The organism is Streptomyces sp. NPDC052043 (genome assembly GCF_044548235.1).
Lineage (GTDB): Bacteria > Actinomycetota > Actinomycetes > Streptomycetales > Streptomycetaceae > Streptomyces.
This window is the reverse complement of sequence record NZ_JBIUBT010000012.1, coordinates 226,847-284,251: the sequence shown is the minus strand read 5'-3', so window position 1 is coordinate 284,251 and position 57,405 is coordinate 226,847. Positions and strand designations below refer to the sequence as shown.

45 protein-coding genes and 1 pseudogene (2 of these 46 only partly in view) are annotated in these 57,405 nt (G+C 72.2%); 23 read left to right on the top strand and 23 right to left on the bottom strand.

Annotated elements, in window-relative coordinates; translation table 11 throughout:
• The 3 genes and pseudogenes from ACIHCX_RS28610 to ACIHCX_RS28600 all read right to left on the bottom strand — a co-directional run.
• A protein-coding gene (locus ACIHCX_RS28610; RefSeq protein WP_400034412.1) for an APC family permease crosses the window boundary here: on the bottom strand, positions 1-288 show its beginning. 1,131 nt of this gene lie to the left of the window's left edge; 288 of the gene's 1,419 nt are visible here — the first part of the coding sequence; the start codon lies at positions 286-288; the stop codon falls past the left edge of the window.
• Between the two features lie 348 nt (positions 289-636).
• On the bottom strand, positions 637-2,139 hold the full coding sequence (mmsA, locus tag ACIHCX_RS28605; RefSeq protein WP_400034410.1) for a CoA-acylating methylmalonate-semialdehyde dehydrogenase: 1,503 nt from the start codon (positions 2,137-2,139) through the stop codon (positions 637-639).
• A pseudogene (locus ACIHCX_RS28600) lies at positions 2,136-2,333 on the bottom strand (hypothetical protein); the annotation flags it as partial. The gene mmsA and the pseudogene ACIHCX_RS28600, both read right to left, overlap by 4 nt.
• A 653-nt stretch (positions 2,334-2,986) precedes the next feature.
• Here ACIHCX_RS28600 and ACIHCX_RS28595 point away from each other — a divergent pair.
• Positions 2,987-3,187: a helix-turn-helix transcriptional regulator gene (locus ACIHCX_RS28595; protein WP_400034408.1), complete on the top strand. Its 201-nt coding sequence runs from the start codon at positions 2,987-2,989 to the stop codon at positions 3,185-3,187.
• Positions 3,188-3,272: 85 nt separating this feature from the next.
• On the opposite strand, the gene ACIHCX_RS28590 is transcribed toward ACIHCX_RS28595, so the two are convergent.
• Positions 3,273-4,316: a zinc-dependent alcohol dehydrogenase family protein gene (locus ACIHCX_RS28590; protein ID WP_400034406.1), complete on the bottom strand. Its 1,044-nt coding sequence runs from the start codon at positions 4,314-4,316 to the stop codon at positions 3,273-3,275.
• A gap of 414 nt (positions 4,317-4,730) precedes the next feature.
• Here ACIHCX_RS28590 and ACIHCX_RS28585 point away from each other — a divergent pair, with 414 nt between their 5' ends.
• Together ACIHCX_RS28585 and ACIHCX_RS28580 are read left to right on the top strand one after the other, a co-directional pair.
• Positions 4,731-4,970, top strand: coding sequence for a heavy-metal-associated domain-containing protein (locus ACIHCX_RS28585; RefSeq protein ID WP_400034404.1), 240 nt, complete (start codon positions 4,731-4,733; stop codon positions 4,968-4,970).
• A 43-nt stretch (positions 4,971-5,013) separates the two neighbouring features.
• Positions 5,014-7,311 (top strand): heavy metal translocating P-type ATPase, encoded by a 2,298-nt coding sequence (locus tag ACIHCX_RS28580; RefSeq protein WP_400034402.1) that lies wholly within the window; start codon positions 5,014-5,016, stop codon positions 7,309-7,311.
• 638 nt (positions 7,312-7,949) lie between these two features.
• Here the strand turns inward: ACIHCX_RS28580 and ACIHCX_RS28575 are convergent.
• The 3 genes from ACIHCX_RS28575 to ACIHCX_RS28565 form a co-directional block, all read right to left on the bottom strand.
• Positions 7,950-9,239, bottom strand: coding sequence for a citrate synthase (locus tag ACIHCX_RS28575; RefSeq protein ID WP_400034400.1), 1,290 nt, complete (start codon positions 9,237-9,239; stop codon positions 7,950-7,952).
• Between the two features lie 254 nt (positions 9,240-9,493).
• Positions 9,494-11,755, bottom strand: a complete 2,262-nt coding sequence (locus ACIHCX_RS28570; protein WP_400034398.1) for an ATP-dependent RecD-like DNA helicase — start codon at positions 11,753-11,755, stop codon at positions 9,494-9,496.
• Between the two features lie 66 nt (positions 11,756-11,821).
• Entirely contained in the window at positions 11,822-12,046 is a 225-nt protein-coding gene (locus ACIHCX_RS28565; protein WP_400034396.1) for a DUF4287 domain-containing protein, read from the bottom strand.
• Between the two features lie 230 nt (positions 12,047-12,276).
• Here ACIHCX_RS28565 and ACIHCX_RS28560 point away from each other — a divergent pair, with 230 nt between their 5' ends.
• Positions 12,277-13,404 (top strand): LacI family DNA-binding transcriptional regulator, encoded by a 1,128-nt coding sequence (locus ACIHCX_RS28560; protein WP_400034394.1) that lies wholly within the window; start codon positions 12,277-12,279, stop codon positions 13,402-13,404.
• 48 nt (positions 13,405-13,452) lie between these two features.
• The gene (locus ACIHCX_RS28555) at positions 13,453-14,355 is read left to right on the top strand and encodes a ribokinase (protein ID WP_400034392.1); all 903 of its coding nucleotides are present in this window, start codon (positions 13,453-13,455) and stop codon (positions 14,353-14,355) included.
• A gap of 343 nt (positions 14,356-14,698) precedes the next feature.
• Here ACIHCX_RS28555 and ACIHCX_RS28550 read toward each other — a convergent pair whose 3' ends face one another.
• From ACIHCX_RS28550 to ACIHCX_RS28540, 3 genes are read right to left on the bottom strand one after another with little or no spacing between them, the layout of a single operon-like run.
• Positions 14,699-15,535 (bottom strand): sugar phosphate isomerase/epimerase family protein, encoded by an 837-nt coding sequence (locus tag ACIHCX_RS28550; protein ID WP_400034390.1) that lies wholly within the window; start codon positions 15,533-15,535, stop codon positions 14,699-14,701.
• Positions 15,532-16,683, bottom strand: a complete 1,152-nt coding sequence (locus tag ACIHCX_RS28545; protein ID WP_400034388.1) for a dihydrodipicolinate synthase family protein — start codon at positions 16,681-16,683, stop codon at positions 15,532-15,534. The genes ACIHCX_RS28550 and ACIHCX_RS28545 overlap by 4 nt, the downstream gene beginning before the upstream one ends.
• Positions 16,680-17,831: a Gfo/Idh/MocA family protein gene (locus tag ACIHCX_RS28540; protein ID WP_400034386.1), complete on the bottom strand. Its 1,152-nt coding sequence runs from the start codon at positions 17,829-17,831 to the stop codon at positions 16,680-16,682. Before ACIHCX_RS28540 ends, ACIHCX_RS28545 begins: the two co-directional genes overlap by 4 nt.
• Positions 17,832-18,118: 287 nt before the next feature.
• On the opposite strand from ACIHCX_RS28540, the gene ACIHCX_RS28535 reads away from it, so the two are divergent.
• Complete coding sequence (locus tag ACIHCX_RS28535; protein ID WP_400034384.1) at positions 18,119-19,189, top strand: LacI family DNA-binding transcriptional regulator; 1,071 nt, start codon at positions 18,119-18,121, stop codon at positions 19,187-19,189.
• A gap of 437 nt (positions 19,190-19,626) precedes the next feature.
• On the top strand, positions 19,627-20,559 hold the full coding sequence (locus ACIHCX_RS28530) for a GNAT family N-acetyltransferase (RefSeq protein ID WP_400034382.1): 933 nt from the start codon (positions 19,627-19,629) through the stop codon (positions 20,557-20,559).
• 60 nt (positions 20,560-20,619) lie between these two features.
• Here the strand turns inward: ACIHCX_RS28530 and ACIHCX_RS28525 are convergent, their stop codons facing one another.
• Positions 20,620-21,567, bottom strand: a complete 948-nt coding sequence (locus tag ACIHCX_RS28525; RefSeq protein ID WP_400034380.1) for an EamA family transporter — start codon at positions 21,565-21,567, stop codon at positions 20,620-20,622.
• 96 nt (positions 21,568-21,663) lie between these two features.
• On the opposite strand from ACIHCX_RS28525, the gene ACIHCX_RS28520 reads away from it, so the two are divergent.
• The 3 genes from ACIHCX_RS28520 (at position 21,664) to ACIHCX_RS28510 (ending at position 25,301) form a co-directional block, all read left to right on the top strand.
• Positions 21,664-22,581: a LysR family transcriptional regulator gene (locus ACIHCX_RS28520; protein WP_400034378.1), complete on the top strand. Its 918-nt coding sequence runs from the start codon at positions 21,664-21,666 to the stop codon at positions 22,579-22,581.
• Positions 22,582-22,707: 126 nt separating this feature from the next.
• Positions 22,708-24,537 carry a glycoside hydrolase family 3 protein gene (locus ACIHCX_RS28515; protein ID WP_400034376.1) on the top strand — a complete coding sequence of 610 codons (1,830 nt, stop codon included), beginning with the start codon at positions 22,708-22,710 and terminating at the stop codon, positions 24,535-24,537.
• Between the two features lie 140 nt (positions 24,538-24,677).
• Positions 24,678-25,301: a hypothetical protein gene (locus ACIHCX_RS28510; RefSeq protein WP_400034374.1), complete on the top strand. Its 624-nt coding sequence runs from the start codon at positions 24,678-24,680 to the stop codon at positions 25,299-25,301.
• A 46-nt stretch (positions 25,302-25,347) separates the two neighbouring features.
• Here ACIHCX_RS28510 and ACIHCX_RS28505 read toward each other — a convergent pair whose 3' ends face one another.
• The 6 genes from ACIHCX_RS28505 to ACIHCX_RS28480 all read right to left on the bottom strand — a co-directional run bounded on the left by ACIHCX_RS28505 (position 25,348) and on the right by ACIHCX_RS28480 (position 34,117).
• The gene (locus ACIHCX_RS28505) at positions 25,348-26,799 is read right to left on the bottom strand and encodes a S28 family serine protease (protein WP_400034372.1); all 1,452 of its coding nucleotides are present in this window, start codon (positions 26,797-26,799) and stop codon (positions 25,348-25,350) included.
• A 97-nt stretch (positions 26,800-26,896) separates the two neighbouring features.
• Positions 26,897-27,283, bottom strand: coding sequence for a hypothetical protein (locus ACIHCX_RS28500; protein ID WP_400034370.1), 387 nt, complete (start codon positions 27,281-27,283; stop codon positions 26,897-26,899).
• 77 nt (positions 27,284-27,360) lie between these two features.
• Positions 27,361-31,140, bottom strand: coding sequence for an ABC transporter ATP-binding protein (locus ACIHCX_RS28495; RefSeq protein WP_400034368.1), 3,780 nt, complete (start codon positions 31,138-31,140; stop codon positions 27,361-27,363).
• Positions 31,141-31,237: 97 nt separating this feature from the next.
• Positions 31,238-32,104: a serine hydrolase gene (locus ACIHCX_RS28490; protein ID WP_400034465.1), complete on the bottom strand. Its 867-nt coding sequence runs from the start codon at positions 32,102-32,104 to the stop codon at positions 31,238-31,240.
• A gap of 119 nt (positions 32,105-32,223) precedes the next feature.
• Entirely contained in the window at positions 32,224-33,240 is a 1,017-nt protein-coding gene (locus ACIHCX_RS28485) for a helix-turn-helix domain-containing protein (protein ID WP_400034366.1), read from the bottom strand.
• Positions 33,227-34,117, bottom strand: a complete 891-nt coding sequence (locus tag ACIHCX_RS28480) for a helix-turn-helix domain-containing protein (RefSeq protein WP_400034364.1) — start codon at positions 34,115-34,117, stop codon at positions 33,227-33,229. Before ACIHCX_RS28480 ends, ACIHCX_RS28485 begins: the two co-directional genes overlap by 14 nt.
• Positions 34,118-34,439: 322 nt before the next feature.
• Between ACIHCX_RS28480 and ACIHCX_RS28475 the strand changes: the two genes are divergently transcribed.
• Positions 34,440-34,841: a peptidoglycan-binding protein gene (locus tag ACIHCX_RS28475; protein WP_400034362.1), complete on the top strand. Its 402-nt coding sequence runs from the start codon at positions 34,440-34,442 to the stop codon at positions 34,839-34,841.
• 32 nt (positions 34,842-34,873) lie between these two features.
• On the opposite strand, the gene ACIHCX_RS28470 is transcribed toward ACIHCX_RS28475, so the two are convergent.
• Genes ACIHCX_RS28470 through ACIHCX_RS28460 form a run of 3 tightly spaced genes read right to left on the bottom strand, consistent with a single transcriptional unit; the run spans position 34,874 to position 39,053 of the window.
• Complete coding sequence (locus tag ACIHCX_RS28470; protein ID WP_400034360.1) at positions 34,874-36,559, bottom strand: thiamine pyrophosphate-binding protein; 1,686 nt, start codon at positions 36,557-36,559, stop codon at positions 34,874-34,876.
• 5 nt (positions 36,560-36,564) lie between these two features.
• Positions 36,565-37,536 (bottom strand): agmatinase, encoded by a 972-nt coding sequence (speB, locus tag ACIHCX_RS28465; RefSeq protein WP_400034358.1) that lies wholly within the window; start codon positions 37,534-37,536, stop codon positions 36,565-36,567.
• Positions 37,537-37,592: 56 nt separating this feature from the next.
• Complete coding sequence (locus ACIHCX_RS28460) at positions 37,593-39,053, bottom strand: sodium:solute symporter (protein ID WP_400034356.1); 1,461 nt, start codon at positions 39,051-39,053, stop codon at positions 37,593-37,595.
• Between the two features lie 199 nt (positions 39,054-39,252).
• On the opposite strand from ACIHCX_RS28460, the gene ACIHCX_RS28455 reads away from it, so the two are divergent.
• Together ACIHCX_RS28455 and ACIHCX_RS28450 are read left to right on the top strand one after the other, a co-directional pair.
• Positions 39,253-40,902: a PucR family transcriptional regulator ligand-binding domain-containing protein gene (locus ACIHCX_RS28455; RefSeq protein WP_400034354.1), complete on the top strand. Its 1,650-nt coding sequence runs from the start codon at positions 39,253-39,255 to the stop codon at positions 40,900-40,902.
• A 62-nt stretch (positions 40,903-40,964) separates the two neighbouring features.
• Complete coding sequence (locus tag ACIHCX_RS28450) at positions 40,965-41,753, top strand: phosphatase (RefSeq protein ID WP_400034353.1); 789 nt, start codon at positions 40,965-40,967, stop codon at positions 41,751-41,753.
• Here the strand turns inward: ACIHCX_RS28450 and ACIHCX_RS28445 are convergent.
• The 3 genes from ACIHCX_RS28445 to ACIHCX_RS28435 form a co-directional block, all read right to left on the bottom strand.
• Positions 41,750-42,652 (bottom strand): acyl-CoA thioesterase, encoded by a 903-nt coding sequence (locus ACIHCX_RS28445; RefSeq protein WP_400034351.1) that lies wholly within the window; start codon positions 42,650-42,652, stop codon positions 41,750-41,752. The genes ACIHCX_RS28450 and ACIHCX_RS28445 overlap by 4 nt on opposite strands.
• A 14-nt stretch (positions 42,653-42,666) precedes the next feature.
• Positions 42,667-43,824, bottom strand: a complete 1,158-nt coding sequence (locus ACIHCX_RS28440) for an acyl-CoA dehydrogenase family protein (protein ID WP_400034349.1) — start codon at positions 43,822-43,824, stop codon at positions 42,667-42,669.
• 201 nt (positions 43,825-44,025) lie between these two features.
• Positions 44,026-44,634, bottom strand: coding sequence for a TetR/AcrR family transcriptional regulator (locus ACIHCX_RS28435; RefSeq protein ID WP_400034347.1), 609 nt, complete (start codon positions 44,632-44,634; stop codon positions 44,026-44,028).
• Positions 44,635-44,812: 178 nt separating this feature from the next.
• Here ACIHCX_RS28435 and ACIHCX_RS28430 point away from each other — a divergent pair, with 178 nt between their 5' ends.
• The 10 genes from ACIHCX_RS28430 to ACIHCX_RS28385 all read left to right on the top strand — a co-directional run.
• Positions 44,813-46,429 (top strand): carboxyl transferase domain-containing protein, encoded by a 1,617-nt coding sequence (locus ACIHCX_RS28430; protein ID WP_400034345.1) that lies wholly within the window; start codon positions 44,813-44,815, stop codon positions 46,427-46,429.
• Between the two features lie 17 nt (positions 46,430-46,446).
• Positions 46,447-48,414, top strand: a complete 1,968-nt coding sequence (locus ACIHCX_RS28425; protein ID WP_400034463.1) for an acetyl/propionyl/methylcrotonyl-CoA carboxylase subunit alpha — start codon at positions 46,447-46,449, stop codon at positions 48,412-48,414.
• A complete protein-coding gene (locus tag ACIHCX_RS28420; RefSeq protein WP_400034343.1) occupies positions 48,411-49,379 on the top strand; it encodes a hydroxymethylglutaryl-CoA lyase in 969 nt (322 codons plus the stop codon). Before ACIHCX_RS28425 ends, ACIHCX_RS28420 begins: the two co-directional genes overlap by 4 nt.
• Before the next feature lie 6 nt (positions 49,380-49,385).
• Positions 49,386-50,546 carry an acyl-CoA dehydrogenase family protein gene (locus tag ACIHCX_RS28415; protein ID WP_400034341.1) on the top strand — a complete coding sequence of 387 codons (1,161 nt, stop codon included), beginning with the start codon at positions 49,386-49,388 and terminating at the stop codon, positions 50,544-50,546.
• 166 nt (positions 50,547-50,712) lie between these two features.
• Positions 50,713-51,765: an ABC transporter substrate-binding protein gene (locus ACIHCX_RS28410; protein ID WP_400034339.1), complete on the top strand. Its 1,053-nt coding sequence runs from the start codon at positions 50,713-50,715 to the stop codon at positions 51,763-51,765.
• Between the two features lie 83 nt (positions 51,766-51,848).
• Positions 51,849-52,703: a siderophore-interacting protein gene (locus tag ACIHCX_RS28405; RefSeq protein ID WP_400034337.1), complete on the top strand. Its 855-nt coding sequence runs from the start codon at positions 51,849-51,851 to the stop codon at positions 52,701-52,703.
• Between the two features lie 128 nt (positions 52,704-52,831).
• A complete protein-coding gene (locus ACIHCX_RS28400) occupies positions 52,832-54,274 on the top strand; it encodes a pyridoxal phosphate-dependent decarboxylase family protein (protein ID WP_400034335.1) in 1,443 nt (480 codons plus the stop codon).
• Complete coding sequence (locus ACIHCX_RS28395; RefSeq protein WP_400034333.1) at positions 54,258-55,541, top strand: lysine N(6)-hydroxylase/L-ornithine N(5)-oxygenase family protein; 1,284 nt, start codon at positions 54,258-54,260, stop codon at positions 55,539-55,541. Before ACIHCX_RS28400 ends, ACIHCX_RS28395 begins: the two co-directional genes overlap by 17 nt.
• Positions 55,538-56,068: a GNAT family N-acetyltransferase gene (locus ACIHCX_RS28390; protein WP_400034331.1), complete on the top strand. Its 531-nt coding sequence runs from the start codon at positions 55,538-55,540 to the stop codon at positions 56,066-56,068. The genes ACIHCX_RS28395 and ACIHCX_RS28390 overlap by 4 nt, the downstream gene beginning before the upstream one ends.
• Positions 56,065-57,405 carry the 5' portion of an IucA/IucC family protein gene (locus ACIHCX_RS28385; RefSeq protein WP_400034329.1) on the top strand. The gene runs 429 nt beyond the window's last position, so the window shows 1,341 of its 1,770 coding nt (coding positions 1-1,341); the start codon lies at positions 56,065-56,067; its stop codon lies beyond the right edge, outside the window. The genes ACIHCX_RS28390 and ACIHCX_RS28385 overlap by 4 nt, the downstream gene beginning before the upstream one ends.

The window sequence follows — 57,405 nt, the reverse complement described above, 5'->3', positions numbered from 1 at the left end:
GCCCGCGCTGGGGATGAGGGTGCCCAGCTCGGAGTAGCAGAACGCCACGGCGATGCACAGCAGGGAGCCGACGGCGAGCGTCAGGGCGGTGGCGGTGCCGAGCGAGCCGAGGAGGTCGGGGACGACCACGAAGAGGGTGGAGGCGGGGGTCACGCACGAGAGGGTGAGGAGGGTGCCGCCGACGACCCCGATGGAACGCTTGAGCTGGGCGGGGCTGTCCGTCGTCTCTGGGGGACCGCCGGCCACGTCCGGGACGGCGTTCTCGACAGAGCGGAGCATGTCGGTCATGCAGCGGTTCCGATCGACTTGTGCAACAGGTGAGGGGCCGGGGAGCGCGCTATCGCCTCCGGCGGTTCGCGGTCCTTCGCACTCTCGTCCGCTCCCGGCCGGGTCATCGAACATCAACGAAAACCGCCGAGTCAATGGTCGTTAACCTACGGAATCCGTGGCAGAACAGCGATCAACAACTGATTCACGCGCCGAACGGTCCCATTGTTCGGGCCCTTACGGCCATGCGGGAACCGCAGCGAACCCTCGAAAAAAGACGAGGCCGTCCGCATATCGGACGGCCTCGTCATCGCCTGCGGCGACGGTCGGGACGACGGTCGGGGAGTACGACCGTCAGGGTCGCGACGGTCAGTGGTTGCGCGGGAACCCGAGGTCCACGCCCGCCGGGGCCTCGGACGGGTCCGGCCAGCGGGTGGTGACGACCTTGCCGCGGGTGTAGAAGTGCGTGCCGTCGTTGCCGTAGATGTGGTGGTCGCCGAAGAGCGAGTCCTTCCAGCCGCCGAAGGAGTGGTAGCCCACCGGCACCGGGATCGGCACGTTGACGCCGACCATGCCGGCCTCGATCTCCAGCTGGAAGCGGCGGGCCGCGCCGCCGTCCCGGGTGAAGATCGCGGTGCCGTTGCCGAACGGCGAGGCGTTGATGAGCGCCACGCCCTCCTCGTAGGTGTCCACGCGCAGCACGCACAGCACCGGGCCGAAGATCTCGTCCTGGTAGGCCTTGGCGCCGGTCGGCACCTTGTCGAGGAGCGAGATGCCGATCCAGTGGCCGTCCTCGAACCCCTCGACCGTGTAGCCGGTACCGTCCAGGACGACCTCGGCGCCCTCGCCCGCGGCGTTCTCCACGTACGAGGCCACCTTGTCGCGGTGCACCTTGGTGATCAGCGGGCCCATCTCGGAGGACGGGTCGTTGCCCGGACCGATCTTGATCTTCTCCGCGCGCTCACGGATCTTCTCCACCAGCTCGTCGCCGATGGAACCGACGGCGACGACGGCCGAGATGGCCATGCAGCGCTCGCCCGCCGAGCCGTACGCGGCCGAGACGGCGGCGTCGGCGGCCGCGTCCAGGTCGGCGTCCGGCAGCACCAGCATGTGGTTCTTGGCACCACCGAGGGCCTGTACGCGCTTGCCGTTCGCGGAGGCGGTGGTGTGGATGTAGCGGGCGATCGGGGTGGAGCCGACGAAGGAGACCGCCTTGACGTCCGGGTGCTCCAGGAGGCGGTCCACGGCCACCTTGTCGCCGTGGACCACGTTGAAGACGCCGTCGGGCAGCCCGGCCTCGGCCAGCAGCTCGGCGATCTTCAGGGCGGCCGACGGGTCCTTCTCGCTCGGCTTCAGCACGAAGGTGTTGCCGCACGCGATGGCGATGGGGAACATCCACATCGGGACCATCGCCGGGAAGTTGAACGGGGTGATGCCGGCGACCACGCCCAGCGGCTGCCGGATCGCGGCCACGTCGACGCGGGTGGCGACCTGGGTGGACAACTCACCCTTGAGCTGCACGTTGATGCCGCAGGCCAGGTCGACGATCTCCAGGCCGCGCGCGACCTCGCCGAGCGCGTCGGAGTGCACCTTGCCGTGCTCGGCGGTGATCAGCTCGGCGATCTCGTCGCGGTGGGCGTCCAGCAGCGCGCGGAACTTGAACAGGATGGAGGTCCGCTGGGCCAGCGAGGACTGCCCCCAGGTCAGGTACGCGTCCTTGGCGGCGGCGATCGCGGCGTCCACCTCCTCCACGGAGGCGAACGCGACCTTCGTGGTGACCTCGCCGGTCGCCGGGTCCGTGACCGGCCCGTACGTCCCCGAGGCGCCTTCGACGGTCTTCCCGCCGATCCAGTGGTTGACGATCTTCGTCATGCCCGGTTACTCCTTCGCAGATGGCGGCGACGGGTCGAAACGTGCCGTTCGCGGTGCTCGTGCGGCGTGACCGGCGACGGGCGCGTCGCGGTCCCGACCACAGCTCCATCCCACCAGGCTCGCGCCGAGTGCGCGCCCGACACTGTGTCTGCGGTTTCCGTCTCCCCGTAGACACATGTGGGAGTGTCCGGTGCCGCGCCCCGGCGCGGACGGCGTGCGGATTCCGCAGGCGGGCGGAGTGCGGCCGCCGCCCCGCGATGGGTCGTCGGGACCTCCGGCGCGGGGCCGTAGCGGGCGGGGAGTCGACGCTCGCACTTCGCTCCTGCCAGGGCGAAGCGGCGTCCCGCGCCGGAGGCGTTCTGTGCCCGGGCGCCACGGGGCGCGTGCGGGTCTCCACCCAGCGTGCCCTCGCCGCTCGGGTGGGGAAACTCTCGGCCGGCCGTGCCGTCCCGGGCGCGCCGCACGCACGGCCCCGCGGTGTTCAGGTCGCACGCCATCGGCCGCCCTCGGCTTTCCTTCGCCTCGACTCCCCGGTTCCCCCGGTTCTAGTGCCGGGCACGGATCCTGTCAATGCTTTGTCCGGACATACGGACGAGAGAGTCGGCCATCCGGCCGCGCCGACCCTCGGCACGCGGGTCGCCTGCCTCAGATGTGTCACAAAAACCTCTGCCGTGTCACACATGTCGCGGGTGCGCGGCCCCTCCGTCACACCCGACCGACAACCGCTTGCCGGTCCGCGGTCCCTGTCGTTCACCGATCACAGGCTTGGAGATCGCCAGCGCGGCGCCCCGCTCCCCCTGACGGCCTCTCCGGCCGCCGCCGTGGCGCGCGCGGGGAGGTGCACGTCATGACCGACCGAAAGCTCTGGTCGTACAAGGAGATCGCGGCACACATCCGGGTGCAGCCGGACACCGTGCGGTCCTACCGCAAGCACGGTCTGCTACCGCCACCGGACCATGTGGAGCGCGGCCGGCCCTACTGGTACGCCGACACGGTCCGCGCCTGGGTCGCCGCCCGGCCCGGCAACCGCGGCCGCAGAGTCGACTGAACCGCCGCCGGGCCACGGGCCCGGCCCTCTTCCTCGTTCGCCGACACGACGGTGCCCCACCGCGCGCGGGGCACCGTCGTGTCGGTCAGCTCCAGGGCTCGATGACCGTGACGCCGGATCCCGGTGCGGTGCCCATCGCCGCGAGCGCGTCCGGGACGGCCGCCAGCGGGATGGCCGACGTCACCAGCAGGTCGGGGCGCAGCACACCGGCCCGTACCAGCTCCATCAGCTCCGGATAGGCGTGCGCGGCCATGCCGTGGCTGCCCAGGATTTCGAGCTCGAGGGCGATCGCGCGCGCCATGGGCACCGGGGTGGTGCCCGTCGTGGAGGGCAGCAGACCGACCTGGACGTGACGGCCCCGGCGGCGCAGACCGTTGACCGAGGCCGCGCAGGTGGTGGGCGAGCCGAGCGCGTCGAGCGAGACGTGCGCGCCGCCGCCGGTCACCTCGCGCACCCGCTCCGCCGTGTCCGGCACGGCGGACGCGTCCACGCACTGCGCGGCGCCGAACCTGCGTGCCAGGTCCAGGGCCCGGGCGGACACGTCCACCGCGACCACCCTGGCCCCCGCGGCCGCCGCGATCATCACCGCCGACAGGCCCACGCCCCCGCAGCCGTGCACGGCGACCCAGTCCCCGGCGGCGGTCCGGCCCTGCTGGAGCACCGCGCGGTACGCCGTGGCGAACCGGCAGCCGAGCGAGGCCGCCGTGGCGAACGACAGGCCCTCGGGCACGGCGACCAGGTTCACATCGGCGTGGTCGAGCGCCACGTACTGGGCGAACGAGCCCCAGTGCGTGAAGCCCGGCTGGGTCTGCCGCTCGCACACCTGCTGGTCGCCCGCCGCGCAGGCGGGGCAACTGCCGCAGGCACAGACGAAGGGGACGGTCACCCGGTCGCCGGGCCGCCAGCGGGTCACCCGGGAGCCCACTTCCTCGACGGTCCCGGCGAGCTCGTGTCCCGGCACGTGCGGCAGCGTGATGTCGGGGTCGTGGCCCTGCCAGCCGTGCCAGTCGCTGCGGCACAGGCCGGTCGCCTCGACCCGCACCACTACTCCGTGCTCCGCGGGGCTCGGGTCGGCCACCTCGCGCACCTCGGCCGGCTCCCCGTACCGCTCGAACACCACAGCCCGCATCGCCGCTCGCCTTCCGTCCGGTATGTCCGCGGCCCACCGCCGCCGGCGAAACCGTAGTACGCGGGCACATCCCCGGGTGCGGGCGGCCGGCCCAGTGCGCCGCGCGCCGGTTTCCAGGCCCGGTGCACTGCGCACTGCTCACTGCGTACTGACGTGCGGGTCCGGCTTCCGGGGCCGGGTCGCCGAGGAGCGCGGCGCCGCGCGTGCGACCCTGCCGGTACCGGCACGGATCCGGCCCCCTCCCCCGCCGAGGACACGTCCCGCCGACACCGCCCGCGCCCCACCCCGTTGCCGGTGACCGCTCGGCGACCAGGCCGAGGTTCCTCGAGGGAATACCCCCTAGGGGTATAGTGTTGAAAGATGACGGGCCCCCGTGGCCCCCCGTGCCCCACCCGCCACGACGAGGAGAACGACATGACCACCCAGACCGGCACCCCGGACACCGTCACCACCGTCTACAAGGTGAGCGGGATGAGCTGCGGACACTGCGAGGGTTCCGTGTCCGCCGAGATCTCCGAGCTGCCCGGCGTCAGCTCGGTGAAGGCCGTCGCCTCCAGTGGTGAGGTCACCGTCGTCTCCGCCTCCGCGCTGGACCTGGAGGCCGTGCGCGCCGCCGTGGACGAGGCCGGCTTCGAACTCGTCGGCGAGGCCTGACGAGGGCCGGTACGCCCGCCCGTACGCCGTCTGGAGTGCCAGGATGAACACCCGCACCGCCCCGCAGACGTCCCCGGCCGACCGGCCGGACGCCGCCGAGGTCGAGCTGCTCATCGGGGGAATGACCTGCGCGTCCTGCGCCGCCCGCGTCGAGAAGAAGCTCAACCGCATGGACGGCGTCACGGCGACGGTCAACTTCGCCACGGAGAAGGCCAGGGTCTCCCACCCCGCCGGGGTGTCGGTCGCCGACCTGATCGCCACCGTGGTCAGGACCGGGTACACGGCCGAGGAGCCCCCGCCGCCGGCCCCCGCACCGGCCGCTGCCGCGGAGTCCCGGCCGGACGGGGAACGGGCGCCGCGGGATCCGGAGACGGCCTCCCTGCGCGGGCGCCTGATCGTCTCCGCGCTCCTCGCCGCTCCCGTCGTGCTGCTGTCGATGGTTCCGGCTCTTCAGTTCACGTACTGGCAGTGGCTCTCGCTGACCCTCGCCGCGCCGGTCGTCGTCTGGGGCGCGCTGCCGTTCCACCGGGCGGCCCTGACCAACGCCCGGCACGGCGCGGCCACGATGGACACCCTGGTCTCGATCGGCACCCTGGCCGCGTTCGGCTGGTCGCTGTGGGCGCTGTTCCTGGGCGACGCGGGCATGCCCGGCATGCGCCACGAGTTCGGCCTGACCGTCTCCCGGTCGGCCGCGGCCTCCACGATCTACCTGGAGGTCGCGGCCGGGGTCGTCGCGTTCATCCTGCTCGGCCGCCATCTGGAGGCCCGCTCCAAGCGGCGGGCGGGCGCCGCGCTGCGGGCACTGCTGGAACTGGGCGCGAAGGACGTCTCCGTCCTGCGCGACGGGGCGGAGACGAGGATCCCGGTGGCCGCGCTGGCGATCGGCGACCGGTTCGTCGTACGACCCGGCGAGAAGATCGCCACCGACGGCACCGTCGTCGAGGGCGCCTCGGCGGTCGACGCCTCGATGCTCACCGGCGAGTCGGTGCCCGTGGACGTCGGCCCCGGCGCCGCGGTCACCGGCGCCACGGTCAACGCGGGCGGCCGGCTGGTCGTCGAGGCCACCCGGGTCGGCGCGGACACCCGGCTCGCGCGGATGGCGCAGTTCGTCGAGGACGCGCAGAGCGGCAAGGCCGAGGTGCAGCGGCTGGCGGACCGCATATCGGCGGTCTTCGTGCCGGTCGTCCTGCTCCTCGCCGTCGGCACCCTGCTCACCTGGCTGTTCACCACCGGTGACGCGACCGCCGCGTTCACCGCGGCCGTCGCGGTGCTGATCATCGCCTGCCCGTGCGCGCTGGGCCTGGCCACGCCGACCGCGCTGATGGTCGGCACCGGCCGGGGCGCCCAGCTGGGCATCCTCATCAAGGGCCCCGAGGTGCTGGAGTCCACCCGCCGCGTGGACACCGTGGTCCTGGACAAGACCGGAACGGTCACCACGGGCCGAATGACCCTCCAGGAGGTGTACGCCGCCGAGGGCACCGACGAGAAGCAACTGCTGCGCCTCGCGGGCGCGCTGGAGCACGCGTCCGAGCACCCGATCGCGCGGGCCGTGGCCGCCGGCGCCGAGGAGCGGGTCGGACCGCTGCCCCCGGTCGAGCACTTCGAGAACGTCCCCGGACGCGGCGTACGCGGGCGCGTGGAGGACCATGACGTCGCCGTGGGGCGCGACCTCACCGACCTCACCGGCCTTACCGTCGAGCTGCCCGAGGAGGTGGCCCGCGCCCGGCGCGAGGCGGAGGCCGCGGGCCGTACGGCGGTCGTCGTCGGCTGGGACGGGACGGCACGTGGTGTCATCACCGTCGCGGACGCCGTCAAAGCGACCAGCGCGCAGGCGGTGGCGCGGTTGCGCGCGCTCGGGCTGCGCCCGATGCTGCTGACCGGCGACAACCGCGCCGTCGCCGAGGCCGTGGCACGGGCCGTCGGGATCGACCCGGACGACGTGGTCGCCGAGGTGCTGCCCGAGGAGAAGGTCGAGGCCGTCGAGCGGCTGCGGGCCGAGGGACGCACGGTGGCGATGGTCGGCGACGGGGTCAACGACGCCGCCGCGCTCGCCACCGCCGATCTGGGCCTGGCCATGGGCACCGGGACGGACGCCGCCATCGAGGCCGGGGATCTGACCCTGGTGCGCGGGGACCTCCGGGTGGCCGCGGACGCCATCCGCCTGTCCCGGCGGACGCTGGCCATCATCAAGGGCAACCTCGTGTGGGCCTTCGGCTACAACGTGGCCGCGCTGCCGCTGGCCGCCGCCGGACTGCTCAACCCGATGATCGCGGGAGCGGCGATGGCGTTCTCGTCGGTGTTCGTGGTGACGAACAGTCTGCGGCTGCGCACGTTCCGTTGAATGAAAACCAGTCGAGACCGAAGTAAGAGTCCCTCTAGAGTCCGACGCGCGCCTCACATAAGCTCTTCACAAGGCTCGCGCATCATCCTTACGCTTGGGTCCCGGTCGCCATACTTGGGCTCTTGCGTACCTAAAGGGACATATGCAAGAGACGCAGATCACAGTGATGTGAACGTAACCATCGAAGGGGTTCGAAGGTCTAAGTTGGCGATGTCGGGCAGCGTCTTGGGGGGCGCTGACCGGCACTGGGGATGTCTTGGGGGACTTCCCCAGAGGTGCGTTGCCGGGGCACGTACACCGGGAAGCTTTGAGCGGCCCTCCCGCGCGTGCGCGTCCCGGCAGACCGCACAGCACAAGGTGCGACGAGTTCTGCTCGTTGTGCTCACAGCGATTCAGGCGCTGGTCCTTGAACGCCCGGCCGGATCCCGTGGGGGGAATCCGCACCGGGACATGGGAAGGCGCCCTGGTCGTCGGCCCGTGGGGGGACCGGCGCGCCGGGGCGCCTTCCGCTTCCTCCGTGTTCTTCCTCCACACAGCACGAGGCGTTCTTCCTCCGCACAGCACGAGGCCCCGCACCCGCGAAAACGCGCGGATACGGGGCCGGTGACGCTACGCGGCCGGTGGCGCCGCCGGGAGGCTCAGCGCTCCTCGACCGGGACGAAGTCGCGCTCGACCACGCCCGTGTAGATCTGGCGCGGGCGGCCGATGCGGGAGCCCGGCTCCTTGATCATCTCGTGCCACTGGGCGATCCAGCCCGGCAGCCGGCCGAGGGCGAACAGGACCGTGAACATCTCGGTCGGGAAGCCCATGGCCCGGTAGATCAGACCGGTGTAGAAGTCGACGTTCGGGTAGAGCTTGCGCTCGACGAAGTAGTCGTCGGACAGCGCGTGCTCCTCCAGCTTCAGGGCGATGTCGAGGAGCTCGTCCTCCTTGCCCAGCGCGGAGAGCACGTCGTGCGCGGCGGCCTTGATGATCTTGGCGCGCGGGTCGAAGTTCTTGTAGACCCGGTGGCCGAAGCCCATCAGGCGGACGCCGTCCTCCTTGTTCTTCACCTTGCGGATGAAGGTGTCGACGTCGTTGCCCGAGTCGCGGATGCCCTCGAGCATCTCCAGGACGGACTGGTTGGCGCCGCCGTGCAGCGGGCCCCACAGGGCGCTGATGCCGGCCGAGATCGAGGCGAACATGTTGGCCTGCGAGGAGCCGACCAGGCGGACCGTGGAGGTCGAGCAGTTCTGCTCGTGATCGGCGTGCAGGATCAGCAGCTTGTCGAGCGCGGAGACCACGACCGGGTCCGGGTCGAACTCCTGCGCGGGGACCGAGAAGGTCATGCGCAGGAAGTTCTCGACGTAACCGAGGTCGTTGCGCGGGTAGACGAACGGGTGGCCGATCGACTTCTTGTACGCGTACGCCGCGATCGTCGGGAGCTTGGCGAGCAGCCGGATGGTGGAGAGGTTGCGCTGCTTCTCGTCGAACGGGTTGTGGCTGTCCTGGTAGAAGGTCGACAGCGCCGAGACGACCGACGACAGCATCGCCATCGGGTGGGCGTCGCGCGGGAAGCCCGTGTAGAAGTTCTTGACGTCCTCGTGCAGCAGGGTGTGCTGCGTGATCTCGTTCTTGAACGTGGAGAGCTCGTCGACGGTCGGCAGCTCACCGTTGATCAGCAGGTAGGCCACCTCCAGGAAGGTGGAGCGCTCGGCCAGCTGCTCGATCGGGTAGCCGCGGTACCGGAGGATGCCCTGCTCACCGTCGAGATAGGTGACGGCGGATTTGTACGCGGCCGTGTTGCCGTACCCACTGTCCAAGGTCACGAGACCGGTCTGGGCGCGCAGCTTCCCGATGTCGAAGCCCTTGTCGCCAACGGTGCTGTCGACCACCGGGTAGGTGTACTCGCCGCCGTCGTACCGCAGAACTACAGAGTTGTCGCTCACGTCTTCCCTCACCGACGTAGTGCCTCATCTTCGAGGTGCCCTGACTGTCTCTACCATCCCCCATTTGGCTCAGGAGAGTGCACTCGGGGTCGACCATTGGGCCCATTGGCGGCACTCAGTGCCGTCAACCTGTTCATCCTGCCCCCTCGCTCCGGCCACGGGAAGTGCTGTGTGACCTTTACGACTCATTTGATCGATCATTTTTTGTGACGCAGCGTCAGACAGCGGGTTACGGCCCCATCGGAGGGCGATTTTCAGCCGCCGAGGCGGAAGTCCAGGGCCGTGCAGCGCCGTCCCGCCGACACCGTGCGCACCGCCTGGCCGATCGCCTTGCGCGACCCGACGAGGACGACCAGCTTCTTGGCCCGGGTCACCGCCGTGTAGAGCAGGTTGCGCTGGAGCATCATCCAGGCTCCGGTGGTGACCGGGATCACCACGGCCGGATACTCGCTGCCCTGGGAGCGGTGGATGGTCACCGCGTACGCGTGCGCCAGCTCGTCCAGTTCGTCGAACTCGTACGGAACCTCCTCGTCCTCGTCCGTCCGCACCGTCAGGCGCTGGTCGACCGGGTCGAGCGAGGTGACCACGCCCACGGTGCCGTTGAAGACACCGTTCTCCCCCTTCTCGTAATTGTTGCGAATCTGGGTGACCTTGTCTCCGACCCGGAAGACACGGCCGCCGAACCGCTTCTCCGGCAGGTCGGGCCGGCCCGGGGTGACCGCCTGCTGGAGCAGTCCGTTCAGCGTGCCGGCGCCCGCCGGGCCGCGGTGCATGGGCGCGAGCACCTGCACGTCCCGGCGCGGGTCGAGCCCGAACCGGGCCGGGATCCGCCGCGCCGCCACGTCCACGGTGAGCCGGCCGGCCTCCTCGGTGTCGTCCTCGACGAAGAGGAAGAAGTCCCTCATGCCGTCGGTCAGCGGATGCTGCCCGGCGTTGATGCGGTGCGCGTTGGCCACCACTCCCGACTGCTGGGCCTGGCGGAAGACGCGGGTGAGGCGGACGGCGGGCACCGGGCCGCCGTCGGCGAGCAGGTCGCGCAGCACCTCCCCGGCGCCCACGCTGGGGAGCTGGTCCACGTCCCCGACGAGCAGCAGGTGCGCTCCCGGGGGCACGGCCTTGACCAGTTTGTTGGCCAGCAGCAGGTCCAGCATGGACGCCTCGTCCACGACCACCAGGTCGGCGTCCAGGGGGCGGTCCCGGTCGTAGGCCGCGTCCCCGCCCGGCTTGAGCTCCAGCAGGCGGTGCACGGTGGAGGCGTCGGCGCCGGTGAGCTCCGACAGGCGCTTGGCGGCCCGGCCGGTGGGCGCGGCCAGGACCACCTTGGCCTTCTTGGCCTGCGCCAGCTCCACGATCGAGCGCACCGTGAAGGACTTGCCGCAGCCGGGGCCGCCGGTCAGCACGGCCACCTTCTCGGTCAGCGCCAGCCTGACCGCCGCCTCCTGCTCGGGGGCGAGGTCGGTCCCCGTGCGGCCCTTCAGCCAGGCCAGCGCCTTGTCCCAGGCCACGTCCCGGAAGGCGGGCATCCGGTCCGTGTCGGCGCGCAGCAGGCGCAGCAGCTGGGCGGACAGGGACAGCTCGGCGCGGTGGAAGGGGACGAGGTAGATCGCCGTCACCGCCTCGCCGCCGTCCGGACCCGGCACCTTCTCCCGTACGACACCGGGGTCGGCGCCGTCCTCGGGGGGCTCGGCGAGTTCGGCGAGGCACTCGATGACCAGCCCGGTGTCCACCTGGAGGAGCTTGACCGCGTCCGTGATCAGCCGTTCTTCCGGCAGGAAGCAGTGGCCCTGGTCGGTGGACTGCGACAGCGCGTACTGGAGGCCGGCCTTGACCCGCTCCGGGCTGTCGTGCGGGATGCCGACCGACTGCGCGATCTTGTCGGCGGTCAGGAAGCCGATGCCCCAGACGTCGGCGGCCAGCCGGTACGGCTGGTTCTTCACCACCGAGATCGACGCGTCGCCGTACTTCTTGTAGATGCGCACCGCGATCGAGGTGGAGACCTCGACGGTCTGGAGGAAGAGCATGACCTCCTTGATCGCCTTCTGCTCCTCCCAGGCGTCGGCGATCTTCCTGGTTCGCTTGGGGCCGAGGCCGGGCACCTCGATCAGGCGCTTGGGCTCCTCCTCGATGACCTTCAGGGTGTCCAGGCCGAAGTGCTGGGTGATGCGGTCGGCGAAGACCGGTCCGATGCCCTTGACCAGGCCGGAGCCGAGGTAGCGGCGGATGCCCTGGACGGTGGCCGGGAGCACGGTGGTGTAGTTGTCCACCTGGAACTGCTTGCCGTACTGCGGGTGGGAGCCCCAGCGGCCCTCCATGCGCAGCGACTCGCCGACCTGGGCGCCGAGCAGCGCGCCGACGACCGTCAGCAGGTCACCGGCGCCCCGGCCGGTGTCGACGCGGGCCACCGTGTAGCCGTTCTCCTCGTTGGCGTACGTGATCCGCTCGAGCACGCCGTCCAGCACGGCCGGACGCCGGTCCCCGGCACCAGCCTGCCCCCTCCGACTCGCGTCCGTGGTCATGACCCGACGGTACCGCCGGGTTGTGACAGCGCCGTCGAACGGGCCGGGGCGGCCCGGCCCGCTCGCTCACCCGGCCTCGGACTTGGACTTGGACTCGGCGAGGGTGTGGGCCACCAGGGCGTTGGCGTGGCCGTGTCCCAGGCCGTGCTCGGCCTTGAGCCAGGTGACCAGTTCCATATGCCTGGTCAGCGGCGAGGCGCGGATGAGGTCCTTCCACTCGGCGATCGGCCGGCCGTACTTCTGCTCGATGGAGGGGAAGTAGCTTGCGGGGCCCTTGGCGGCGGCGGTCATGGCGGGCTGCCTTCCTGTCGCGGACGGTGTCGTAGGTGATGACGGCCGCCGGAGGGCGAACTCATCGCTCGGGCGGGGGCGATTTCGCGCCACTCCCGGCCGCGAGGCCTCCGGCTGCGGTTCCACAGGGCAACGATCCGGCAACGGGCCCTTGCGATCAGCATGTGTAATCGTTTCCAATCGGTTCCGATCGTTGGTTGTAATCGATTCCACGAGGAGGTGGGAGGGCGATGGCGGGCATCAAGGACGTCGCCGCCGCGGCGGGCGTGTCCGTCGCCACGGTCTCGCGCGTCCTGAACGAGCATCCGTCGGTCAGCGCCGACGCACGCGCACGCGTGCTGGCCGCCGTCGAGGCGCTGGGCTACCGCCCGAACGCCGTCGCCCGGTCCCTGCGCACCCACCGGACCCGCACCCTGGGCCTGGTCATCAGCGACGTGCTCAACCCCTACTTCACCGCTCTGGCCCGCTCGGTCGAGGAGGAGGCCCGCACCCTCGGCTACAGCGTGATCATCGGCAACGCCGACGAGCGGCCCGCCCTCCAGGACCACCACGTACGGACCCTGCTCGACCGCCGTATCGACGGCCTCCTGGTCTCCCCCACCGACGGCGGCTCCCCGCTGATGCTCGACGCCGCGCGCGCGGGTACGCCGATGGTGTTCGTGGACCGGTGGATCGGGGGCGTGGACGTGCCGGTGGTCCGCTCGGACGGGCGGGCGGCCGTACGGGACCTCGTCGCGCACCTGTACCGGCTGGGTCACCGGCGGCTCGCGATCATCGCGGGCCCCGCGGCCACCACCACCGGCCGCGAGCGCGTCGAGGCGTTCCGCGCGGCGCTGGCCGCCCACGGTGTCCCGCTCCCGGACGCGTACATCGGCCAGGGCGACTTCAAGGCCGGGAGCGGCCGGCGGGTCACCGAGGGCTTCCTCGCCCTGCCCGTGCCTCCCGAGGCCGTCTTCGCCGCCGACAACCTGATGGCGCTCGGCGCGCTGGACGCCATCCGCGCGCGCGGACTGCGGGTGCCCGACGACATCGCGCTGGCCGCGTTCGACGACATCCCGTGGTTCCCGCACACCGACCCGCCGATCACCGCGATCGCCCAGCCCACCGGCGAACTGGGGCGGGCCGCCGTACGCGCCCTGGTCGACCGCATCGGGGGCCGGCCCGCGCGGTCCGTCACCCTCCCCGCCCGGCTGGTGGTACGCCGCTCCTGCGGCGAGCCGGGGCCGCGGCCGGGTGACGTGCGGCCCGGGGTCGACGCCCCGGCCACCACCGACCCCACCACCGGCCCCGCCACGGACCGCCGGAGCCCGGCATGGCCGGTTTCCGCCGGTCGACCGCCGGCTGCCCACGCCGATTGACCCCCGGTCGGCCCCCTCGTGAATCACCCCGGTAAGGAGAAAGCACACATGTACGACTACGACCTCCTGGTCGTGGGGTCGGCCAACGCCGACCTGGTGATCGGTGTCGAGCGGCGGCCCGCCGCCGGTGAGACGGTGCTCGGTTCCGACCTGAGCGTCCACCCCGGCGGCAAGGGCGCCAACCAGGCCGCGGCCGCCGCCCGGCTCGGGGCCCGTACGGCCCTGCTGGCCCGGGTCGGCGACGACGACCACGGCCGGTTGCTGCTCGACGCCCAGCGCGCGGCCGGGGTCGACCCGGCGGGCGTGCTGGTGGGCGGGGCGCCGACCGGGGTCGCGCTGATCACGGTGGACCCGTCCGGGGACAACAGCATCGTGGTCTCGCCGGGCGCCAACGGCCGGCTCACCCCTGAGGACGTCCGCGCGGCCGGGGCCCTCCTGCGGACCTCGCGGGTGGTCTCGGCGCAGCTGGAGATCCCGCTGGAGACGGTCGAGGAGACGGCGCGGAACCTGGCGCCGGGAAGCCGCTTCGTGCTGAACCCCTCGCCGCCGCGCCCCCTGCCGCGGGAACTCCTGAAGGCCTGCGATCCGCTGATCGTGAACGAGCACGAGGCGAAGGTGATCCTGGGCGGGTCCGAGGCGGGCGACGCCCCCGAGGACTGGGCGCGGGACCTGCTCGCGCTCGGCCCGCGCTCGGTGGTGATCACCCTGGGCGGCGAGGGAGCGCTGGTGGCGTCCGTCGACGGGGTCGCCCGGGTCCCGTCCGTGAAGGTGGACGCCGTGGACACCACGGGCGCGGGCGACGCGTTCACCGCGGCGCTGGCCTGGCGGCTGGGCGCGGGCGCGACCCTCGAGGAAGCGGCGGCCTACGCGGCCCGGGTCGGCGCGCTCGCCGTCACCCGGCGGGGCGCCCAGGAGTCCTACCCCACGGCGGCGGAGGTCGACGCCCTGTAAAACGGCCGGCGCCTTGTACAACAGGCCGGCGCCCGGTGAGACAGGCCGGTCGGCGTCCTCGGCGGTCAGGAGCTCTCGGGGCTCTCCTCTGCGTCCCGCGGCCGCTGTCCGGCCTGCCGGGCCTCGGCCACCGCCTCACATATCGCGCGGTTCGACGGCGGCCGCTGGAGAGCCAGTCGTCCGACGACGGAGCCCAGCCAGGTCCGGCTCGTGCGGGTACAGCCCGTCCGCCCGGAGTTCGACCCAGTGACTCCTCGGCCGGCTCGGATCCCCCATCACCCAGCGGCCGCCGGTGTGTTCCGACGGCCCCAGGGACGCTCCTCTGTCCGTCTCCGCCATGCGGTCATTTGATCACGTGTGCCACGAACCGGTCCGCCGTTTCCGCCAGCACCTCCCGTCCGTCCCGGGTCCACAACTCCTCGTTGAACAGCTCGACTTCGATGGCGCCGGTGTAGCCGGCCGCCTCCACGTACCGCTTCCACTGCCGCATGTCGATCGAGCCGTCGCCGATCTGGCCTCGGCCGTTGAGCACGCCCTCGGGCAGCGGGGTGGTCCAGTCGGCGAGCTGGAAGGTGTGGATGCGGCCGCCCGCGCCCGCCCGGGCGATCTGCTCGGGGGCGGTGTCGTCCCACCAGACGTGGTACGTGTCGACGGTGACGCCGACCTGGTGGGCGGGGAAGCGTTCGGCGAGGTCGAGCGCCTGCGCGAGGGTGGAGACCACGCAGCGGTCGGCGGCGTACATGGGGTGCAGCGGCTCGATGGCGAGGCGGACCCCGCGCTCGGCCGCGTACGGACCGAGGTCGGCGAGGGCGTCCGCGATGCGCTCACGGGCCCCGTGCAGGTCCTTGCTGCCGGCCGGAAGCCCGCCGGAGACCAGGACCAGGGTGTCCGTGCCGAGGGTGGCGGCCTCGTCGACGGCGGCCCGGTTGTCGTCCAGGGCCTTCGCCCGCTCGCCGGGGTCGAGCGCGGTGAGGAAGCCGCCCCGGCACAGGGTGGTGACGGTCAGGCCCGCGTCCCGCACCAGCCGGGCGGCGGCCTCCACACCGTACTTCTGCACCGGTTCGCGCCACAGCCCTACGCCCGGGACGCCCAACTCCAGGCAGCTGTCGACCAGTTCCGGCAGTGACAGCTGCCTGACCGTCATCTGGTTGATCGAGAAGCGTTCGAGACCGGTGCTCATCGGTTCACCCCGTACAGCGACAGCAGGTTCTTCATCCGCTCCTCGGCGAGGTGCGGGTCAGGGAACAGGCCGAGGCCGTCGGCGAGTTCGTAGGCGCGGGCGAGGTGCGGCAGGGAGCGGGCCGACTGGAGGCCGCCGACCATCGTGAAGTGCGTCTGGTGCCCGGCGAGCCAGGCCAGGAACACCACGCCCGTCTTGTAGAAGCGGGTGGGGGCCTGGAAGAGGTGCCGGGACAGCTCGACGGTGGGGTCGAGCAGGCCGTGGAAGCCCTTGACGTCCCCGGTGTCCAGGAGTCGTACCGCCTCGGCCGCGAGCGGTCCCAGCGGGTCGAAGATGCCGAGCAGCGCGTGGCTGAAGCCCTGCTCGTCGCCGGCGATCAGCTCGGGGTAGTGGAAGTCGTCGCCCGTGTAGCAGCGCACGCCCTGCGGCAGGCGGCGGCGCAGGTCGACCTCCCGCTGGGCGTCCAGCAGGGAGATCTTCACGCCGTCGACCTTGTCGGGGTGGGCGGCGATGACCTCCAGGAAGGTGTCGGTGGCCGCGTCCAGGTCGGCCGAGCCCCAGTAGCCCTCCAGGGCCGGGTCGAACATGGGGCCGAGCCAGTGCAGGATCACCGGGTCGGCGGCCTGGCGGAGCAGGTGGCCGTAGACCTCCAGGTAGTCCTCCGGGCCCTTGGCCGTGGCGGCCAGGGCGCGCGAGGCCATCAGGATCGCCTGGGCGCCCGACTCCTCCACGAGGGCGAGCTGTTCCTCGTAGGCGGCCCGGATCCGCGGGAGCGAGCCGCCGGTGAGCTGGTCGGTGCCGACGCCGCAGGCGATCCGCCCGCCGACGGCGCGGGCCTCGGCCGCGGACCGGCGGATCAGCTCGGCCGCGCCCGCCCAGTCCAGGCCCATGCCGCGCTGCGCGGTGTCCATGGCCTCGGCGACGCCGAGCCCGTGGGCCCACAGGTGGCGGCGGAAGGCGAGGGTGGCGTCCCAGTCGACGGCGGCGGGCGCGTCGGGCGAGGTGTCGGCGAACGGGTCGGCGACGACGTGCGCCGCCGAGAAGACCGTACGGGAGGTGAAGGGCGTGCCCGGGGTGACGGCGAGCGGCTCGGTGCGGGGTTCGTACGTCCGCGACGACCCGTCCGGCGCGGGCAGTCGGATGGTCACGGCTGGATCTCCGGTACGTCGAGGCGGCGGCCCTCGGCCGAGGACTTCAGGCCCAGTTCGGCGAGCTGGACGCCGCGGGCGCCGGCGAGCAGGTCCCAGTGGTAGGGGGCGTCCGCGTACACGTGCTTGAGGAACAGCTCCCACTGGGCCTTGAAGCCGTTGTCGAAGTCCTGGTTGTCGGGCACCTCCTGCCACTGGTCGCGGAAGGCCTCGGTGGCGGGGATGTCGGGGTTCCAGACCGGCTTGGGGGTGGCGGAGCGGTGCTGGACGCGGCAGCCGCGCAGACCGGCGACGGCCGACCCCTCCGTGCCGTCCACCTGGAACTCGACCAGTTCGTCGCGGTGGACGCGGACCGCCCAGGAGGAGTTGATCTGGGCGATCGCGCCGCCCTCGAGCTCGAAGACGCCGTAGGCGGCGTCGTCGGCGGTCGCCGCGTAGGGCTTGCCGTTCTCGTCCCAGCGCTGGGGGATGTGGGTGGCGGTGAGGGCCTGCACGGAGGTGACCCGGCCGAACAGCTCGTGCAGCACGTACTCCCAGTGCGGGAACATGTCGACGACGATGCCGCCGCCGTCCTCGGTGCGGTAGTTCCAGGACGGGCGCTGGGCGTCCTGCCAGTCGCCCTCGAAGACCCAGTAGCCGAACTCGCCGCGCACGGACAGGATCCGGCCGAAGAAGCCGCCGTCGATCAGCCGCTTCAGCTTGAGCAGTCCCGGCAGGAAGATCTTGTCCTGGACGACGCCGTGCCTGATACCGGCCTCGCGGGCGAGCCGGGCGAGCTCCAGGGCGCCGTCGAGGCCGGTGGCGGTGGGCTTCTCGGTGTAGACGTGCTTGCCGGCGGCGATCGCCTTCCTGATCGCCTCCTCGCGGGCCGAGGTGACCTGTGCGTCGAAGTAGATGTCGACGGACGGGTCGGCGAGGACCGCGTCCAGGTCGGTCGAGACGTGCTCCAGGCCGTGCTGCTCGGCGAGCGCCCGCAGCGCGTGCTCGCGCCGGCCGACCAGGACCGGCTCCGGCCACAGCACGGTGCCGTCGCCGAGGTCGAGTCCGCCCTGCTCGCGCAGGGCGAGGATCGAGCGGACCAGATGCTGGCGGTACCCCATGCGCCCGGTCACGCCGTTCATGGCGATCCGCACCGTCTTGCGTGTCACGTCAGTCCCTTCGTACGCGGTCCACGCGCCGCGTACGCCCCCGGTGGTCGCACTGGTGAGCGTTGCAGCAAGCGCTTTCTATGCCGCAGAAGCTAGCCTCTGGACAGCGGTCCGGACAAGAGCGTGTCCAGGACGTGGTTGTCCGAGTCGGCGAACAGGCCGACCGAGTGGCCGTAGGGTCTGCACGACGCCCCGACCCGGCCGCGTCCCCGCGACGGGCCGGGAGGCGGGCACGTACCGGCCGGGCACGGCACGTACGACGACACGCGCGACCGGAGGACGACGAGATGACGGTGACCCTGGCGGACGTGGCGGCCCGCGCCCAGGTCTCCCCCGCGACGGTGTCGCGCGTGCTGAACGGCAACTACCCGGTCGCCGCGTCCACCCGGGAGCGGGTGCTGAAGGCGGTCGACGAGCTGGACTACGTGCTCAACGGCCCCGCGAGCGCGCTCGCCGCCGCGACCTCCGACCTGGTCGGCATCCTGGTGAACGACATCGCCGACCCCTTCTTCGGAATCATGGCGAGCGCCATCCAGTCGGAGATCGGCGGCCCCGGGGGGCGGGCCGGCGGGGAGCGGCTGGCGGTGGTCTGCAACACGGGCGGCTCACCGGATCGCGAGCTGACCTACCTGACCCTGCTGCAACGGCAGCGGGCGGCGGCGGTGGTGCTGACCGGCGGGGCCGTGGAGGACGCGCCGCACGCGGCGGCGGTCTCGGAGAAGCTGCGCAAGCTGGCGGACGCCGGGACGCGCGTGGTGCTGTGCGGGCGCCCGCCGGCGCCCGGTGCCCGGACGATCGCGCTGGCCTTCGACAACCGCGGCGGGGCACGGCAGCTGACGGAGCACCTGATCGGCCTGGGGCACCGGCGGCTCGGCTACATCGCGGGCCCCGAGGAGCGGACGACCACCCGCCACCGCCTGGAGGGCCACCGGGAGGCGCTGGCCGCGGCGGGCATCGAGGACGACCCCCACCGGACGGTGTACGGCCGGTACGACCGCTCGTCCGGCCACGAGGCCACCCTGGAGTTGCTGCGCCGCGACCCGTCCCTGACGGCGGTCGTCGCCGCGAACGACTCCGTCGCCCTGGGCGCCTGCGCCGCGCTGCGCGAGTCCGGTCTGCGCATCCCCCAGGACGTCTCGGTGGCGGGCTTCGACGACCTGCCGTTCAGCGTCGACACGGTGCCCGCGCTCACCACCGTCCGGCTGCCCCTCGCCGAAGCGGGCGCCCGCGCGGGCCGCATCGCGATGGGCCGCGAGGAGCCGCCGTCCGGAGGGGTCACGACCGTCCCGGGGGAGCTGATGGTGCGCGGGTCCACGGGGGCACCGCGGGTGTCCGCGGGGGCGCCCCGCGGGGCATGAACCACGCGGGTCGACGAGGGCACCGCGCGGGTCCGTGGGGCCGTCCCCCGCAGCGTGAGGTCCATGCGCGCAGGCGGAACACCGCGCGGGCTGAGAACCGCCGAGCTTGAGCACCCTGCAGGGCGTGGGAATCGCGGGACGTGAGGCAGTTCGGGGGGGCGTGCGACACCGCGCGAATCCGCAGGCCGCGTTCCGTGAGGTATGAACCGCGCGGCGCGTGAGGCGCCGCGTGAGGCCGCGGGCGGGCCGGGTGGGTCCGCGGGGCCGCGCCCGGGGCTCGGGGCGCCGTGCGGGTTCGCGGGGTGTCGGGCGGGCGGGTTCGGTGGGCGGGGCCGTGGACGGGTGGGGGTCGGCGGTTTAGCCTCGGAGTGAGCGGTTCTCTGACTGAGTCAAGTATCCGCGCCCGCCTCCCGTCCCCTTCACCCACGGGGTCCGACATGACCGTCCAGGACATCCGCGCCTTCAACCGCTTCTACACCAACGCCATCGGTGCCCTCGACTACGGCCGCCACCTCTACGCCCCCTACACGCTCACCGAGTCCCGGGTGCTCTACGAACTCGCGCACGCGCCCCGGACCGACGCGGCCGACCTGCGGGCCGCACTCTCGCTGGACGCCGGGTACCTGAGCCGGATCCTCAACAAGTTCGAGCAGGAGGGGCTGGTCGAGCGCGGCCCGTCCGAACGGGATCCCCGGCGGCGGAGCGTCGCCCTCACCCCGCACGGCAGGGAGGCCGCCGTCCTGCTGGAGGAGCGGGCTCGGGAGTCCGTCGGCCGGCTGCTGCTCTCCGTACCGCCGGCGGACCGGTCACGGCTGGCGGACGCGATGCGCACCGTTCGGGAGATCCTGTCCGAGGGCCGGGCACCCAGCCCCGAGGACGTCGTGCTGCGCGGGCCCGGACCCGGCGACCTGGGCTGGATCGTGCAGCGCAACGGCGCGGTGTACGCGGCCGAGTTCGGCTGGAACGCCGACTACGAGCGCCTGGTGGCGAGGATCGTCGCCGACTTCGCCGAGGACCACGACCCGGCCCTGGAGCGGGTGTGGGTCGCCGAACTCGACGGACGCCCGGTGGGCAGCGTGATGTGCGTACGGGACGAGGCCCCGGCCACCGCCCGGCTGCGGCTGCTGCTCGTCGGGCCCGAGGCGCGCGGGCTGGGCATCGGGGACCGGCTGGTGCGGGCGGTCGTCGACTTCGCGCGCGGGGCCGGCTACCGGGACCTGGTGCTGTGGACCAACGACGTGCTCGGCAGCGCCCGCCGCATCTACCAGCGGCACGGCTTCGTCCTGGTCTCCGAGCAGCCGCACCACTCCTTCGGCAAGGACCTGATGGGCCAGGACTGGCGGCTGGACCTGCGCGAACCGGGCGCGTGACGAGCGGGGCCCGTGCCCATGGAGCCCGTCCTCCGGGGGCCGGTGAGCGGGTCCCCGCCCTCAGCGTGACCGCCCGGCCGGCTGCGGCGTGGCGGGACCGCCGGTGGGGACGGCGGCGGGCTCCGAAGCCGGGGCCGGCGACGGCTCACGGCGGCGGCCCGGCGCCAGGGACGTCAGCGCCACCCCGCCCACCAGCAGCGCCGCCGCGCACCAGCGCAGGGGGCTCACCGACTCGCCAAGGAAGAGCGTCGCCGCGGACATGCCGAAGACCGGGACCAGCAGCGAGAACGGGGCGACCGTGGAGGCCGGGTGGCGGCGCAGCAGCCAGCCCCAGGCTCCGAAGCCGAAGACCGTGGTGATCCAGGCGACGTAGAGGACCGTGCCCGCGCCCTGCCAGTCGAGGGCGCGCAGCGCGGCCAGGTCCCGGGAGGGGCCCTCAAGGAGCAGCGACAGGCCGAGCAGCGGCAGGACCGGGACCGTGCTCACCCAGACCATGAAGTTCAGCGCGTCCGGCGAGGCCGCCTTGCGGGTCAGGACGTTGGAGACGCCCCAGCAGGCGGCCGCGGCGACGACGAGCGCGAAGGCGCCGAGGGGGCCCGTGGCGCCCTCGTCCACGGCCGCGACGCCGATGCCGGCGAGCGCCACGCCCATGCCCAGCACCCGTACGCCCGTGGGCCGTTCGCCCAGCGCCAGGAAGGCGAACAGGGCCGTGAACACCGCCTGGATCTGGAGCACCAGGGAGGAGAGCCCCGCGGGCATCCCGGCGTCCATCCCGACGAACAGCAGCCCGAACTTGGCGACGCCGAGCACCAGTCCCACCGCCACGACCCACTTCCACGCCACCTTCGGCCGGCCCACCAGGAGGACGGCGGGGACGGCGGCCACCAGAAAGCGCAGGGCCGAGAAGAGCAGGGGCGGGAAGTGGCCGAGGCCGACCTCGATGACGGTGAAGTTCACGCCCCAGACGGCGGCGACGAGGACGGCGAGAAGGACATGGGCAGGTCGCATGTACCGAGGATCACTTCCACGGACTGTGAAGCACCAGCGATGATTGCTGCACCATTGCATGAAGCATCGCTAACCGGTCGGCCCGTCGGAGGAACCGTGCTCGATCTCCAGCGTCTGCGTGCCCTGCACGCCGTCTCCGTACACGGCACGGTCGGGGCGGCCGCCGCCGCGCTCGGGTACACCTCGTCGGCGGTGTCGCAGCAGATCGCCAAGCTGGAGCGGGAGACCAGGACGGTCCTGCTCGAGCGCGAGGGGCGCGGGGTGCGGCTCACCGACGAGGCGCAGCAACTGGTGTCGGTGGCCGGCGAGTTGCTGACGCTCGTGGAGCGTGCCGAGACCGAACTGGAGGAGCGGCGCGGGGTGCCCGCCGGGCGGCTGCTCGTGGCGGCGTTCGCCTCGGCGGCGCGGGGGCTCATGCCGTGCGTCCTCGCGGACCTGGCCCGCCGGCATCCGGCCCTGGACGCCCGGCTCAGCGAGGTCGACCCGCACCTGTCGGTGGACCTGGTCGCCAAGGGCGCCGTCGACCTGGCCGTCGCGCACGACTGGGACATCGCCCCGCTGCCCGCACCGGCCGGGGTGGAACAGGCCGTCATCGGGGACGACCTGTGCGATCTGCTGGTGCCGTCCGGGCACCCCTTCGCGGGGCGGACGGGGGTACGGCGCGAGGAGCTGGGCGGCGAGCGGTGGATCTGCCAGCCGCCGGGCCGGGTGTGCAGCGACTGGCTGCTGCGCACCCTGCGTGCCGCCGGACACGAGCCGCACGTGGTCCACCAGGCCGACGAGAACCCGACCCTGGTCGCCCTGGTCGCCGCGGGCCTGGGCGTCGCGCTGATCCCACGCCTGGGACGGGGCCCGCTGCCCGAAGGGGTCGTGGAGGTGCCGCTGGACCCCATGCCGGTACGGCGGCTGTACGCGCTGTGGCGCACGGGCGCCGCACGCCGCCCGGCCATCGCCGAGACGGTACGCACCCTGCGGCACCACTGGCCCACGGTGTCCGCGCACACACCTCGCTGAACGCCCACCCCCGCGCCACCGGTTCCTGTGCACTCCCTTGACTGGCAGAAACTGCCGGGATATTGGTGACCCCTCGGAAGTTTCCTTCAGTGATCCTCCAGCGGATCTCCTCCGGAAGGGGCGCACGTGCACGACACCAGCACGGGATCCACCGCACTTCCCTCCAGACGTACCCTCCTCGCCGCCACGGCCGGCGTCACCGCCGCCCTGGCGGTCCAGGGCACCGGCACCGCCTACGCCGCTTCCCACGACGACAAGAAGCTGCGTGCCCTGATCTCCCGGATGACGCTCGAGGAGAAGGTCGGCCAGCTCTTCGTGATGCGGGTCTACGGCCACTCGGCCACCGCTCCGACCCAGGCCGACATCGACGCCAACCTCGCGGAGATAGGCGTCCGCACGGCCGCCGAGCTGATCGCCAAGTACCGCGTCGGCGGCATCATCTACTTCGCCTGGGCCAACAACACCCAGAACCCGCACCAGATCGCCGACCTGTCCAACGGGATCCAGCAGGCGTCCCTCGGGCAGCCGCGCGGCCTGCCCCTGCTCGTCGCCACCGACCAGGAGCACGGCATCGTCTGCCGCGTGGGCAAGCCCGCGACCCTCTTCCCGGGCGCCATGGCGATCGGCGCGAGCGGCTCGCCCGCCGACGCCAACACCCTGGGCCGCGTCTCCGGTGCGGAGCTGCGCGCCCTCGGCATCAACCAGGACTACTCCCCCGACGCCGACGTGAACGTCAACCCGGCCAACCCGGTCATCGGCGTACGGTCCTTCGGCGCCGACCCGGACGCCGTGGCGAGGCTGGTGGCCGCGGAGGTGAAGGGCTACCAGAACTCCCGGGTGGCGGCGACCGCCAAGCACTTCCCCGGGCACGGGGACACCGCCACCGACAGCCACTTCGGCTTCCCGGTCATCACGCACAGCCAGGAGCTGTGGGAGCAGCTGGACGCGGTGCCGTTCCGGGCCGCGATCAAGGCCGGCATCGACTCGATCATGACCGCGCACATCCAGTTCCCAGCGCTGGACGACTCCGGCGACCCGGCCACCCTGTCCCACCCGATCCTCACCGGCATCCTGCGCGGCGAACTCGGCTTCGACGGCGTCGTGGTGACCGACTCGCTCGGCATGGACGGCGTGCGCACCAAGTACGGCGACGACCGGGTCCCGGTGCTCGCGCTGAAGGCGGGCGTGGACCAGCTGCTCAACCCGCCCTCGCTGGACGTGGCCTGGAACGCGGTGCTGGACGCGGTGCGCGCCGGCGAGCTGACCGAGGCCCGGCTCGACGAATCGATCCTCCGCGTCCTGCGGCTGAAGGCGAAGCTGGGACTGCTCGACGACCCCTACGTCAGCCAGTCGAACGTCGACCGCGTCGTGGGCGTCGAGTCCCACCTGGCGGCGGCCGACCGCGTCGCCGAGCGGACCACGACCCTGCTGGCCAACGAGGGCCGCCTGCTGCCGCTGTCCCGCCGCAGCCACAGAAAGATCCTCGTCGTCGGCGCCGACCCCGCCTCCCCGTCGGGCACCACCGGCCCGCCCACCGGAGTGCTCGCCGCCGATCTCACCGAACTCGGCTTCCAGGCCACGGCGTTGTCGACCGGCACCGACCCGTCGGCGGCGACCGTCGACCAGGCGGTGGCCGCGGCACAGGACGCGGACGCGGTGGTGGTCGGGACGTACAACGTCACGGCGGGCAGCTCCCAGAAGACACTGGTGGAACGGCTCGTCGCCACCGGCCGCCCGGTGGTCGCGGTCGCGATCCGCAACCCCTACGACATCGCCCACCTGCCCACCGTCCCCGCCCACTTGGCCGCCTACTCCTGGACCGACGTGGAACTGCGCGCCGCCGCACGGGTGATCGCGGGCCAGGTGCGGCCGCGCGGGAAGCTGCCGGTGCCGGTGCAGCGGGCGGACGACCCGGCGCGGATCCTGTACCCCATCGGATACGGCCTGTCCTACTAGCCGCTCTCGCCCGTAGGGCGTACGGCGCTTACGCCGCTCCCCCCGGCGTGCCACCGCCAACTGGCCCGAAGCACGCGCACGCCTGGCGTGGCCCCGCTGCGGCGGGCCACGCTGGGCCGGGGTGGACCGGGGGGATGGCGATGCGCGGGACATGGACCAGGGGGGTGGCGTGCGCCCTGCCGGCGCTGCTCGTGGCGCTGCTGACGGGCTGCGGGCAGCCGCCCGGGTCCACGGGTGGCCGGGAGCGGGGCACCGCCCCGGCCTCCGCGGGGCCGTCCGGTCATGGCGCGGTGTTCCTCGACGTGGGCGAGTGCAGTTCCTTCGGCACGACGGCCTTCACCGAGGTGCCCTGTTCCGGCGAGCGGGCGGCGGCCCGGGTGATCGCCCGGCACGACGGCCGGCCCGGCGACGGCCCGCTCTGCCCGCCGAACACCGACTTCGTCCTGCACATCGACGCCCAGCCGGCCGGTCCCGGCCAGGAGGGCGGCGCGATCCCGCAGGGCTACGCCTGCATGCGCAACCTCCAGCCGCCCCACCCCGGCGACCCCGGCGGCGGGGGCGGCCCGCGCACCGTCGTCGGCGACTGCCTCTACGGATCCGGCCGCGGCCAGGTCCGGGAGACCGCGTGCGACGGCACGGGCCACAAGAAGCCCGAGTATCTGGTGACGCGGGCGGTGCGCAGACGCGACCGGTGCCCCGCGTCGACCACCCTGTACGTCCGACTCGGCGGCGACGAACCGGTGGGCTGCGCCCGGAAGCTGTGACTCCGGGCGCAGCCCACCGATGGATCAGCGCGTGCGCGTCAGCGTGTCACGGCCTGAGCGCGGGCTCCCGCTCCACGTCCCGCACGTCCAGCTTCGCGTCGTAGCCGGCCAGCGGCTTGGCCACCGACGGGTTCGACTGGACCGCCGGGGTGGCGACTCCCGCCCACTCGAGGATCCTGGCCGTGGCGAGCGCCTTCTCGTCCGGCACGAGACCGGCGACGTTCGCCCCGTGATTCATGCCGGGCGCCGTGAAGACGTACGAGTCCTGTGCCTTCTTGTCGAGGCGGAACCGCTCCGAGCCCCACGGGTCGTTCTCCCCGTACACGAAGAGCATCTGGTTCGCGTGCTGGCGCACCCAGGTGTCCACGTCACGCATCGCCGACGGCTGGAACTTCATCGGGATCGACCGCGGCACGTAGTTGCGCGGCGGCTGGTAGCCGTAGCGGATCAGCTTCTTCTCGATGTGCGGGAACTGGATGGTCGGCGCGCCGAGCTGCGTACCGGCCTGGTAGTAGTACGGCGTGTAGGGCTCCAGGCCCTGGTCGGTGTAGGCGTCGAAGCCGGAGATGGCGTCGACGGTGTCCCAGATCTGCTGGTCGGTGGCGTTCTTGGCGTCACCCGGGATGGTGCCGCAGTCCTTCAGCAGGCTGTACTGCCAAAAGCCCCACACGTAGTCGAGGACGACAGCCTCGTAGGCCTTGTCCAGGTTGCCGACGGTGGTGAAGGTGTAGCCGTGGTCGGCGGCGAACTTCGCGTACTTGTTCTCCAGCGACTCCCGGCGCACCAGCGCCTCCCGCTGCACCCCGTTCAGCCTGTCTCGGCACTCCTTGGTGCCGACGGTGGCGAAGAAGCGGTCGTAGGCGGAGTCCTCCTTGTCGACCACGTCGTTGGGGGCGACGTAGGCGACCACGCCATCCATGTCACCGGGGTAGAAGCGCTTGTAGTAGGTGGCCGTCATGCCGCCCTTGGAGCCGCCGGTGGCGATCCAGTTGTGGGAGTAGACCGGCTTCAGCGCCTGGTAGATGCGGTGCTGGTCGCTGGCGGCCTGCCAGATGTCGAGCTTGGACCAGTCGGCGGGGGCGGGTCGGGACGGGGTGAAGAACCGGTACTCCATGGAGACCTGGTTGCCGTCCACGATCTGGGTGGGCTCGCGGCGGCTCGCGGTCGTGGAGACGTTGTAGCCGCCGGTGTAGAAGACCGTCGGGCGGTCGACTCCCTTGTGCAGCAAGGTGATCCGCTGCTGGAAGGTGCCCTTCGACGGATCGCGGTGGTCGACCGGCTGGGTGTAGTTGAGGACGAAGAAGCGGTAGCCCGTGTAGGGCTTCTCCTCGATCAGGCTCATGCCGGGGATGGCCAGGAGCCGGTTCAGGATGTCGGTTTCCGAGCTGGCCGCGGTGCCGTTCGTGGCCTCCGGCTGGGCCGCGGTGGCCGCCCCCGCCGTACTCAGCGTGCCGATGGACACCGTGAGCGCGAGCAGCCATCTGAGCGCCTTGCGCATGCACCCTCCCATTAAGACAGATGTTCGCCGGAAGGTATCGGAGCAACTCGGGTGCGCACCAGGGCGGCAGGGAAATACCTGAACGTGTTTCAGGGGCTCAGCACAGGATCCAGGCCGTGTGCACCGACTTCGAGCCCACCGATCCGGCGACCCGCACGCACCGGTGGCCCGCGTGCACGGTGACCGGGCCGGCCTGCCGGGAGTAGCGGCCCTTGTCGGTGACCGGACGGTTGCCGCGGGCCTGCACCGTCACCGACATCAACCGTCTGGGGCCGGATTTCCTGGCGGTGGTGAGGGCGCAGACGTAGCCGTCACGCTTGTGGACGTGGACGGTGCCGGTGGCGAAGGAGAGCGTTCTGACCTCGCGGCCGGCGCAGCCGGCGGCTGCCTGGGCGGTGCCGGGCGCGGCGAACGCCAGCAGCACCGCCCCGGTCAGCACAGCCACGAGCGGCAGCGGCCGCCGGCGTATCGCAGCACTGTCCACGGTCCCCCCTGACGTGAGCGTACAAGCGTACGGATCTACGGACGCGGCCCGCGGGCCGATTGGTTGCTGCCACGGGCTCAGCGTGACGCGCTGACCGGCTCCTCCGGCTCGGACGCGCCGACGAACGTCCGCCACAGCGCGGCGTACCGTCCGTCGCGGGCCAGCAGTTCCTCGTGGGTGCCGTCCTCCGCGACCCGGCCGTGGTCCATCACCACCACCCGGTCGGCGCGGGCGGCCGTCGTCAGCCGGTGGGCGACAATCAAGGTGGTGCGCGCGTAAGCGCTCGATGAGGGGTGGTGGTCGGGCGACGGGTGGGCGGTACGGCGGCCGGCGAGCCGGTCGGTGGCCTGGTTGACCTGTGCCTCGGTGGCCAGGTCGAGCGCGGCGGTCGCCTCGTCGAGGAGCAGGACGTCGGGGTCGACGAGTTCGGCGCGGGCCAGCGCGATCAGCTGGCGCTGACCGGCCGACAGGTTGCGTCCGCGCTCGGCGACCTCGTGCAGGTAGCCGTCCTCCAGCGTGGCGATCATCTCGTGCGCGCCGACCGCGCGCGCGGCGGCCTCCACCTCGGCGTCGGTGGCGTCGGGGCGGCCGTAGGCGATGGCGTCGCGGACGGTGCCCGGGAAGAGGTACGCCTCCTGCGGCACGACCCCGAGCCGGTGCCGGTAAGCGGTGAGGTCCAGTGCCCTGAGGTCCGTGCCGTCGACGGTCACCCGGCCGCCGCTCGGGTCGTAGAACCGGGCCACCAGCTTCACCAGGGTCGACTTGCCCGCGCCGGTCTCACCGACGAAGGCGACGGTCTGTCCGGCCGGGATGCGCAGGTCGACGCCGGTGAGCGCCGCGTCGCCCGCGTCGCCGGCGCCGTAGTGGAAGTGCACGTCCTCGAAGGCGATCTCGCCGCGCAGGGCGGGCACCTCGACGGGCTCGGCGGCGGACTTCGTGGACGTCGGCTCCCGGAGCAGTTCCTGGATGCGGCCCAGGGAGACGGTCGCCTGCTGGTAGCCGTCGAAGACCTGCGAGAGCTGCTGGACCGGCGCGAAGAACAGGTCGATGTAGAGCAGGTACGCCACCAGGGCGCCCGTGGTCAGCGTGGCCGCCTCCACCCGGCCCGCGCCCGCGATCAGCACCGCGGCCGCCGCGACCGAGGACAGGAGCTGCACGAACGGGAAGTAGACCGAGATCAGCCACTGGCCCCGGATCCGCGCCCGGCGGTAGTCCTCGCTGCGCCCGGCGAACCGCCGCCCGCCGTCCCCCTCGCGCCGGAAGGCCTGCACGATCCGCAGCCCGGCCACCGACTCCTGGAGGTCGGCGTTGACCACCGACACCCGCTCACGGGCGAGTTCGTACGCCCTGACGCTCGCCCGGCGGAAGAAGAACGTGGCGACGACCAGCGGCGGCAGCGTCGCGAAGACGACCAGCGCCAGGTGCACGTCGATCACCAGCAGGGTCATCATGATGCCGAAGAAGGTGACGACCGAGACGAACGCCGTGACCAGGCCGGTCTGGAGGAACGTCGACAGCGCGTCGACGTCGGTCGTCATCCGGGTCATGATCCGGCCGGTCAGCTCGCGCTCGTAGTAGTCGAGGCCGAGCCGCTGGAGCTGGGCGAAGATCTTCAGGCGCAGCGAGTAGAGCACCCGTTCCCCGGTCCGCCCGGTCATCCGGGTCTCGCCGATCTGCGCCGCCCACTGCACCAGCACGGCGAGCAGACCGAGCAGCGACGCCGCCCACACGGCGCCCAGGGCCATCCGTGTGACGCCCTGGTCGATGCCGTGCCGGATCAGGATCGGCAGCAGCAGGCCCATGGCGGCGTCCACGGCGACGAGGCCGAGGCTGGCCAGGAGCGGCAGGCCGAAGCCGCGCAGCAGGCGGCGCAGGCCGTAGGAGTCCTCCGGGCGGACGGCCCGCCGCTCGTCGATGTCGGGAGTGTCGGCCGCGGGCGGCAGCGCCGCGACCTGGGCGAGCAGTTCGGGGGTGGCGGGCATGCCGGCCATCGCCGCGTCCCGGGGCTCGCGCTCGCCCGCCCACAACGTGGGCGTGATGCCGCGCTCGGCGTCGAACTCGGCGTCCAGTTCCTCCCGGACCGAGACGTCGTCCGGGGGAGCGGCGGGCTGGGTGTGGCCCGGTGAGACGCCGCCGAGCTCGTCGGGGTCGGTGAGCAGGCCGCGGTAGAGGGCGCACCGCTCCTGGAGTTCGTCGTGCGTGCCGATGTCGGCGAGGCGGCCCTGGTCGAGGACGGCGATGCGGTCGGCGAGGTTCAGGGTGGAGCGGCGGTGGGCGATGAGGAGGGTCGTGCGGCCCTCCATGACCTGCGCCAGGGCCTCGTGGATCTCGTGCTCGACGCGGGCGTCCACGGCGGAGGTGGCGTCGTCCAGGACGAGCAGGCGCGGGTCGGTGAGGATCGCGCGGGCCAGGGCGACGCGCTGGCGCTGGCCGCCGGAGAGGGTCAGGCCGTGCTCGCCGACCGTGGTGTCGTAGCCCTCGGGCAGCTCCGAGATGAAGCGGTCGGCCTGGGCGGCGCGGGCGGCGGCCTCGATCTGCTCCGCGGTGGCGTCGGGGCGGCCGTAGGCGATGTTGGCGCGGATGGTGTCGGAGAACAGGAAGGAGTCCTCGGGCACCAGGCCGATCGCGGCCCTGAGCGAGTCCAGGGTCAGCTCGCGCACGTCGTGGCCGCCGATGAGGACGGCGCCGTGGGTGACGTCGTAGAAGCGGGGCAGCAGCAGGGAGACCGTGGACTTGCCGGAGCCGGAGGAGCCGACGACGGCCAGGGTCTCGCCGGGGCGGATCTCGAAGGACAGACCCTGGAGGACGGGCCGGCCGTCCGCGTAGCCGAACGAGACGTCGTCGAACTCGACGGTCGCGGGGGCGTCGGCGGGCAGCTCCTTGGTGCCCCCGGTCAGGGTGGGCTCGGTGTCGATCAGCTCCAGGACGCGTTCGGTGCCCGCCCGGGCCTGCTGCCCGACCGTGAGCACCATGGCGAGCATGCGGACCGGGCCGACGAGCTGGGCGAGGTAGGCGGAGAAGGCGACGAACGTGCCCAGCGTGATGTGCCCGCGCACGGCGAGCCAGCCGCCGAGGGCCAGCATGGCGACCTGGCCGAGGGCGGGCACGGCCTGGAGGGCGGGCGTGAACCGGGCGTTCAGCCGGATGGTGCGCAGCCGCCCGGCGAACAGCCTGCGGCCGACCCCGCGCAGCTTGGCGGTCTCCTGCTCCTCCTGGCCGAAGCCCTTCACCACGCGGACGCCGCTCACCGCGCCGTCGACCACGCCGGCGACGGCGGCGGCCTGCGCCTGGGCGTACCAGGTGGCGGGGTGGAGCTTGGTGCGGCTGCGCCGGGCGATCCAGCCGAGGGCCGGGGCGACGGCCAGGGCGACCAGGGTCAGCGGAAGCGACAGCCAGGCCATGATCACCAGGGAGATCAGGAAGAGCAGCACGTTGCCGATGGTCATCGGCAGCATGAAGAGCAGGCCCTGGATCAGCTGGAGGTCGCTGGTGGCGCGGCCGACCACCTGGCCGGTGGACAGCTCGTCCTGGCGTCTGCCGTCGAGCCGGGTGATCGTCTCGTACATCTCCGTCCGCAGGTCGTGCTGGACGTCGAGGGCGAGCCGGCCGCCGTAGTAGCGGCGGATGTAGGTGAGGACGTAGACGACGAGCGCGGCGGCGACCAGGGCGCCCGCCCAGGGGGTCATACGGCGGCTGTGGTCGCCGATCACGTCGTCGATGATCACCTTGGTGATCAGCGGCACCAGCGCCGTGACGGCCATGCCGGCGAGCGAGGCGCCCAGGGCGAGGACGACGTCCTTGGGGTAGCGCCAGGCGTACCCGGCCAGTCTCCGCGCCCATCCCGGCTGCGCTGCCACGTCGGTGCCTCCCTCAGGACCTGATCTTCCGGAAGACACCAACGCGGGCGGGAGCGGATTTCATCCCTCGGCGACGATGCGCCCGGCGGCGCGGGGATCACCCGCCCGACGGGAGCGCCACGAACGCCTCCTCGGGCGTGGTGGTCGGCGTGTAGCGCACGGTGTTCGCCGCCGTGGGGACGAGGTCCTTGTGGATGGCCCTGGCGATGTTCTGGATGGTGGTGACGCCGTAGTTCATGGTGCTGTTGTCCTGGGTCAGCACCGTGATCATGTAGTCGCGGCCGACGCCGTTGAAGGTGCCCACGCTGTGCACCCGCCAGCCGTGGGTGGAGCGCGACAGCCAGCCGTTCTTGACGTGGACGGCGACGGAGGACGGCGCCCCGGCGGGCGTGCCCCAGCGCTGGGAGGAGACGACCTGGCCCATGAGCTTGAGCATGTAGGCGCGGGAGTTGTCGCTCAGCACGGAGTTCTTCGCCGTGATCAGTGCGAGCAGCTTCTGCTCGTCGCGCACGGTGATCTGGGTCAGTCCCCAGTAGCCGTTCGCCCCCGGCTTGGTCTGGGTCATGCCGGCCGCGGCGAGGAAGCCCTTGACCTTCGTCACGCCCAGCTGCTTCCACAGGCTGGAGGTGGCGTTGTTGTCCGACTTCGTGATCATGGCCTTGGTGAGCGTGGTCTCGCGGGCGGTGAGGTAGCGGTTGTGCTTCTTGGCGTCCCACAGCAGGGTGGCGAGGACGGTGACCTTGACCACGCTCGCCGAGTCGTAGGCGGTCGACTGGCGCAGCGTGCAGGTCGTGTTGGTGGTGCGGTCGCGCAGGCCGACGGCAATGGTGCCTTTGCGGCCCTTCATGGCCGCGGTGATGTCCTTCTGCAACTTGGCTGCCAGGCCTGCCTTGCCGGACGTGCAGCTGACCGTGGGTGCGGCGGCCGCAGCGGGCGTCGCGGCGGCCACGCAGGGAATCAGCATCCCGGCGCCCACGCCCGCCGCGAGCACTTGGGCGCGTCGGGTTGTCCAGTGAGTCATGCCCAGATGACTCCGGGACCCCCGCACGGAGTTGTGGGAGTTGGCAGAGATTTGACCTACCGTTACCCAACCGCAGTAACGAAACAGCGCCGTTCCCGCTGTCGCACCAGGCAGGCGCTGACGGTGTCCGGGGCGGAGTCGCCCAGGGCGATCATGGGGGTGGAGAGGGAACTCTTCGCGTCGTACTCGTCCTTGACCTCCGCCGTCAGTGGGGCGTGGTCCCGTATCCGGATCTCGACCCGGTCGCCGACCCTCCCCAGGTCGATTCGGGCCCACACGGTGTGACAGGCGGCACCGTGCCGGATCTTGACCACGGTTCGTCCGAAGGCCTGCCGTCGGAGCGTCGTCGGCGGGGGTGTGACGTCGCACCCGTAGGTCTCGGGGTTCTTGCCCGCGCACCCGCCGCCCTCACAGCCCGGCGACGCGGCGACCGTCAGGGCGGACGTGGCGGGGGAGCCGCCCCGCTGCCAGTGACTCGCTCCGAAGGCACCGGCGACCACGAGCGCCACCGCGACAGTGACGGCGGCCAGGCCCCAGAGCCCTCCGGTGACCAACTCCCGGCGCACGCGCGGGCGTGGGAGCCGGCGAGCCGCGTGACCGGACGTCCCGGGCGCGGCACGGGGGGACGCCGGCGGGGCTGCGGCGCCGTCCGCGGCGGGCCCTGCGCTCTCGCCTCCCAAGGGCCCGGCGCTCTCGTCTTCCGAGGGCTGGGCGGTGCCGTTCTGCACGAGCCCGGCCCTGGCGGGGTCCGGAGGTGACGCCGGGCGGGGCACGGGGAGTCCGGCTCCTGCGGTCGGCGGTGCGGGCCGCGGCGGAGGCCCGGACCGCCCGCTCCACACGGCCTCGGCCAGCTCCCACAGGGCGAGCGGCCTGCCGGGGTCCTCCCCCGCCAGGGCGCACAGCGCCTCGACGGCCCCTCGGGGCGGGACCGTCTTGCCGTTGAGGTAACGCTCCCAGGAGGACTTGCTGTACTGCGTCTTGTCCGCCAGTCCGGCCAGGCTCAGGCCGGTCCTGGCGCGCAGGCCGCGCAGTGTCCCGGCCAGCCGGTCGCATTCCAGGTGCCGGTCACCGGGCGTCATGCCGCAGCACTTCCCAGGTGTCCTCGCCGATCACCCCGTCCACGACGATGTGCGCGTCCTGCTGCAAGCGCTCCACCGCACGTTCGGTGCCGCTGCCGAAGGCGCCGTCGGCGAGCCCCGGCGGAAATCCGTGGTGACGCAGCAGGCACTGCGCCTCGACGACGGGCCACTGCGCGGATCCCGTGCCGATCAGGGCGGTGCGGGTGGTGCTGTAACCGGCGTACAGCAGCCCGTCCTTGTCCCTCCGGACCGCGCACGAGTAGTCCTTGCCCGCCCGGAACACGAACGGGTCCCCGCCCTGGTTCGTGGCGGAACTTCCCGCCGCGGCCGCCGGCCGGTCCGGCGCCCCGCCGTGGTCCCAGGGGGCGGCCACCAGCAGCGCGATCAGGGCCAGCAGGGCCGTGACGGACGCCGCCGCCAGGACGGGCAGCCACGGCAGCCGCCGCCCGCTCTGCGGCCGGTCGTCCCGCGCGCCCTTCCCGACGTCCGCCGACTCCCCGGACTCGTCCCGCTGCGCGGGTTCGTCACGCTCCCCGGGCTCGTCCCGCTCCTCGGGGTCCTCGGGCGTGTGCGCCTGCTTGCTCTCGCCGCGCGTGTTCCGTGCGGCGCCGCCGCCCAGCGCTGCCGCGGCCACCTCGTGCAGGGCCAGCAGCCGGCCGGGGTCGGTGGCACAGGCGCGGGCGAAGGCGGCCACGGCCCGTTGGGGAGGCAGCGCACGGCCGTTGAGGTACCGGTCCCAGGAGGAACGGCTGTACCCCGTTCTGGCGGCCAGGGCCTGCTGGCTGAGACCGCTGTGGTCCTTGACCCGGCGCAGCTGCAGGACCAGTTGGCGCGTCCTGGGATCGAGCGAGGTCGGCAGTTGCTTCCAAGGAGACATGTCCCCCACATCCACATCTCTTCCGTTTGCTAGCAACCTCTTACCGAAGATGCGGTGGGTTCTCGCTCCGGTTTCCCGATGCCGTCCCTCGAAAGGATGCTTTCAGCCGCCCGGTGTGACCCGCGTCCCGCCACTGCCTCGCCCGTCGGCACGTCCCCGCAGGTCAGTCCGTGGGACGTCCCACGTGGGCTGCATTCCGGCCGCGGCGGTGGCCCGCCCCCGCGGTCGGCGGGCAGTGTCGGTGGCGCAAGGCAGCCCAAGGCAGCCAAGGAACCCAAGGCAACCACGGAACCCAAGGAACCCAAGGAAACGGGGAGCACCCATGACCATCGGCGCAACGCACAAGTCCCTCGGGATCGGTGTCGCCACGCTCGCCCTCCTGGGCGGCGCGGCCACCGCCGGCACCGCCCAGGCGGCCGGGAGCGCCACCGCCCACTCCGCCACGGCCGCGGCGAAGAAGTGCACGTACACGAAGAGCCTCGGCTACTACTGCGGCTACTACAAGGGCAACGGCACCGTCCGCAAGGGCAGCAAGGGCAACGCGGTCCGGGAGGTCCAGGCGCTGATCAACCAGACGACCGCGCACAAGCCCAAGCTCAAGATCGACGGCGACTACGGCAAGAACACCAGGGCCGCCGTGGTCTGGTTCCAGAAGACGTACCACGTCAAGCCGTACGACGGCATCGCCGGCAAGAAGACGTGGAAGGAGCTGCGCCTGAAGTAGCGGCCTCCGCGGCCGAACGGTGTGCCGTCCGCTCAGCCCAGGTGCGTGGGCGCGAACATCCGCAGGACCGCCGGGAGGACGACCACCGAGGGCCCCGGCTCGGAAAGGGCCCTCGCCAGGTCGGCCGCCAGGTTCTCGGGCGTCGTACGGACGCCCGGGACGCCGAAGGACTCGGCCAGGGCCACGTAGTCGGGGCGGGTGAGCTCCGTCGCCGTGGCCTGGCCGAAGGCGTCGGTCATGTACTCGCGGAGGATGCCGTAGCCGCCGTCGTCGACGATCAGCCAGGTGACGTCGAGGTCGTACTGGCGGGCGGTGGCCAGTTCCGCGATCGAGTACAGCGCGCCGCCGTCGCCCGACACCGCCAGGACCGGGCGGGTGCGGTCCGCGGCCGCCGCCCCCAGCGCCGCAGGGAAGCCGTAGCCGAGACCGCCGGCGCCCTGGGCCGAGTGCATGGCGTTGGGGGACTTCGCGTCGAAGGCCGACCAGGCCCAGTACGCCAGGATCGTCATGTCCCAGAAGGACGGCGAGCCGGCGGGCAGGGCACGGCGGACGGACGCCAGCACGTCCTGCTCCAGGGTGAGTCCCTGGGCGGCGATCCGGTCGCGGACCTTGGCAAGGACCTCGCGTACGCGGTCGGCGGCGGTCTCGTCCGGACGCTCGTCCACGGTCTCCAGCAGGGCCTGGAGGGCCGGGCGGGCGTCGGCGTGGATGCCGAGCGCCGGGTGGTTGGACTCCAGCTTGCCGAGGTCGGCCTCGATCTGGATCACCCGGCCGCGCGGCGTGAACGTGTGGTAGTTGGAGGAGAGTTCGCCGAGGCCCGAGCCGATGACGAGCAGGACGTCCGCGTCCTCCAGGAAGTCCGTGGTGTGCCGGTCCTCCAGCCAGGACTGGAGGGACAGCGGGTGCTCCCAGGGGAAGGCGCCCTTGCCGCCGAAGGTCGTGACGACCGGCGCGTTCAGCCGCTCCGCGAGCGCCAGCAGCTTGCCGGACGCGTCGGCGCGGACCACTCCCCCGCCCGCGATGATCGCCGGGCGGGCGGCCTTCGACAGCAGGTCGGCCGCCACCGCGGTGAGTTCGGGACGCGGGAGCAGCTCCTCCGGGGTCGCGTCCAGCGCCGTCACCACCGGCAGGCTCGTCCGGTCGAGCAGCACGTCCTGCGGGATCTCCACCCATACGGGCCCGTGCGGGACCGTCAGCGCCGACTTCCAGGCGGCCGCGATGGCGGAGGGGATCTGGGACTGGGTACGGACCGTGTGGACCGACTTCACCACACCGCGGAACGAGGCCGCCTGGTCGGGCAGTTCGTGCAGGTAGCCGTGGCGGCCGCCGCCGAGCCCCGCCGTCGGGATCTGGCTGCTGATGGCCAGGACGGGGGCCGAGGCCGCCGCCGCCTCCTGGAGCGCGGCCAGCGAGGTCAGCGCTCCCGGGCCGGTCGACAGCAGCAGCGGTGCGGCCTCGCCGGTGATCCGGCCGTAGGCGTCGGCGGCGAAGCCGGCGTTGTTCTCCACCCGCAGGCCCACGTACGTCAGGTCCGAGCGGCGCAGCGCGTCGAACATGCCGAGGGCGTGCTGTCCCGGCAGGCCGAAGACGGTCGTCGCGCCCAGCCCGGCCAGGGTCTCCACGACCAGGTCTCCGCCGTTGCGGCCGGGGGGAGGATTGAGGGCGGCCTCCGTCTGCGCGGGTGTCGGGCGGAGCACCAGGTCGTGGTCGTGCGTCACTTGGCTTACGCGTCCTTCCGGGCCGCCGCGATCCGGCGGGTCATGATCGTGGTCAGTTCGTACGCCGTGTGGGAGGCGGCCACCGAGGTGATCTCGGCGTGGTCGTACGCCGGGGCGACCTCGACGACGTCGGCGGAGACCAGGTTGCAGGACGCCAGGCCGCGCAGGATCTCCAGCAGTTCGCGGGAGGTCATGCCGCCGGCCTCGGGGGTGCCGGTGCCGGGCGCGTGCGCGGGGTCGAGGCAGTCGATGTCGATGGAGATGTACAGCGGGCGGTCGCCGATGCGCTGGCGCAGCTGGTCGGCCACCTCGTCGGCGCCGCGGCGGTAGACGTCGGCGGAGGTGACGATGCCGAAGCCCATCTTCTCGTCGTCGCTGAGGTCCTGCTTGCCGTACAGCGGGCCGCGGGTGCCGACGTGGGAGAGCGCCTCGGTGTCGAGGATGCCCTCCTCCACCGCCCGCCGGAACGGGGTGCCGTGCGTGTACTCGGCGCCGAAGTAGGTGTCCCAGGTGTCGAGGTGGGCGTCGAAGTGGAGCAGCGCGACCGGGCCGTGCTTCTTGGCGACGGACCGCAGCAGCGGCAGCGCGATGGTGTGGTCGCCGCCGAGGGTCATCAACCGGGCGCCGGTGCCGAGGAGTTCGTCGGCGGCGGCCTCGATGGTCTCGACGGCCTCGTTGATGTTGAACGGGTTCACGGCGATGTCGCCGCCGTCCGCGACCTGGGCGAGGGCGAACGGGGAGGCGTCCTGCGCCGGGTTGTAGGGGCGCAGCAGCCGGGACGCCTCACGGATGGCGTTGCCGCCGAAGCGGGCGCCCGGCCGGTACGAGACGCCCGAGTCGAACGGCACGCCCACGACGGCGACGTCGGCGGTGCCCACCTCGTCGAGGCGGGGCAGCCGGGCGAAGGTCGCGGGGCCGGCGTACCGCGGGACGCGGGAGGAGTCGACGGGACCGCGGGGCGTCTCGGTGCTGCTCATGGTGAAATGCCTTCTTTCTTACGCTTCGTCGCGTATGTAATGGCTCGTGATCGACTCTACTGGCGGGCGGGGGCCGGTTCGGACGCGAGTTCGGGGGTGCGCCCGGCGAGCCGCTCGCGCCAGGCGGCGAGGACGGCCTCGTCGGTCGGCTTCGTCGCCAGGGAGACGATGACGTAGGCGGCCAGGGAGGACAGCAGGCCGTAGTAGACGGGCTCGTTGGCGAGGATGCCGAAGGCCGCCATGAGGCCGATGACCGCGACACCGCCGACGATCACGGAGGCGAGGGCGCCCTGCGCGGTGCCGCGCTTCCACAGCAGTCCGCCGAGGATCGGCACGAGCAGCCCGCCGACGAGCAGGTTGTAGGCGACGGTCAGCGCCTCGACGACGTTGTTGAGCGCGATGGCGGTGCAGATCACGCCCACGCCCATGATCAGGATGAAGACGCGGTTGCCCTTGACCTCGTCGTGCGCGTCCCCGTCGCGGCGCACGGCGCCGCGCAGCCGGGACCAGATGTCGTTGTTGGCGACGGTGGCGCAGGCGATCAGCGCGCCGGATGAGGTGGACATCACCGCGGCCAGCGCGGCGGCGAGCACCAGGCCGCGGACACCGATGGGCAGGTCGTCCTTGACGATGGTGGCGAAGGCGTCGTCGGCGCTGCCGAGGTTGGGGTAGAGCACCTTGGCGGCGGTGCCGATGACCGCGCCGGCGATCGCGTAGACCAGGCAGTAGGTGCCGGCGACGGTGCCGCCCCACTTGGCGGTGGTGTCACTGCGGGCGGTGAACACGCGCTGCCAGATGTCCTGGCCGATGAGCATGCCGAAGGTGTAGATCAGGACGTACGTGAAGATCGTCTCGCCGCCGATGCCCAGCGGGTCGAAGTAGGAGGTCGGCAGCTTGGCCTTCATCTCGCTGAAGCCGCCCGCCTTGACGACGGCGATGGGCAGCAGGAGGAGCAGCACGCCGATCGTCTTCACCACGAACTGCACCATGTCGGTCAGCGTGATGGACCACATGCCGCCGAGGGTGGAGTAGGCCACGACGATCGTGCCGCCGAGGATGATCGCGACGGTGCGGTTCAGGTCGAACAGGACGTCGAAGATCGTGGCGTACGCGATGGTGGAGGTCACCGCCAGCATCAGGGTGTACGCCCACATCACGACGCCCGAGATGATGCCGGCCCGGCCGCCGTAGCGCAGGTCGAGCATCTCGGAGACGGTGTAGACCTTCAGGCGGGCGATGCGGGCGGAGAAGAAGACCGAGAGGGCGAGGATTCCGAGGCCGATGGTGAAGACCATCCAGGCGCCGGAGAGGCCGTACTTGTAGCCGAGGCCGACGCCGCCGATGGTGGACGCGCCGCCGAGGACGATCGCCGCCATGGTGCCGGAGTACATCGCGGGGCCCAGGCGGCGGCCCGCGACCAGGAACTCGCTCTTGGACTTGGCGCGGCGCATGCCCCACCAACCCATGGCCAGCATGCCGGCGAGATAGACGACGATCACTGTGTAGTCGACGGCCATGTGGGGCCCTCCTTCGCGCACATCCCGGTGGCGGTGTCGTGCAGGTGTCTGGGGGTGGGTGGGACGTCGGCAAGGGCTCGCGGGGACATCGCCCGTACCCGTGGCTGCCGGTCTGCCTTGACACTAGGTGGCCGAAAAGCGACTGCGAAGTGTACTTTTCATCCATTCGAGCCGCGACGGTATGGAAGGAACGCACATCATGCCGGAGGCACCGGTGCCGGCGGCCCCCGCGGTCCCGTCGGTTCCGTCGGTCCCGCCGACCCCGCCCATCCCGCTGTCCGCCCTGCTGGCCCGCGAGGACCTCGCGCTGCGCCGGATCGCCGGCCCGGCCGACCGGGACACCGTGATCCACTGGGCGCACACCTCGGAGATGACCGACCCCTACCCGTACCTGCTGGGCGGCGAGCTGCTGCTGACGGCCGGCGTCCATGTCACCCCGGCGGACGCCACCGGCCCGTACTTCGACACCTACGTCTCCCGAGTGGCGGCGGCGGGCGGCGCGGCCATCGGTTTCGGCCTGGCGCCGGTGCACGACACGGTGCCGCGCACCCTGGTGGCCGCCTGCGAGGCCCACGGCCTGCCGCTGCTCGAGGTCCCGCCGCAGACCACCTTCTCCGGCGTCGCCCGCGCCGTCTGGCAGCTGATGGCCCAGGCCCGGCTGGCCGAGCTGCGCCGCGTGACCGAGGCACAGCAGAGCCTCGCGGCCGCCGCCTCCCGCCCCGACCCCGTCCCCTCCGTGTTGCGCCAACTGGCCCAGCGCCTGACCGGCTGGGCGGCCCTGTACGGCCCGGACGGCGCGGAGATCGCCTCGGCGGGCCGGGCCCCGCACGAGACGGCCCGCCAGGCGCTCGCCCACCTGACGGCCGTGGTACGCCCGGCCCCGACGACCACGCCGCCGTCGCCCCCGGCCTCACCGGGCACCACCGCCCGCACGCCCACGACCCCGCCGGGCACGACCGTCCGCACGCCCCCGGGCCCGACCGCGCCTCCGACGGGCCGTCCCGCCGTGGCAGCCGCCCCCGCCCCCGCGGCCCGGCCCGTACCCTCCTCCGCCACCGACAGCGTGGCGGGCAGCCATCTGGCCGCCTACGCCCTCGGGGCCGGGCAGGGCTTCGTGCTCGGAGTGGCCTCGCCGCGCCGCGAACCCGGAGACCACACCATCGCGTCCGTGGCCGCCGTGCTGCTCTCGCTGCTCACCGGGGAGCGCCGCAGCGGTACGGGGGCGGCCCGCTCCTCGGCGCTGGTGCGGGTGCTGCTGGGGGCATCGCCCGAGGAGGTGGCGCCGCTGCTCGGGACCGGACGGTGGGTCGTCGTGCACGCACGACCGGACACCCAGGCGGCCGACGCCGTGGCCGCCTCCGCGCTCGGCGCCGCGCTGGGCTCGGCCCTGGTCGACCTCGCCGACGGGGCCGTACGGGTCCTCCTGCCCGCCGAGCGGGAGCCGGGCCCCCAGCCCGGCTGGGCCCTCGGGGTGAGCGCCGCCGTCGGCCCCGGCGACTGGGCGACGGCCGACGCCCAGGCGGCCCGCGCCCTGGCCCGCGCCCGCGCCACCCGCACCGCCCTGGTCGGCCACGGCACCCGCCCCGGCCTGACCGACCTGCTCCCGCGGGACGAGGCCGACGCCCACGCCCAGGCGCTGCTCGCCCCGCTCGGCTCGGCTCCCGCGCTCACCGAGACACTGCGCACCTGGCTGTCCCTGCACGGCAGTTGGGACCGCACCGCGGTCGCGCTGTCCGTGCACCGCAACACCGTGCGCCAGCGCATCGCCCGCTGCGCCGCCCTCCTCGACACCGACCTGGACGACCCCGACGTCCGCATGGAACTGTGGTTCGCGCTGCGGCGGGCGTGACCCGCGTCCCAGCGGCCGGGACACCGGCGACGCGGGCGGGGCGCTGCTCCACAATGGGAGCCATGCCGATATCCGGGACACCCAGCCGCGCCGAGCTCGTCGACCACCTCGTGAGAACCCGTATCGCCGGGGACGTCGCGACCCCCCGCGAGAACAACCTCTCCCACTACCGCAAACTCGCGAACGGCGACCGCAACTTCTGGCTCGGTCTGGAACTCGGCGACCGGTGGAGCGACGAGCAGGACGTGCTGGCGGTGATGGCGGAGCGCGTCGGCGTCAACGACGACCCGGAGCACCGCCACGGCCAGGACACCATCGACCCGGAACTGACCGTCGACGCCCTGGAGCGGATGGCCGGCCGGCTGCGCAAGGCGGCCGACAGCCGTCAGCGGGTGCTGTTCGCCACCGGCCACCCCGGCGGCCTGCTGGACGTGCACCGCGCCACCGCCGCCGCCCTGCGCGCCGCCGGCTGCGAGATCGTGGTGATCCCGGACGGGCTCCAGACGGACGAGGGGTACGTCATGCAGTTCGCGGACGTGGCCGTCCTGGAACACGGCGCCACGCTGTGGCACACCCACTCCGGCGAGCCGATGCGGGCCATCCTCACCGGCCTGGAGCGCGAGGCCCGTCCGCTGCCCGACCTGGTCGTCGCCGACCACGGCTGGGCGGGATACGCCGGTCAGCACGGCGTGGACTCGGTCGGCTACGCCGACTGCAACGACCCGGCCCTGTTCGTCGCCGAGGCCGAGGGGACCGTCCAGGTGACCGTGCCGCTCGACGACCACGTGGTCAGCCCCCGGTACTACGACCCGATGACGGCGTACCTGCTGGACCGGGCGGGCCTCGGCTAGCGGGACCCGGCGGCAGGTCCTTCGGACCGGGGCACGCGGACCACGCCCTCCTGGATCACCGAGATCGCCAGCCGGCCGTCCTGGGTGTAGATGCGGGCCTGGCCGAGGCCCCGCCCGCCGTGCGCGGAGGGGGACTCCTGGTCGTACAGCAGCCACTCGTCGGCCCGGAACGGCCGGTGGAACCACATCGCGTGGTCCAGCGAGGCCCCCACCACGTCACCGACCGCCCAGCCGCCGCGGCCGTGCGCGAGCAGCACGGAGTCCAGCAGCGTCATGTCGGAGACGTAGGTGGCGAGGACGACGTGCAGGAGGGGTTCGTCGATGTCGCCGTCGAGCTTGCCGTCGGTGCGGAACCACACCTGGGAGTGCGGCTCGCGCGGCTCGCCGAACCTGCCGTACGGCGGCTCCTCGACATAGCGCAGGTCGACCGCCTCACGGGCCGCCAGGAACCGCTCCACGACCTGGCGCGGAAGGTGGTCGTAGCCGCGCATCCGCTCCTGCGAGGTGGGCAGGGTCTCCGGGTCCGGGGCGGGCGGCATGGGCGCCTGGTGCTCCAGGCCCTCCTCGTACGTCTGGAACGACGCCGAGAGGTGGAAGACGGGCTGCCCGTGCTGGACCGCGACGACCCGGCGGGTGGTGAAGGAGCGGCCGTCTCGGATGCGGTCCACGGTGTAGACGATGGGCGCGCCGGGGTCGCCCGGGCGCAGGAAGTAGGCGTGCAGCGAGTGCGCGTGCCGGTCCTCGGGCACGGTGCGCCCGGCGGCGACCAGCGCCTGCGCCGCGACCTGCCCGCCGAAGACACGCGGGACGACCGCGTCACGGGACCGGCCGCGGAAGATGTCCTGCTCGATCCGCTCCAGGTCGAGCAGATCGAGCAGGGACCGAAGTGCTGGGTTCATGCGTTTCTCTGCCCTTACAGGCCCATGTCCTTGGCGATGATCGACTTCATGATCTCGCTGGTGCCGCCGTAGATGCGGTTGACGCGGTTGTCCGCGTACAGGCGGGCGATGGGGTACTCGTTCATGTAGCCGTAGCCGCCGTGCAGTTGGAGGCAGCGGTCGATGACGCGGTGGGCGACCTCGGTGCAGAACAGCTTGGCGGAGGCGGCCTCGGCGGGGGTGAGCTCACCGGCGTCGAGGGCCTCCAGCGCGCGGTCGGCGACGGCCTGCGCCGCGTCCACCTCGGCCTGGCAGGCGGCCAGCTCGAACTTGGTGTTCTGGAAGTGGGCGACCGGCTTGCCGAAGACGGTGCGCTCCTGCACGTACTTCGTGGCGAACCGGACGGCGGCCCGGGCCTGCGCGTAGGCGCCGAAGGCGATGCCCCACCGCTCGGAGGGCAGGTTGGAGCCGAGGTAGGAGAAGCCCTTGTTCTCCTCGCCGAGCAGGTCCTCGACCGGGACCTTGACGTCGACGAACGCCAGCTCGGCGGTGTCGGAGGCCTTCAGGCCCAGCTTGTCGAGCTTGCGGCCCACCGAGTAGCCCTCGGACCGGGTGTCCACGGCGAACAGGGAGATGCCGTGGCGGCGGTCCTCGGCCGTCGGGGCGGCGGTGCGGGCGCAGACGATGACCCGGTCGGCGTGGACGCCGCCGGTGATGAAGGTCTTGGCGCCGTTGAGGACGTAGTGCGCGCCGTCCTCGCTCAGCCGGGCGGTGGTCTTCATGCCGGCGAGGTCGGAGCCGGTGCCGGGCTCGGTCATCGCGATGGCCCACATCTCGTCACCGGAGACGAACCTGGGCAGGAAGCGCTTCTTCTGCTCGTCGGTGGCGAGCATCTTGAGGTAGGGCAGCGCGAGCAGGACGTGGACACCGGAGCCGCCGAAGGTGACGCCCGCGCGGGCGGTCTCCTCGTACTGGACGGCCTCGAACCGGTGCGTCTGGAGTCCGGCGCCGCCGTACTCCTCGGGGACGTTGATGCCGAACAGGCCGAGCTCGGCGAGCCGGTGGTAGAACTCGCGCGGCACCTGGCCGGCGGCGCACCACTCGTCGTAGACCGGTACGACCTCGGCCTCGATGAAGGCGCGGAGGGTCTCCCGGAACGCCTCGTGATCCTCGCTGAACACCGTACGGCGCACGCCGCCACCTCCACACACCCGGACTGTCCAAGCGCTTGCTCACACCAACGTACCGGCGAGTACGCAACGCCGTAAAGAGCAGCATGCGTAAGACAGGTCACGGAAGCGGCGAGCTGGAGCGGGCCGAGGGCGAAGCCTCTCGCCCGCTCCAGGGACGCGGGACACGGCCCCGTCACAGGCCGGGCCCCACCCCCGAACCGCTCAGCCCGCCGCAGGCGACGGCGCGGACGCGAACGCCCCCCGAGCCATCCGGTGCAGCAACTCCGCCGTCGCCCCGCGCCCCGGCAGGGACCCGGCCCGCCCCAGATGCGGCGTGGAGTTCAGCAGCCCGAACACCGAGTGCACGGCCGACCGCGCGGCCGGCTCGGCGAGGTCCGGATGGACCTGGCGGACCACGTCCACCCACAGCTCGACGTACTGCCGCTGGAGCTGGCGCACCAGCTTGCGGTCGCTGTCCCGCAGGCGGTCCAGCTCACGGTCGTGCAAGGTGATGAGGGGCCGGTCGTCGAGCGCGAAGTCGATGTGGCCCTCGATGAGGGAGTCGAGCACCACCTCGGGCCCGGCCGGTCCGTCGGCCTCGGCCAGACGTCGCTTCGCCCCCGTCAGGAGCTGACCACTGATGCCGACCAGCAGCTCCGCGAGCATCGCGTCCTTGCCCGGGAAGTGCCGGTACAGCCCCGGCCCGCTGATGCCCACGGCGGCGCCTATCTCGTCGACGCCGACACCGTGGAACCCACGTTCGGCGAAGAGCCTCGCGGCTTCCCTGAGGATCTGCTCGCGGCGGGTGGTGGCATCGGTTCGGGTGGCCATGGAAGTAATTCTAGACAGGGAGGTTAGCGCTCGTTAACCTGGATGCGAATGCGTTAACGCTCATTAACCATTCGGGCATGGCCGTCCAGGCATTGCCGGTCGGGCATGAGCAGTCAGGCATGGACAACCGGGCATGGACAGCCGGTCGCACGGACCACCGGGTGAGGGGACCGCAAGGATGCACGAGGCACCGGAGCTGACGAGCGCGGCCGATCCCGCGTCGGAGGCCTGGCGGGCCAACGAACAGGCACACCGCGCGCTCGTCGAGGAGCTGCGCGGCAAGCTCGCCGCCGCACGGCTCGGCGGCGGCGAGAGGGCCCGCGCCCGGCACACCGCGCGCGGGAAGCTGCTGCCGCGCGACCGCGTGGACACCCTCCTCGACGCCGGGTCGCCGTTCCTGGAGCTGGCACCGCTGGCCGCCGACGGGATGTACGAGGGCCAGGCCCCGGCCGCCGGCGTCATCGCCGGCATCGGACGGGTCGCCGGCCGCGCGTGCGTGATCGTCGCCAACGACGCGACCGTCAAGGGCGGGACCTACTACCCGATGACGGTGAAGAAGCACCTGCGGGCCCAGGAGGTGGCCCTGGAGAACCGCCTGCCCTGCCTGTACCTGGTCGACTCCGGCGGCGCCTTCCTGCCCATGCAGGACGAGGTCTTCCCCGACCGGGAGCACTTCGGGCGGATCTTCTACAACCAGGCCCGGATGTCGGGCGCCGGGATCCCGCAGATCGCCGCCGTCCTCGGCTCCTGCACCGCCGGCGGGGCCTACGTCCCGGCGATGAGCGACGAGGCCGTGATCGTCCGCAACCAGGGCACGATCTTCCTGGGCGGACCGCCCCTGGTGAAGGCGGCCACCGGCGAGGTCGTGACCGCCGAGGAGCTCGGCGGCGGCGAGGTGCACTCCCGGATCTCCGGCGTCACCGACCACCTCGCCGAGGACGACGCCCACGCCCTGCGCATCGTGCGGAACATCGTGGCGACCCTCCCCGCGCGCGACACCCCGCCCTGGGAGGTCACCGAGGCCGTCGAGCCCAAGGTCGACCCCTCCGGGCTGTACGGCGCGGTGCCCGCCGACCCCCGCACGCCCTACGACGTCCGCGAGATCATCGCGCGCCTGGTCGACGGCTCCCGCTTCGCCGAGTTCAAGGCCGAGTTCGGGCAGACCCTGGTCACCGGGTTCGCCCGGATCCACGGCCACCCGGTCGGGATCGTCGCCAACAACGGCATCCTGTTCTCCGAGTCCGCCCAGAAGGGCGCCCACTTCATCGAGCTGTGCGACCAGCGCGGGATCCCGCTGCTGTTCCTCCAGAACATCTCCGGCTTCATGGTGGGCAGAGACTACGAGGCGGGCGGCATCGCCAAGCACGGCGCCAAGATGGTCACCGCGGTCGCCTGCACCCGCGTGCCCAAGCTGACCGTCGTGGTCGGCGGGTCGTACGGCGCGGGCAACTACTCGATGTGTGGCCGGGCCTACTCCCCCCGCTTCCTGTGGATGTGGCCGAACGCCAAGATCTCCGTCATGGGCGGTGAGCAGGCCGCCTCCGTGCTCGCCACCGTCAAGCGGGACCAGCTCGAAGCGCGCGGCGAGGAGTGGCCGACCCAGGACGAGGAGTCCTTCAAGGCCCCCATCCGCGCCCAGTACGAGCACCAGGGCAACGCCTACTACGCCACCGCCCGCCTCTGGGACGACGGCGTGATCGACCCGCTGGAGACCCGGCAGGTGCTGGGCCTGGCCCTGACCGCGTGCGCCAACGCGCCACTGGGCGAGCCCCAGTTCGGCGTCTTCCGGATGTGAGGGGGGACCTCGTGACGATGTTCGAAACGGTTCTGGTGGCCAATCGGGGCGAGATCGCCGTCCGGGTCATCCGTACGCTGCGCGCGCTCGGCGTGCGCTCGGTGGCCGTCTTCTCCGACGCCGACGCCGGCGCCCGGCACGTGAGGGAGGCCGACACGGCCGTCCGGATCGGACCGGCACCCGCGGCCGAGAGCTATCTGTCCGTCGAGCGGATCCTGGAGGCCGCCGCCCGCACCGGCGCGCAGGCCGTCCACCCGGGGTACGGCTTCCTCGCGGAGAACGCCGGGTTCGCCCGCGCCTGCGAGGAGGCCGGGCTGGTCTTCATCGGCCCCGGGGCGGACGCCATCTCCCTCATGGGCGACAAGATCCGCGCCAAGGAGACGGTGCGGGCCGCCGGGGTGCCGGTGGTCCCCGGCTCCAGCGGCTCCGGGCTCACCGATGGCCAACTCGCCGACGCCGCCCGCGACATCGGCATGCCGGTACTACTGAAGCCGTCCGCCGGCGGTGGCGGCAAGGGCATGCGGCTGGTGCGGGACGCCGGCCTGCTCGACGAGGAGATCGCCGCCGCCCGCCGTGAGGCCCGCGCCTCCTTCGGCGACGACACCCTCCTCGTTGAGCGCTGGATCGACCGCCCCCGGCACATCGAGATCCAGGTCCTGGCCGACGCGCATGGCAACGTGGTGCACCTCGGCGAGCGCGAGTGCTCCCTCCAGCGCCGCCACCAGAAGATCGTCGAGGAGGCGCCGAGCGTGCTCCTCGACGAGGAGACCCGGGCCGCGATGGGCGAGGCCGCGGTCCAGGCGGCCCGCTCCTGCGGGTACCGGGGCGCGGGCACGGTGGAGTTCATCGTCCCCGGCGGTGACCCGGCGTCGTACTTCTTCATGGAGATGAACACCCGTCTCCAGGTGGAGCACCCGGTCACCGAGCTGATCACGGGTCTGGACCTGGTGGAGTGGCAGCTGCGGGTGGCGGCGGGCGAGCCGCTGGCCTTCGCCCAGGAGGACGTCCGGCTGACCGGTCACGCGATCGAGGCCCGTCTGTGCGCGGAGGACCCGGCGCGCGGGTTCCTGCCCTCGGGTGGCACGGTGCTCGGGCTGCGCGAGCCGGAAAGCTGGGGGTCCCCCCTGCTCGAAGAGCTTGGGGGAGGTGTGCGCACCGACTCCGGGCTCAGCGAGGGCACGGAGGTCGGCAGCCTGTACGACCCGATGCTGTCCAAGGTGATCGCCCACGGCCCGGACCGCGCCACCGCGCTCAGGAAGCTGCGGGCGGCCCTCGCCGGGACGGTCACGCTGGGCGTGCAGACCAACGCCGGGTTCCTGCGCCGGCTGCTGGCCCACCCGGCCGTGGTGGCGGGCGAGTTGGACACCGGGCTGGTGGAGCGGGTGGCGGACGAGCTGATCACCGCGGAGGTGCCGGGGGAGGTCTACGAGGCCGCCGCGGCCGTACGGCTGGAGGGCCTGCGGCCCAAGGGCGGGGGCTGGACCGACCCGTTCTCCGTGCCGAGCGGCTGGCGGCTGGGCGGGGAGCCGAAGCCGATGGCGTTCCCGCTGCGGGTGCCGGGACTCGAACCCGTCACCCACCAGGTGCGCGGCACCCACACCGTCACCGACGACACGGTGTCCGTCACACTCGACGGCGTCCGCCACACCTTCCACCGCGCCGCCGACTGGCTCGGCCGCGACGGCGACGCCTGGCACGTGCGCGACCACGATCCGGTGGCCGCCTCCCTCAGCCGCGCGGCCCACGCCGGCGCCGACTCGCTCACCGCCCCCATGCCTGGCACGGTCACGGTGGTGAAGGTCGCGGTCGGCGACGAGGTGGCCGCGGGGCAGAGCCTGCTGGTGGTCGAGGCGATGAAGATGGAGCACGTCATCTCCGCGCCGCACGCCGGCACCGTCACCGAACTGGACGTGGCACCGGGCACGACGGTCGCCATGGACCAGGTCCTGGCGGTCATCGCCCCCGTGGAGGAGGAGACGGCATGAGCACGCCGAACGGCACGGGCACCGCGGACACCGGCCTCCCGATGGTGGTCCCCGCCCCCGACCTGCCCGCGCGCATCAGGATCCACGAGGTCGGTCCGCGCGACGGACTCCAGAACGAGAAGACGACGGTGCCGACCGAGGTCAAGGCGGAGTTCATCCGCCGCCTCGCCGACGCGGGTCTGACGACCGTGGAGGCCACCAGCTTCGTCCACCCGAAGTGGGTTCCCCAACTGGCGGACGCGGAGGCACTGTTCCCGCAGGTCAAGGATCTGAAGGGGGTGCGTCTGCCGGTCCTCGTGCCCAATATGCGCGGGCTGGAGCGCGCGCTCGCCCTCGGGGCGGGCCGCATCGCCGTCTTCGCCAGCGCCACCGAGTCCTTCGCCAAGGCCAACCTCAACCGCACGGTGGAGGAGTCGCTCGCCGTCTTCGAGCCGGTCGTGGCCCGCGCGAAGGAGGAGGGCGCCCATGTCCGCGGCTATGTCTCCATGTGCTTCGGCGATCCCTGGGAGGGCGCCGTCCCGCTGCACCAGGTCGCCCATGTGTGCAGGGCGCTCCTCGACATGGGCTGCGACGAGCTGAGCCTCGGGGACACGATCGGCGTCGCCACGCCGGGGCACGTCCTGGAGCTGCTGGCCACGCTCAACGAGCAGCACGTACCGACCTCCGCGCTCGGCGTGCACTTCCACGACACCTACGGCCAGGCCCTCGCCAACACCCTGGCCGCCCTCCAGCACGGCGTCACCACCGTCGACGCCTCCGCGGGCGGCCTCGGCGGCTGCCCCTACGCCAAGTCCGCCACCGGCAACCTCGCCACCGAGGACCTCGTGTGGATGCTGCGGGGTCTCGGCATCGAGACCGGAGTCGACCTCGGCCGCCTGACCGCCACCAGCGCGTGGATGGCCGACCAGCTGGGCCGCCCCAGCCCGTCCCGCACCCTCCGTGCCCTCTCCCACAAGGAGCAGTGATCGACGATGAACCACCGCCTGACCCCCGAGCTGGAGGAACTCCGCCGTACGGTGGAGCAGTTCGCCCACGACGTCGTCGCCCCGAAGATCGGCGACTTCTACGAGCGGCACGAGTTCCCGTACGAGATCGTCCGGGAGATGGGCCGCATGGGCCTGTTCGGGCTGCCGTTCCCGGAGGAGTACGGCGGCATGGGCGGCGACTACCTGGCGCTGGGCATCGCCCTGGAGGAGCTGGCCCGGGTGGACTCCTCGGTCGCCATCACGCTGGAGGCCGGGGTCTCGCTCGGCGCCATGCCGATCCACCTCTTCGGCACCGAGGAGCAGAAGCGCGAGTGGCTGCCGCGGCTGTGCTCCGGCGAGATACTGGGCGCCTTCGGCCTCACCGAGCCCGACGGCGGCTCGGACGCGGGCGGGACGCGCACGACGGCCCGCCTTGACCCGGACACGAACGAGTGGGTGATCAACGGCACCAAGTGCTTCATCACCAACTCGGGCACGGACATCACCGGGCTGGTGACGGTGACGGCGGTGACCGGCCGCAAGCCCGACGGGCGCCCGCTGATCTCGGCGATCATCGTCCCGTCCGGCACGCCCGGCTTCACGGTGGCGCCCGCCTACTCGAAGGTCGGCTGGAACGCGTCCGACACCCGTGAGCTGTCCTTCGCCGACGTCCGCGTGCCGGCCGCGAACCTGCTGGGCGAGGAGGGACGCGGGTACGCGCAGTTCCTGCGGATCCTCGACGAGGGCCGGATCGCCATCGCGGCGCTGGCGACCGGGCTGGCCCAGGGCTGTGTGGACGAGTCGGTGAAGTACGCCAAGGAGCGCCACGCCTTCGGCAGGCCCATCGGCTCCAACCAGGCCATCCAGTTCAAGATCGCCGACATGGAGATGAAGGCCCATACCTCCCGTCTCGCCTGGCGCGACGCCGCCTACCGCCTGGTGGCCGGCGAGCCCTTCAAGAAGGAGGCCGCCCTCGCCAAGCTCTACTCCTCGACGATCGCCGTCGACAACGCCCGCGACGCCACACAGGTCCACGGCGGCTACGGCTTCATGAACGAGTACCCGGTGGCCCGGATGTGGCGCGACTCCAAGATCCTCGAGATCGGCGAGGGCACGAGCGAGGTGCAGCGGATGCTCATCGCGAGGGAGCTGGGCCTGACGGACTGACGATCCGGCAGGGCACGGGCCGCCGACCGGCACGGGGCACGGCGGCCCGCCCCTCCGACCGGCACGGACGCGGCGACCCGCCCACTGGACAGGAACTAAGGTTAGGCTAACCTAGCTTCGAACCTGTCCGGCGGGCGCTCCGCCCCGTTCGAAAGCAGTCACACCCATGCCCAACGCCCGTGCCACCCTTCTCTCCCGCCGCGGCATCCTCGCCGCGGGCGGCGCCCTCGGCCTCGGTGCCGTGCTCGCAGCCTGCGGTGACGGCGACGCGAAAAGCGGCGGCTCGGGCGGCGGCAAGGCGGCGGCCGACGCGTCGGGCCCCTGGTCCTTCAAGGACGACCGCGGGCAGACCGTGAAGGCCGACAAGGTCCCCTCGCGCATCGTCGCCTTCGTCGGGGCCGCCGCCGCGCTGCACGACTACGGCGTCCGGGTCGAGGGCGTCTTCGGCCCGACGACGACCAAGGACGGCACGGCCGATGTGCAGGCCGGCGACATGGACGTCAGCAAGGTGACGGTGCTCGGCAACGAGTGGGGCCAGTTCAACATCGAGAAGTACGCGTCCCTCGCCCCCGACCTGCTCGTCTCCACCATGTTCGACGACGCGGGCACCCTCTGGTACGTCCCGGAGGAGTCGAAGAAGAAGATCCTCGCCGTCGGCGCCCCCACCGTGGGGATCTCCGTCTACGACCGGCAGCTGACCGAGCCGCTTCAGCGCATGCTCGCGCTGGCCAAGTCGCTCGGCGGGGACGTCACCGGGGACAAGGTGAAGCAGGCCAGGAAGCGGTTCGAGGACGCGGCCGCCCGGCTGCGCGCCGCCGCCCGGGCGAAGCCGGACATCAAGGTGCTGGCGGGCTCCGCGAGCCAGGACCTGTTCTACGTCTCCGGCACCCACCTCTCCATCGACCTGGAGTACTTCAAGGCCCTCGGCGTGAACTTCGTCGAGCCCCCGGAGAGCGCCAAGAAGCAGGGCGGCGGCTGGTACGAGTCCCTGAGCTGGGAGAACGCCAACAAGTACGCGGCGGACATCATCATGATGGACAACCGCACCTCGGCCATCCAGCCCGCCGACATCACCCAGGGCACCTGGAAGAAGCTCCCCGCGGTCAAGGCGGGCCAGGTCATCGCCCGCAACCCCGAGCCGATCCTGTCGTACGACAAGTGCGCCCCGCTGCTCGAGGACCTCGCGAAGGCCATCGAGACGGCGAAGAAGGTCGCCTGACCGGCCCGCTCCCCCTCGCCCCACCCCCACCCCCATCCCCACCCCCCACGCACAAGCACCCTGACGATGACTCAGGAGCACACATGACGACGGCCGTGGCCGCCCCGTTCCGTTTCTTCTCCCTCCAGGTCGTACGGACGAGGCGGCTCGGCCCGTCTTTCGTCCGGGTCACCTTCGAGGGACCCGACCTGCACGCCTTCCACTCCGACGGGCGCGACCAGTCCCTCTCCCTGTTCCTGCCGCACCCGGGCCAGTCCGCGCCGGTGGTACCACTTGAACGGGGCGACCACTGGTGGCAGGGCTGGCGCGAACTCCCCGACGACGTACGGGCGGTGATGCGCTCGTACACCCTGCGGTCCCTGCGCCGGGAACCTGACGAGATCGACATCGACTTCGCCCTGCACGGCCTGGAGCCCGGCGCCGCCGCGCCCACCGGCCCGGCCTCCCGCTGGGCCGCCCGCGCGACGCCGGGCGACCGCGTCCTGCTGCTCGGCCCGGCGGTCGCGGACAACCGGGCGATCCGCTTCCGCCCGCCCGAGGACACCGATCTGGTGGTGATGTGGGGCGACGAGACCGCCGTGCCCGCCGCGACCGCGATCCTGGAGTCCCTGCCGGCCGGCACGCGGGTGCGCGCCTGGCTGGAGGTGCGGCACCCGGGGGACATCCAGGACGTGCCGACCGACGCCGACGCCGAGATCACCTGGCGGGTGCGGGAACCGGGCCGCCCGGAGGGGCCCCCGATGGCGCTCGACGCCCTCCGCCGCACCCGGTTCCCCGCCGGCGCGCGGCCGTACGTCTGGCTCGCGGGCGAGTCCGGCTGCGTCCGGGCGCTGCGCCGGCACTTCGTCGACGAGCGCGGGACCGACCGGCGCCGCGTCACCTTCGTGGGCTACTGGCGGCACGGTCTGAGCGAGGAGCAGTCGCGCGCGCAAGAGTGACGCCGGTCACACTGGGGTGCGCCTGACCTAGATCAACTTAGGTTAGGCTAACCTAAGCCGAGTCGCGCGTACGGCGCCGCTTCCCCGTCCCGCACGGACCGTCCCCACCCCACCGGAGGACCCCCCACATGCGCTCACACCTGCTCAATGACCTGACCGCGGAGCACTACCGCCGGTCCGTGAAAGAAGGAGTGGAGCGGGTGGCCACCCGGCTGGCCACCACCGACCGGCCGTTCACCGGCGTGACCGCCGACACCCTCGCCCCCCGCTTCGAGCGGATCGACCTGGACCGGCCGCTGCACGACACCACGGCGGCCCTCGACGAGCTGGAGGAGGTCTACCTCCGGGACGCCGTCTACTTCCACCACCCCCGCTACCTCGCCCACCTCAACTGCCCGGTCGTCATCCCGGCGGTGCTCGGCGAGGCCATCCTGTCCGCCGTCAACTCCTCCCTCGACACCTGGGACCAGTCGGTGGGCGGCACCCTGATCGAGCGCAGGCTCATCGACTGGACGGCCACCCGCATCGGCCTCGGCCCCGACGCCGACGGCGTGTTCACCTCCGGCGGCACGCAGTCCAACCTCCAGGCCCTGCTGCTGGCCCGCGAGGAGGCCGGCAGTGACGACCTCTCCAGGCTGCGGATCCTCACCTCCGAGGCGAGCCACTTCAGTGTGCGCAAGTCCGCGCGACTGCTCGGCCTGGGCCCCGAGTCGGTGGTCCGCGTCCCGGTCGACCACGACAAGCGCATGCAGACCCTCGCGCTCGCCCGTGAACTGGAGCGCTGCCGCCGCGACGGACTGGTCCCGATGGCGGTGGTCGCGACCGCCGGCACCACCGACTTCGGCTCCATCGACCCGCTGCCCGAGATCGCCGGACTGTGCGAACGGTTCGGCACCTGGCTGCACGTCGACGCGGCCTACGGCTGCGGCCTGCTGGTCTCCCCCACCCGGCGCAAGCTGCTCACCGGCATCGAACACGCCGACTCGGTCACCGTCGACTACCACAAGTCCTTCTTCCAGCCGGTGAGTTCGTCCGCCGTGCTGGTCCGGGACGCCTCGGTCCTGCGGCACGCCACCTATCACGCGGACTACCTCAACCCGCGTCGCGCGGTGACCGAGCGCATCCCCAACCAGGTCGACAAGTCCCTCCAGACCACCCGCCGCTTCGACGCCCTCAAACTGTGGATGACCCTGCGCGTGATGGGCGCCGACGGCGTCGGACAGCTCTTCGACGAGGTGTGCGACCTGGCCGCCGCGGGCTGGAAGCTGCTCGCCGCCGACCCGCGCTTCGACGTCGTCGTCGAACCGGCGCTGTCCACCCTGGTCTTCCGCTACCTCCCGGCGTCCGTCACCGACCCGGCCGAGATCGACCGCGCCAACCTGTACGCCCGCAAGGCGCTGTTCGCCTCCGGCGCCGCCGTGGTCGCGGGCACCAAGGTCGCCGGGCGCCACTACCTGAAGTTCACCCTGCTCAACCCCGAGACCACGACCGACGACCTCTCGGCCGTCCTCGACCTGATCGCCGGCCACGCCGAGCAGTACCTGGGAGAGTCCCTTGACCGCGCCTCCTGAAGCCCCGTACGAGACCCATGACTTCGTGGGCATCGGCCTGGGCCCCTTCAACCTCGGCCTGGCCTGCCTCACCGAGCCGATCGCCGAACTGAGCGGCGTCTTCCTGGAGTCCAAGCCCGACTTCGCATGGCACTCGGGCATGTTCCTCGACGGCGCCCACCTCCAGACCCCGTTCCTGTCGGACCTGGTCACCCTGGCCGACCCGACCTCCCCCTACTCCTTCCTCAACTACCTGAAGGAGAAGGGCCGCCTGTACTCGTTCTACATCCGGGAGAACTTCTACCCGCTGCGCGTCGAGTACGACGACTACTGCCGCTGGGCGGCGTCCCGGCTGAGCAGCGTCCGCTTCGGCACGACGGTCACCGAGGTGACGTACGACGAGGGCGACGAGCTGTACACCGTGCGGACGCACACCGGAGCCGCGTACCGCGCCCGCCGCCTGGTGCTCGGCACGGGCACGCCCCCGTACCTCCCCGAGGCCTGCCGCGGCCTGACCGGCGACTTCCTGCACAACTCCCGCTACCTGGAGCACAAGGCGGCGCTCCAGCGCAAGGAGTCGATCACACTGGTCGGCAGCGGCCAGTCCGCCGCCGAGATCTACTACGACCTGCTCGGCGAGATCGACGTCCACGGCTACCGGCTGAACTGGGTCACCCGCTCCCCGCGCTTCTTCCCGCTGGAGTACACCAAGCTCACGCTGGAGATGACCTCCCCGGAATACGTCGACTACTACCACGCACTGCCGGAGCAGACCCGCTACCGCCTCACCGAGCAGCACAAGGGCCTGTTCAAGGGCATCGACGGCACCCTGATCGACGAGATCTTCGACCTGCTCTACCAGAAGAACCTCGGCGGCCCGGTCCCCACCCGCCTGCTCACCAACGCGTCCCTCACCCGGGCGACTTACCACGACGGCGCGTACACCCTCACCTTCCACCAGGACGAACAGGGGAAGGACTTCGAGCTGCGCTCCGACGGCCTGGTCCTGGCCACCGGCTACCGGTACACCGAACCCGAGTTCCTGAAGCCGATCCGGGACCGGCTGCGCTACGACTCCCACGGCAACCACGACATCGGCCGCAACTACGCGATCGACGTCACCGGCCGGGGCGTCTTCCTCCAGAACGCCGGCGTGCACGCGCACAGCATCACCAGCCCCGACCTGGGCATGGGTGCCTACCGCAACAGCTGCATCATCCGCGAGCTGCTCGGCACCGAGCACTACCCGGTCGAGAAGACCATCGCCTTCCAGGAGTTCGCCGTATGACCTTCACGATCCGTCCGCTCGACCCTCTGCAGGACGCCGAGCTGCTGCACGGCTGGGTCACCCACCCCAAGGCGGCGTTCTGGATGATGCAGGACGCGACGCTCACGGACGTCGAGCGCGCCTACCTCGAGATCGCCGCCGACCGCCACCACGACGCCTTCCTCGGCCTGCGCGACGGCGAGCCCGCCTTCCTGATGGAGCGGTACGACCCGGCCCACCGCGAGCTGGTGGGGCTGTACGAGCCGGAACCCGGCGACGTCGGCATGCACTTCCTGGTCGCGCCGACCGACACACCCGTGCACGGGTTCACCCGCGCCGTGCTCACCGCCGTGCTGCGGCACCTGTTCGAGGATCCGGCGACGCGCCGGGTCGTCGTGGAGCCCGACGTGCGCAACAAGGCCGTGCAGGCGCTGAACACGGCCGTCGGGTTCGTGCCGGAGCGCGAGATCGACAAGCCGGAGAAGACGGCGCTGCTGAGCTTCTGCACCCGGGAGCAGTTCACCCCGGCCCCGGGGGTGACGGCATGACCCTCGCCGACGCCGTGTCCCACCTCTCCCCGGAGCGCTGGGAGAGGGCCAACCGCCTGCTCATACGCAAGGCGCTCGCCGAGTTCACGCACGAGCGGCTGCTCGCTCCTCACCCGGACGGCGACCACTGGGTCGTCCCCACCGACGACGGCATCACCCACTACCGCTTCGCCGCCGTCCGCCGCGCCCTCGACCACTGGCAGGTGGACCCGGACTCGATCACCCGCCGGCGTGAAGGCGCCGAACTGCCGCTCGCCGCACTGGACTTCTTCATCGAGTTCAAGGCGTCACTGGGGCTGAGCGACGAGATCCTCCCGATCTACCTGGAGGAGATCTCCTCCACCCTGGCGAGCACCTGCTACAAACTGGCCAAGCCGCAGGTCACCTCCGCCGAGCTGGCGAAGGGCTCCTTCCAGGACATCGAGACCGGCATGACCGAGGGCCACCCCTGCTTCGTCGCCAACAACGGGCGGCTCGGCTTCGGGGTCCACGAGTACCTGTCGTACGCCCCCGAGACCGCGAGCCCCGTCCGGCTGGTGTGGCTGGCCGCGCACCGCTCACGGGCGGCGTTCACGGCGGGCGCCGGCATCGAGTACGAGGCCTTCCTGCGCGAGGAGCTGGGCCCCGGGACCGTCCAGCGCTTCCACGCCCGGCTCACCGACCAGGGCCTCGACCCTGCCGACTACCTGCTCATCCCCGTCCACCCCTGGCAGTGGTGGAACAAGCTCACCGTCACCTTCGCCGCCGAGATCGCCCGCCGGCACCTGGTCTGCCTCGGCGAGGGCGACGACGAGTACCTGGCCCAGCAGTCCATCCGGACCTTCTTCAACCGCACGAACCCGCAGCGGCACTACGTCAAGACCGCGCTGTCCGTGCTCAACATGGGCTTCATGCGCGGACTGTCGGCCGCCTACATGGAGGCCACCCCGGCCATCAACGACTGGCTGGCCCGGCTCATCGCCGACGACCCGGTGCTGAGGTCGACCGGTCTGACGATCATCCGCGAGCGGGCGGCCGTCGGCTACCGGCACCTGGAGTACGAGGAGGCGACGGACCGCTACTCGCCGTACCGGAAGATGCTGGCCGCGCTGTGGCGCGAGAGCCCGGTGCCCTCGCTGCGGGACGGCGAGTCCCTGGCCACCATGGCCTCGCTGCTCCACGTGGACCACGAGGGCGCGTCGTTCGCCGCGGCGCTGATCGAGCGCTCCGGGCTCTCCCCCACGCAGTGGCTGCGCGGCTATCTGCGCGCCTACCTCACTCCTCTCCTGCACAGCTTCTACGCCTACGACCTGGTGTTCATGCCGCACGGCGAGAACGTGATCCTGGTGCTCCAGGAC

What these genes read in the sequence shown, in the direction of transcription:
- ACIHCX_RS28400 (WP_400034335.1), top strand. Translation starts at nt 52,832, where the DNA reads ATGCGCTCACACCTGCTCAATGACCTGACCGCGGAGCACTACCGCCGG.
- ACIHCX_RS28595 (WP_400034408.1), top strand. Translation starts at nt 2,987, where the DNA reads ATGACCGACCGAAAGCTCTGGTCGTACAAGGAGATCGCGGCACACATC.
- mmsA (WP_400034410.1), bottom strand. Translation starts at nt 2,139, where the DNA reads ATGACGAAGATCGTCAACCACTGGATCGGCGGGAAGACCGTCGAAGGC.
- ACIHCX_RS28410 (WP_400034339.1), top strand. Translation starts at nt 50,713, where the DNA reads ATGCCCAACGCCCGTGCCACCCTTCTCTCCCGCCGCGGCATCCTCGCC.
- ACIHCX_RS28425 (WP_400034463.1), top strand. Translation starts at nt 46,447, where the DNA reads ATGTTCGAAACGGTTCTGGTGGCCAATCGGGGCGAGATCGCCGTCCGG.
- ACIHCX_RS28460 (WP_400034356.1), bottom strand. Translation starts at nt 39,053, where the DNA reads ATGGCCGTCGACTACACAGTGATCGTCGTCTATCTCGCCGGCATGCTG.
- ACIHCX_RS28490 (WP_400034465.1), bottom strand. Translation starts at nt 32,104, where the DNA reads ATGCTGATTCCCTGCGTGGCCGCCGCGACGCCCGCTGCGGCCGCCGCA.
- ACIHCX_RS28485 (WP_400034366.1), bottom strand. Translation starts at nt 33,240, where the DNA reads ATGACGCCCGGTGACCGGCACCTGGAATGCGACCGGCTGGCCGGGACA.
- ACIHCX_RS28505 (WP_400034372.1), bottom strand. Translation starts at nt 26,799, where the DNA reads ATGCGCAAGGCGCTCAGATGGCTGCTCGCGCTCACGGTGTCCATCGGC.
- ACIHCX_RS28475 (WP_400034362.1), top strand. Translation starts at nt 34,440, where the DNA reads ATGACCATCGGCGCAACGCACAAGTCCCTCGGGATCGGTGTCGCCACG.
- ACIHCX_RS28590 (WP_400034406.1), bottom strand. Translation starts at nt 4,316, where the DNA reads ATGCGGGCTGTGGTGTTCGAGCGGTACGGGGAGCCGGCCGAGGTGCGC.
- ACIHCX_RS28565 (WP_400034396.1), bottom strand. Translation starts at nt 12,046, where the DNA reads ATGACCGCCGCCGCCAAGGGCCCCGCAAGCTACTTCCCCTCCATCGAG.
- ACIHCX_RS28550 (WP_400034390.1), bottom strand. Translation starts at nt 15,535, where the DNA reads ATGAGCACCGGTCTCGAACGCTTCTCGATCAACCAGATGACGGTCAGG.
- ACIHCX_RS28530 (WP_400034382.1), top strand. Translation starts at nt 19,627, where the DNA reads ATGACCGTCCAGGACATCCGCGCCTTCAACCGCTTCTACACCAACGCC.
- ACIHCX_RS28555 (WP_400034392.1), top strand. Translation starts at nt 13,453, where the DNA reads ATGTACGACTACGACCTCCTGGTCGTGGGGTCGGCCAACGCCGACCTG.
- ACIHCX_RS28435 (WP_400034347.1), bottom strand. Translation starts at nt 44,634, where the DNA reads ATGGCCACCCGAACCGATGCCACCACCCGCCGCGAGCAGATCCTCAGG.
- ACIHCX_RS28445 (WP_400034351.1), bottom strand. Translation starts at nt 42,652, where the DNA reads ATGAACCCAGCACTTCGGTCCCTGCTCGATCTGCTCGACCTGGAGCGG.
- ACIHCX_RS28560 (WP_400034394.1), top strand. Translation starts at nt 12,277, where the DNA reads ATGGCGGGCATCAAGGACGTCGCCGCCGCGGCGGGCGTGTCCGTCGCC.
- ACIHCX_RS28580 (WP_400034402.1), top strand. Translation starts at nt 5,014, where the DNA reads ATGAACACCCGCACCGCCCCGCAGACGTCCCCGGCCGACCGGCCGGAC.
- ACIHCX_RS28510 (WP_400034374.1), top strand. Translation starts at nt 24,678, where the DNA reads ATGCGCGGGACATGGACCAGGGGGGTGGCGTGCGCCCTGCCGGCGCTG.
- ACIHCX_RS28390 (WP_400034331.1), top strand. Translation starts at nt 55,538, where the DNA reads ATGACCTTCACGATCCGTCCGCTCGACCCTCTGCAGGACGCCGAGCTG.
- ACIHCX_RS28570 (WP_400034398.1), bottom strand. Translation starts at nt 11,755, where the DNA reads ATGACCACGGACGCGAGTCGGAGGGGGCAGGCTGGTGCCGGGGACCGG.
- ACIHCX_RS28405 (WP_400034337.1), top strand. Translation starts at nt 51,849, where the DNA reads ATGACGACGGCCGTGGCCGCCCCGTTCCGTTTCTTCTCCCTCCAGGTC.
- ACIHCX_RS28525 (WP_400034380.1), bottom strand. Translation starts at nt 21,567, where the DNA reads ATGCGACCTGCCCATGTCCTTCTCGCCGTCCTCGTCGCCGCCGTCTGG.
- ACIHCX_RS28430 (WP_400034345.1), top strand. Translation starts at nt 44,813, where the DNA reads ATGCACGAGGCACCGGAGCTGACGAGCGCGGCCGATCCCGCGTCGGAG.
- ACIHCX_RS28535 (WP_400034384.1), top strand. Translation starts at nt 18,119, where the DNA reads ATGACGGTGACCCTGGCGGACGTGGCGGCCCGCGCCCAGGTCTCCCCC.
- ACIHCX_RS28585 (WP_400034404.1), top strand. Translation starts at nt 4,731, where the DNA reads ATGACCACCCAGACCGGCACCCCGGACACCGTCACCACCGTCTACAAG.
- ACIHCX_RS28415 (WP_400034341.1), top strand. Translation starts at nt 49,386, where the DNA reads ATGAACCACCGCCTGACCCCCGAGCTGGAGGAACTCCGCCGTACGGTG.
- ACIHCX_RS28480 (WP_400034364.1), bottom strand. Translation starts at nt 34,117, where the DNA reads ATGTCTCCTTGGAAGCAACTGCCGACCTCGCTCGATCCCAGGACGCGC.
- ACIHCX_RS28420 (WP_400034343.1), top strand. Translation starts at nt 48,411, where the DNA reads ATGAGCACGCCGAACGGCACGGGCACCGCGGACACCGGCCTCCCGATG.
- ACIHCX_RS28455 (WP_400034354.1), top strand. Translation starts at nt 39,253, where the DNA reads ATGCCGGAGGCACCGGTGCCGGCGGCCCCCGCGGTCCCGTCGGTTCCG.
- speB (WP_400034358.1), bottom strand. Translation starts at nt 37,536, where the DNA reads ATGAGCAGCACCGAGACGCCCCGCGGTCCCGTCGACTCCTCCCGCGTC.
- ACIHCX_RS28450 (WP_400034353.1), top strand. Translation starts at nt 40,965, where the DNA reads ATGCCGATATCCGGGACACCCAGCCGCGCCGAGCTCGTCGACCACCTC.